We start from the raw sequence: 57671 nt of genomic DNA on the forward strand, positions 1-57671 counted from the left end.
CCACGCCACGCTGGCGCCATCGGGGATTAATTCAGCGGCTTGCGCTAAGGAAATAACCTTGCTCATTTTATACCCTCAGATTGCTTTTATAGTTGTTTGGTTAGCTGGGCTTTGTATTGTTTTAATGACTGTCATTCGTCAGAATTAATTATGTTGTACATCACAACTATTTTTATTACAAACATTTTTAAAGGCGGTTATCTTTTTTTAATACCCCGTGTAAAAAATTTATATTTACTATTGTTGAAAAGCACAACAATTTATGTCACAACTAGATTATTCTTGAGTGAGAATGGCAAAAAAGGTACCGAGTGACAGTGCTCTAAGCGCAATGAAAGGCGGTCGTTGCGGTCATTTAGGAATAAAAACACTGACATAACAAAAAAAACTAAGGTGAATACAATGAAGAAAATCCAACTAAAAGGTTTGGCATTTGCAATAGGCTCTATGTTGTCTGTTAATGCCTTGGCAGCGGATGCGGAATACACTCTTAAGCTGCACCACATGTTGCCACCTATGTCCATGGCGCATACTCAATTCCTAGAACCTTGGGCAAAAAAAGTCGAAGCCGATTCCAACGGACGCATCAAAATTGATGTCTATCCAGCCATGCAGCTGGGCGGAAAACCGCCTCAACTTTTTGACCAAACTCGCAAAGGCATTGTGGATCTTTCTTGGACAGTGGCTGGCTACACGCCAGGGCGTTTTCCTAAAATGACGTCATTTGAATTGCCTTTTGTTCCAGGCTCAGCCAAAGCCACCAGCATGGCATTGCAAGAATACGCCGAAACAGAAATGCAAGATGAGCTAAAAGACATTCACCTTATCGCCGCTCATACCCACGCTCCAGGCTCTTTCCACTCTCGTACTAAAGCGATCAAAAACTTAGAAGACATTCAAGGAATGAAGGTACGCGCGCCAAACAAAGTCATGTCTGAAGCCTTCAATTTAGTTGGTTCCAATACTGTGTTTTTGCCCGTAACTGAAATGCCAAGTGCGCTGTCAAAAGGCGTTATCGATGTAGCGGTATTGCCGTTCGAAGTGGTACTGCCGATGAAAATTCATGAATTGGTTGAACACCACACTCAATTCAAAGGCGCAGGGCTGTACACCAACACGTTCTTGTTCTCTATGAATAAAAAAGTGTATGACAGCATGCCCGCTGATTTGCAAAAAGTAATCGATGACAACTCTGGTGTGTCGCTAGCGGGTCATATTGGCGACCTGTTTGACAATTACGAAGTGTTTGCTCGTAAGCACGCCGTCGACCGTGGCAACAGCTTTGATTACATTGAAGGCGCTGAACATCAGCGTTGGGAAAAAACAATGGCCCCTGTTACCGCAAAATGGATCGAAGACATGAACGATGATGGCTACGATGGACAGCGTCTTCTTGATAAAACCAAAGCGCTCATTAATAAATACGAAAATTTCTAAGCCACTAGCTGGATAAGTTAGCATGATCAAATTTAATGCAGATATACATCGATCTCTTGTGGGTCGCTTATCGTCTCTATTTGCGCTAACGGGTGGCTTTATCATGTTAATGCTGGCGGTGACGACCGTCGCCAGCATTATCGGTAGAACAACCATAGGCCAATCAATAGAAGGCGATTACGAAATCACCGAAATGGGTCTGGCAATGGCCGTATTTCTCTTTCTTCCTGAATGTTATTTACGCAAAGGTCACGTCATTGTCGATCTATTTACCGCACACTGCAAACCCAGCACGTTACGTTTTTTAGACACCTTTAGTGATGTGATTTTCACCCTAGTTGCCTTTACTTTTGCTTATCGCATGAGCCTAAGTGGCTTCGAAGCAAAAGAATATTTAGAACAAAGCATGCTGCTTGAATTGCCCACTTGGTGGACATTCATTGTGGGCGTTGTATCCATGACACTGTGTGGGCTTTGTGGTCTTTATAAACTGTCCACCTCGTTGTGTGGGGGTAATCATGAGTAATATCGAACTGGCCTTTTTAATGATGGCTGCACTGCTGGTTCTGATGAGTATCCGTATCCCAATTGCGTTAACCATGTTGGTGTGTGGTGCCATTGGTTATTCTCTTATTGGTGGCGTTCCTGCTCTATTAGAATATTTAGGCACCGCGCCTATTTCAAAATTTTCGACCTACGACCTTTCCGTCGTGCCTTTATTTTTATTAATGGGAGAACTCGCAACCCGCTCTGGCATCACCGCCGAGCTCTTCCGTACCTGCAATACATGGATTGGCCGTCAACGGGGTGGTATTGCTATGGCTGCCATTGCAGGCTGCGCAGCATTCGGTGCGATTTGTGGCTCTTCTCTCGCCACCGCGTCGACAATGGGCAAGGTCGCACTGCCTGAAATGAAACGCTTAAACTATTCTGGCAGTCTCGCTGCTGGCGCCTTGGCAGCCGGTGGTACGTTGGGTATTTTGATTCCTCCCTCCATGGTGCTGATTATTTTTGCGGTACTTACTGAACAAAATATTTCTAAAATGTTCATCGCCGCTTTTATTCCAGGCTTTTTAGCGGCTGGTGGCTACATTCTTGCCATTGCTATTTATGTGCGAATTTACCCAAACGCGGGCCCTCGTGGTGAAAAAACGACATTTGCCCAGAAGATCAAATCCACAAAAGACGTGTGGCACATTACGACTATTTTCTTGGTGGTATTGGGCGGCATTTATATGGGGATTTTTACGCCTACAGAAGCCGCTTCTGTCGGGGTTATCTTGACTGCGATTCTTGCGATTACTCACGGTAAAATGCGCATGGATGGATTGCTCACGTGTTTGATGCGTACCGCGGTGTCTTCCGCGATGATCTTTTTTATTGTGTTGGGTGCGGATTTATTCAGTGTCTTTATTGCGCTTTCACGGTTACCCGATTTGGGCGTTGAGCTAATACAAAACTCAGGTTTATCGCCTTAGACCATCTTGGTCTGCATGCTACTTACCTATTTGGTAATGGGCTGTTTCCTAGACAGTTTGGCAATGATTTTGCTGACGATTCCGATTTATTTCCCCATGATTATGGCCATGGACTTTGGTATTCCAGCAACCGATTTGGGGATTTGGTTCGGTATTTTGGCTCTGATTGTGGTCGAAGTTGGATTGATCACGCCACCCGTAGGGATGAACGTGTTTATTATCAAATCCTTTGATGACACGCTCAAATTAAAAGAATGCTTTAAAGGCGTTATCCCCTTCTTAATTTCGGACTTTGTCAGAGTTGCATTACTCATACTGTTCCCGAGTATTACGCTAGGACTGGTTCACTTAATTGGCTAAAACACCAACGCAGGCCAAGTGCCTGCGTTTCTTGGTATAACGCTCAACAGTTTAGAATTACACCAAACTGATGTTTTATATTACAATGTCCGATTACTCGAATAAGAAATGAGACTAACATGGCTAACGACACAAAAAAAACAGACCAAACCGTAGACTTTGGCATACTCAATAGCTTGGTTGGTTATCGCTTACGCCGCGCTCAAATGAATTTTTTCACTAAGTTTTCTGAGGTTTGTTCAGACCTTGGCATTAGCCCAGGTTTGTTTGCCATTATTGCTATTGTGGAACGCAACCCAGGTTTGACGCAAACGGCCGTTGCGCAAGCACTTGGTAATGACCGCTCCGCCATGGTGGCCGCCGTCGACAAGTTAGAAAAAATGGACATTATTGAACGCAGACCCGCCATCAATGACCGTCGATCCTATGCTCTTTTTATGACGCAATACGGCGAAACGTTTTTCACCACCATCAGTGAACGCGTCATGGAACACGAGCAAATCATGGCCGCACGTTTAGAAGGCGACAACGAACTAGAGTGGTTATTGAAAACACTGGATACGCTGTCTTATTGATGACCTATTGATGTCCTAATGTTAATAAGCAAAAAGACAATGAGCGATCAATACATTGATCGCTCATTTTTACAAATTGCTTGAGAACTGTCCTACCGCATCGACCACTCGCTGAGCACCGTCCTGGATCTCAACAATCACTTCGCCAGCTTCATTAGAAAGCGTCAATCCTTGCTCTGCTTGTTCTTTGCCTTTATTTACTAACGATACGGCCTTTTCCGCCAAGATTTGGTTTTTTTCCACCACACCTACTATTTCTTCTGTGGCGGTACTGGTTCGTGAAGCGAGCAGCCTCACTTCATCCGCCACCACCGCAAAGCCTCGTCCCTGCTCTCCTGCTCGTGCCGCCTCGATGGCGGCATTTAACGCCAATAAGTTCGTTTGATCGGCAATGCCTCGAATGCTTTGGATAATAGACCCCACTAATTGGGATTGTTTGTCCAACTCAGAAATGCCTTCTGCGGCTTCGGCCATTTGTTCTGCTAATTGGCGCATGACCGCCACCGTGTCACGTACGACTTGGCTGCCTTTTTTTGCACTTGCGTCTGTTTGTTGTGAAATAGTGAAGGCAATATCAGCAGCGTCAGATACCGCCAACTCTCGATTCACCTGATCGGTAATAATGGTGGCAAATTTTACAACCTTGTATAAACGGCCATGTAAATCTGAAATAGGATTATATGTGGCTTCTAACCAAACAATGTTTCCTCGACTATCAATGCGTTTAAAACGATCGGCAACAAATTCCCCTTTATTTAAGCGTGCCCAAAATCCCACATATTCGGAAGATGAAGACTCTTCAGGCGTACAAAATATTTTATGGTGTTTACCTCGGATTTGATCCAGTTTGTAACCCATTCCCTGCAAAAAAAGATGGTTCGCAGTCAATATATGACCGCTCATATCAAACTCAATCACAGCGGTTGAGCGCTGCAACGCCGCAATAATATTTTGATCTTCACGAGAAGAAGTAATGGTGCGAGTTAAGTCATTACAATGAAGAGCAAACTCTTTCAATTTTCCCGTTGTGCCGTCTAAGATAGGCTGAACGATGGCTCTTAACCAAGCCTCAGTGCCATCTTCCTTTTCAATTTCTACTGCGCCAACCCAGTGTTTAACGTTTTTTATAGCCCCTAATAAGGCATTGTAATGTTCGGTTTTACGCGAATACGAAGGGGTTAAATCAGACAACGTCTTGCCCACGATGTACTCTTTCGAGCAACCCAATTCTTTTAAGAATTTATCATTGACTGACTTAATCACACCATCAGGGGTCAGTACCAGCACCAGCATTTCTTGGCTCAAACTGTCTCTGACTTGATTTAAAGAGTAAAGCTCGTCTTTCAGTAACTGCAGTTCATTTTTTAAACCAGTATTGAACATTATGCGCTCCTTGAATATGTCGAATTCCAATAACAATAGCTTGTAAATATTGAGATCGCTAGATTGCTATAAAACTTACTAATAACAAAAAACACAACCGGATTAAGGCAATGAGTTTAGGTCGTTAATAATCACCGTCAATTCAGCGTCTAACATCTCCCGCAGGTTTGACGTTTCTATCGACGAAAGACACGTTTCAACTGCCTCCTCATCGCTGTCAGTGGATTTTAACGTGGCTTCATAACCAGCCAGTTTGCCAGCTAATCTCGGCAGCCCCATCGTAAGTGCCGCTCCCTTCAATGTGTGAAGGCTCTCTATAAGATGAGTCACATCTCGTTGCTCTACGCCTTGAGCGATGTGCGCCAATAAATCATCCGCTTCTACTCTAAAACCTTCGACCACATTTTTGTACAAATCCGCACTACCCGCAAATCGAGACAGGATAGATTGAAGGTCTTCACGCTCCGCCACATCACAGCGGTGATCATCTAACTCCCTTCGAGGGGCATGTTCATCCTTTAACGAAGAAACCGTTTCCTCTGCACGTTTTGCATAACGCAAAATACAGCGAGTCATTTGGTCTATGTCTAACGGTTTTGCAATATGATCAATCATTCCGGCTTGGAAACAGGATTGTTTGTCAGCTTGAGACACATTCGCCGTCATGGCAATAATTGGAAGATCCGCAAAACGAGCTTCTTTACGAATGCGTTTGGTCGCTTCTAAGCCATCTACACCGGGCATTTGCATGTCCATCAATACTACGTCAAATGTCCCCACATCATGAGACAGAACCGCATTGACACCCTCCAAGCCACCATCTGCCACTTCAACCTTCGCACCTTGTGACATCAGTAACTCGGTTGCAACCTGTCGATTAAACGCATTGTCTTCCACCAAAAGCAGCGTAATACCTAACAAACTGTCGGACAAATCGGTTGTGTCTTGCAGACTAAAACGATGGCGTATTTCCCCTGTGAGCGATTCATACACCGTTTCGGATAATTTGCTCAATGTCACAGGCTTGATCAGACGACCAGAAACGCACTCCGTTAACGCGTCTAACTGATCGTCTAAAGCATTCGACATCAACAACACTTTAGGACGCTGCTCAGCCACAACAATCGCAGATTCAAGCTGTTTAATACTTTCCGCTCCCGCAAAGTCGCTTGTTTTACAGTCTAATAAAACCGCATCAAAGGGTTGACCTGCGGCCGACGCATCACTGACCAAGGTGCCAGCAAGACGAACTGAATCAGCGGTTTCAGACGACCAACCTAAGCTCATCGCCATACGCGAAAAAATCATTTTTGAGGTGTCATTAGAATCTATAATCAACAATCGAATCGGTGCACTTATCACATCGGAAGGCTTTTCAACCTCCACATCCGCCACCGGGAAATCTACGGTGAAATAGAAGGTACTGCCTTTCTCTGGCTCACTTTCTACTTGAAGATTACCTCCCATGAGTTCCACAAATCGACGACAAATCACCAACCCCAGACCGGAACCCCCAAAACGTCGTGCCGTTGAAGATTCCGCCTGAGAAAACACATCAAATATAGACTCTAGTTTATCGGCACTAATGCCTATTCCCGTGTCTTTCACACTGATTTTTAATCGCGAAACCGTACTTTCCATAGACAGTTGTTTAATCTCTAAAACAACACAACCTTCTAAAGTGAATTTCATTGCGTTACTGAGCAGATTAATAAGGATTTGCAAAAAGCGCAGTTTATCTCCAACCAAATACGTTGGGATGTCTTTATCAATATCAAAAATTAACTCGACCTTTTTACCCATGGTATTGATAGACAAAACCGTCGCCAATTCGCTCAGCAAAGCCTCTACTTCAAAGGGCTCCTTTTCCAATTCCAGCTTACCAGCGTCCACTTTTGTAAAGTCCAACACATCATTAATCAATCCTAATAGTGTTTTGGCCGAAATCTGGGCTTTGGAAATGTAATCCTCTTGTTGAGACGATAAGGCCGTGCGTTTCACCAAATGCAGCATGCCTAAAATAGCGTTCATTGGCGTGCGTATTTCATGGCTCATGTTCGCCAAAAAGCTCGACTTGGCGACACTGGCTGAAATCGCCTCTTCTTTGGCCTTACGCAACCAACTCTCTAATTCACGCTCTGCCGTCACATCACGGTTAACTCCCATCATAATGGTTTTATTGCCTTCGGGGTTTTCCTGCAAAGACGCGCTGGCCGATATATAGCGAATCTTGTTATTTGGCAATATGATCCGAAACACCATGTCATAATACCCAGTCCCATCAACGGCGTTTTTTAAGGCTTCAGCGGCCATTTCTCTATCATCAGGGTGCAATCGGTTCAACCAGTCTTCGTAAACAATACCGTCCTTTCTTTTTGACAAAGGATATTGGTAAATATCCAACATCAAATCGTTCCATTCTAGTGTGTTACCCTCTATATCCCAGTTCCAAATGCCTAATTGCGCCACCTCTGCAGCCATCAGCAATTGATCGTGAGCGTATATCAAGGCTTGCTGATTGTTTTTTTGCTCAGTGATGTCCATCGCCATGCCCAAATAGCCAATGATCTCATTGCTACTGTCTTTCATGGGTGTAACGACTAACGACACTGGGCGCGTACTGCCATCCTTATGAAGATAAGTCCATTCCTTGCTTTCAAAATCACCTTGCAGCGCCCTATAAACCAACACACCCAAAGACTCCACCACGGTCACTCCTGTGGCATTCAATATTTCCCTTCGGTGTTGCTCTATCTCGGTCACATCATGGAATCCAAGCGGAGTCATTCTGCCAACCACCTCTTCAGCCGAGTAACCCAGCATCCGCTCAGCGCCTTTATTGAACAGTTTAATCACACCATTCAAATCCGTTGCAATAATAGACACTTCAGACGAGGCGCTTAACACGTCATTTAACATTAAATTCAGCTCTCGAATTTCTGCTGTACGCGCCTTTACCTGATTTTCTAAGTTGGTGTTTAGCTCAAAAATTCTGGCTTCTGCCTTCTTGCGTTCGGAAATATCACGCACGGTATTCGACACACCAAAAACGTTATTATTTGCGTCTAATATAGGAGAAAGTGTGAGGGACACCGGAATTTCCGTGCCATATTTTGTTCGTCTACGCGTTTCAATAGAGTGTGAAGACCTGTCTTTTTTCACCTTTGTAATGATGGTCGCTTCTTCATGCTTGAGGTCTTGAGGCACCAATAACTCATTAACATCGTGACCGATGGCTTCTTCTTTTGTAAAACCAAAAATACGCTCCGCACCTTGGTTCCAGCTAACAATAATGCCATCCAAATTTTTACTGATAATACCGTCCGCAGAACTTTCTACCACGGCCGTGATTCTGGCTTGATGCGCCATGACCTCACGACGTCGAACAATATTTAATCGAATAGCCATCACAATAATAGTAAGCAAACCACTGATGAGCAGGCCAACCACCAAAAAGGCAATAGGATCGGGCAAACGCAATGCTTCAATGAACGCAGGAGTAATACTCAGTGAACTTTGCCAATGCCGCCCATACACCAGCGTTGTCTGTTCTTTTTTAAACTGTTTTATTCCTGATGTTCCACTGTCATAAAAAAGCACCGGATTATCCAAATCGGTAATATCCACCAATTCATAATGAATTTGCTCCGGATCTATAGGCAGCCCATTTAACACTTCCTCCATCAGCAAAGGGGCATAACTCCAGCCAAACCCTTTTTGAATCCGCTCGGTTTGAGTCAAAGGCGTGCTGCCGCCACGGTAAATTGGCATAAGGATGAGAAAAGATTGCTGCGGCTTCCCGGAGGCTTGAACCAAGGTAATTGGCCCTGTCAGACGCACTTCACCAGTGTATAAAGAGGAAGCCGCCGCTTCACGACGGTTTTTCTCTGATGCGATATCCAAACCGACTGCCTGACGGTTTCGATCAACCGGTTCAATGTATTGGATGACATAACGTTCATTGAAGTTTGGCGCCAGCGTTTTGATCGAAAAATCTGGCCAGCCATCCTGACGAGCCGACTCGACAAACGCATCCTCCTCAGATTGAGGTACTCGACGAATAAAGCCAAAACCACGCGCACCCGGAAATTCATCGTCCACGTCACGCGTTAAACTGTACAAAGTAAAAATATTCCGAGAAATCTCATTTTCACCTGTCGTCAACACCGCACCGCGCGCCCCGCGTAAACCGTATTGATAAAGCTGAATACGAGTCAGAACCTCTTGTTTCAGAGTGTTAGACGCCTCAAAAGCAGCTTGATTAATTCGGACTTTATTGTCTGTTTGAATTTTATAAGAGAGGCCCAAAACAATAGAAACGGTAATCAATAAAGTGACAATCACCCAGCGGTTATAAATCGATTGAGTTGAAATTTTGTACACTTGAGTCTCCATACATTGCCCCATAACATTTTACTGTGACTATAAGATGGGGAAACTTCAGTCACGCAACAATCTTCATAAGTGTAGATGAATTAACAACTTATATTTAGAGAGTGACGATAAAAAACAAAAAGAAATGATGAAGCAAAACAGAAAACAATGAACGATGCTAAACAGACCATCGAGCCAAGCATCCTAGTCCAAAATGCCTTGCCTCATGTCAGCTTCCTAACGACAAACTCAGCACTGTACTGAGTTTTGGGTTATAAATACGCTATTCCCAATGAACCCAAACGACAGGATCACGTTTTATGAAAGTCGCCGTTTTCTCCTGCAAACCCTACGACAAAAGAACCTTGACGCATTTCGCCGCTACCACAGAATTGAGCATGACCTACTTTGAAAGTCGACTCAGTATGGAAACCATCAGTCTAGTCAAAGGTTTCGATGCCGTGTCCTGCTTTGTAAACGACGACATCAACGCGCAGGTAATTCGCTTATTAAAACAACAAGGTGTCACGACCATCGCCTTGCGCTGCGCAGGGTTTAACAATGTCGACCTTGAGGCAGCGAAGGCCGAAGGCATCAAAGTGTTTCATGTTCCCGATTACAGCCCGACCTCAGTGGCCGAACACGCCGTTGCCCTTATCATGACTCTAAATCGCAAAACACATCGCGCTTACCACCGCGTAAAAGAAGGCAACTTTGCCCTAGAAGGACTCATGGGGTTCAACCTAGAAGGAAAAACCGTCGGCTGCATTGGAACAGGACGAATTGGCGCGGCGTTTTGTCGCATCATGAAAGGCTTCGGCTGCCGCGTATTGTGTTATGACCTGCATCCATCTCAAACGCTTATTGAGCAAGGCTGCCAATACCTCCCCCTCGATGAACTCTATCAGCAAAGCGACATCATCAGCCTACATTGCCCGTTAAACCCAGCAACACATCACCTAATCAACAAAGACAGCCTAGACAAAATGAAAGACGGCGTGATGATCATCAACACCAGCCGCGGCGCGCTCGTGCATGCTCAAGAAGCCATCGACGCCCTGTACAGCGGCAAAATTGGCTATTTAGGCTTAGACGTTTACGAACAAGAAAACAAAATTTTCTTTGAAGACATGTCATCTCACATCATCCAAGACAGCGTTTTCCAGCTTATGCTCACCTTCCCCAACGTCGTCGTTACCGGCCACCAAGGCTACTTTACCGACGAAGCCCTCAACCACATCGCCGAAACAACCATCGACAACTTACTTCATCACCAAAGCGACAGCAGCGGCGCAAGGCAATTGGCATGACCGTTTAAAGTCATCGAATTATCAACAAATTGTCACCTGCATCCCGTATACTTTGCCCGACTTTCGCGAAAAACAGGAGCCGCGCATGAACCTCGACAAACAGATTCAAGACACACTCATTGGCATCGTCCGCAAAGCCGGCCAAGAGATCGTCATGCCCAGTTTTCGACAACTCAGCGCGACCGATGTGGAAACCAAAAGCAGCCTAACCGACCTTGTCACCATTGCCGATAAAGCCAGCGAAGCTTTTATTACTAAAGAAATTCAGAACGCATTTCCCGATTGGGATATAGTGGGCGAAGAAGCCGTCGCCGAAGACCCTACAACGACAGACAAAATAGCCACTGCCGACACCTGCGTCATCATCGACCCGATCGACGGCACATGGAACTACGCTCATGGTTTATCCGAGTTTGGCATCATACTCGCCGTGGTGGTAAAAGGTGTGACACGTTTTGGCTTGCTGTACGACCCAGTCAACGATGATTGGATTTACGCCAACCTAGGCGAAGGCGCTTTTTTCCAGCGCACCGCCATGGATGAAAAAGGCAAACATCAAACGCCTAAACAGGCACCATTAGCACTCGCCTTCACCGCAGAGCCAGACCTAGACAAACTCACCGGCATCATGTCCGTTAACTCCTACACCGGCCAGAAAAAGCAAGATTTCGCCCTCAAAGCCTCACGTTTTGTCCGCATCAATAATCTGCCTTCTTGCCCTGCTTATCGACAAATCGCCCAAGGTCACTTTCACTTCAGCCTAACCTACAAAATGCTGCCATGGGATCACGCCGCAGGCGTACTCGTCCATACCGAAGCTGGCGGCATCTGCCGAACACTCGACGGCCAAGAATACCGCCCAACCATGCTCGATGGCGAAATGCTCGCCGCCCAGTCAGAAGAGCAATGGCAGGCGTTGGCGGAGTGGTTTAGATCAACCTAAGCCATTGCTTTTCAATCTGTTTTTATTTCACCAAGGGTGCTGAGCAAAGTAGCGTTCTAGGTGATCGATCAAAGCGCGTACATTGGGAGAAAGATGTTTCCGCGAGGAATAAAGCGCGTAGATAATCAGGTCTTTGGGTTTCCACTCTGGTAGCACATGACGCAAGCGGCCGTCCTGAAGGGGGCGGTTCGCTAAGTAGGTCGGCAGCATACTGATCCCCGCGCCATTGAGCGTACCGTGAAGTATTGCCGTGGCTTCATTGATGGTTAAGCGGCAATTCACTGAGATTGATTCGAATTGATCACCTTTAGATACATGCCAAATATGTTGTTCAAAGTTTTTGTAGCCTAAGCAATCATGCTGAGACACATCTTGTGGTTGCTGAATGCGTCCTACTGTTTGTTGGGCTTTGTCTAGATATTCGGGGGATGCCACCAGCACGGATTCACACACGGCGATGGGCTTGCCAATTAACGACGGATCCGGATTGGAGGCAATGCGTATGGCAAGGTCGATGCTTTTTTCCGTTAGGTCTGCAGCACTGTCTTCAAGATCCATATCCACTCGTACTTTGGGATACTGCGTCATGAAGTCTTGAATCGCTGGCATAAGTTGGGAAAAACCAAACGACATGCTAGAAGTGATCCGAACCAAACCCGATAATTCATCATTGGTATTCACTAGGGAGATAAAATTATCGGCTTGCTCCAACCAAAGCTCGACGTCTTTTAAACAGGCTTCGCCCGCGCTGGTGAGGGATATTTTTCGTGTCGTGCGGTGCAACAAACGAATCTTCAACCAGTCTTCCATGGCTTCTATATACCGCGTCACCATGGGGCGCGACATATTCAAGCGGTCTGCCGTGCGGGAAAAACTCCGCGATTGAGCGACGTCAATAAACACTTTGGCAGCTACGACACGATCCATTTTCATTCCTTTATAAATTAGAACGATTTAAGAAACAATCATGATCATTTTTGTGTGTTTTTCTGATCATGTCAATTCTCTATGATTGCCACATGAATTAAACAATCACTCTTTGGAGAGAAACATGAAAAAATTGATTACATTGGCGGCTTCTGCACTTATCGCTCATTCTGCCATGGCAGCAGACACAACCCCCCTCACCTTAGAAGTATACAGTGCCAATGCAGGTAGCTTTGGCGTGACTTCTACCTTGGTTTATGGCGAAACAGAAGCCATGGTTGTTGATGCTGGATTCACTAAAGCGGATGCACTTCGTATTGCCGCTAAAGTGTTAGACTCTAATAAAGAGTTAAAAACGATTTTTATTAGTCAAGCAGACCCAGACTACTACTTTGGTGCCGAAACGTTGCACGACATTTTCCCTAAAGCTGAAATCATAACCACACCAGCCGTTCAAAAAGTTCTTGAAAAGAAAATGGCGGGGAAAGTGGTTTTTTGGGGGCCAAAAATGGGTGCAAACGCACCCGTTAACCCTATCGTTCCTGCGATTTACACTCAGTCTACCTTGAAGGTAGATGGTCAAATCATTGAGATCCGTGGCACGGAGGGTATTTTAGCTCATCGCCCTTACCTTTGGGTTCCATCGAACAAAGCGATTTTAGGGAACGTGGCTGTGTTCGGTAACATGCATTTATGGATGGCCGATGCGCAGTCTGATGAGTCTCAAGAAGCTTGGAAAATACAATTGCAAGAAATGCTCGATCTCAAACCAACCACCGTTGTTCCTGGTCATATGGCACAAGGCACAGCATTAACAGCTGATAACATTACGTATTCTCTTGACTACATCAATGCCTTCCAACAAGCAAAAATGGACAGCAAAGACAGCGCAGAATTTATTAAAACAATGACAGCGAAATACCCAGATGCGCAAGGTGCGTTGAACCTAAACATCGCAGCGAAAGTCCATAAAGGTGAAATGACATGGTAAAAGTACATTATTTTTTCGACCCAATGTGTGGTTGGTGTTACGGAGCAACATCGTTAATTGAAATACTAGCAGAGATGACTGAGTTCGAAGTTCATTACCACCCAGGTGGCATGATTCCGAAACGTGCCATTGACCCGTCTTTCAGACAGCATATTTTGCAGGCTGATGGTCAAATTGCCGCTATGACTAAAGCCCACTTTGGTGAGGCTTACAAAGCAAGAGTGGCGGGAGACGGTGATTTCATTGTGGACTCCTACTCAACCACTCGCGCTTTTCTTGTTGGTCAAGAAATGGGGGTCGAAGCACACAAGATGTTAGCCGCGATTCAAAAAGCCCATTACCAAGATGGTAAGCATTTGGATGAGTTGGATATCTTAGCGGATCTAGCGGTTCCGTTAGGGTTAGATAAAACGATTTGGGAGGAAAAAATGGCCCAGTCAGAATCTAATATGTTAAAGCAGGTAAAACAAAGCCATCAATTAATGGCAAAGATGCAAGTCAGTGGCTACCCAACGCTAGTGGTTGAAAAAGACGGCAAGCTACAACGCCTCGCTCACAGCTACTATTACGGCAAAACACTGGAATGGAAAAACTATTTGACTGGCTTTATCTGAGTGTCTGAAACCCAAAACCTTCTTTGCATGAGTAAAGAAGGTTTTTTTATGCTTGATGACAAACCGTTAAATCTGCCAAGCAAACGTTAAAGTTCCATAACGCGTATACTTATCCATTTCTCGATCATAATCGTCGCCACCAATGGTAAACGGCGAGTTGATTGCAAATGACAAGGCACTTTCGCCCCAAGAGTACGTCAGTCCGGAAGACAGCATATTGTTGCGATGATCGTAGTCAATGGAACGACTGTCATGGAACGTATTGCCATCGGTGAAAATCTGGTTAAACGTGTAATTCAACGCCACCCCCATATACACAAACCAACCTTGATTTACGGCAATGGGGTTAGAAGTTCTCGAATCCGCTAACAAAACCGTAGCAAAGGATTCTTCTAGGTTTTTACCGTAGCGCACCATAAAGCCTGTACTAACAGCACTGCGCAATGTTCCTACGCTCATTTCAGCGCCCGACAACACGTCTATAGTATTACTATTGGACACCCAAGACCGCCATGTGCGCCCACGAGACAGTTCAAACACCAGTTCGTTATCCAGCTGAGTGTCCCAACCTCTTGGCGTTCGTGCACTGATGGCTTTGTGCACTGCTTTTTGCGTTTGCTCACCCATGGCCAACGGTCCAACAATCCCCAATGTTGTGCTTACCTTATCAGCGTAACGAGGGCCAACCACGATAAAGGTGTTAGTAAAGCTTAATAATCCAGAGTAAGGAAACGTTCCCTCAGCAGGCACCACTTCTTCAATATCATAGGGGGTATTTAGTGTCTGACCGACACTGTAAATGTTCACAGAGGTTTCAATACTACCGCTTGGCATGCTCCACATCAGTGGCTTCACCCATGCGTCTGGCAGATCAGCGGATGATTTTTTATCATTTACATCATAAAAAGAGACATAGATACCATTCGTATAACCATTGTCTTCATTAACAAAAAAATCGTTGTCCAATGTGGCAGAAAACCAATTCACCTCCGCGAACGCTGGCATACCAAACAATAAAACCAATCCCAAAAGAGACTGCTTCAGTGTGCTTACGCTGTTTTTCTTAATCACATCTCTGTGCTTTGCCACTCCTTTTAAATCAATACGACGGTCTGTCATTGCCTTGAGCATTTTTCACCTATACACGCTTATTTCATATTCATACGATAGAACTGACACCTATTATAAAGTGAACTTATACGAACGAGGACAAATAAGAGTTATAACTTAAAGGAAATAAATGAAAGAAAGACATATAATATTCAAGAATACACCCTATTATGAAATAAATGGGTAAAAATGAAAAAGCCACCGCTTGAAATTGTTCAAACGATGGCTTTACTCTCAATAAGATCCGCTTAGAAAATCAAAAATCCAAGAGAGATAATCACGCCAGATCCGATCAATGCCATCAAGCAATAGCCCATCACGTCTTTTGCACCTAGACCCGCAATCGCCAACGCTGGCAGAGCCCAGAATGGCTGAATCATATTCGTCCACGCATCGCCCCAAGCAATCGCCATGGCCGTTTTCGCAGCGTCCACTCCTAATGCCGCACCAGCAGGCATCATGATTGGTGCTTGTACCGCCCACTGACCGCCGCCAGAAGGCACAAAGAAGTTAACAATGCCTGCACTCAAGAAAGTAAAAAGAGGGAACGTGGTTTCATTAGAAATCGACACAAACGCCTGAGAGATCACACCAGCCAATGATGCACCAGAGTCACCGGTTGCCGTCATCATTCCCATGATCCCAGCGTAGAATGGAAATTGCAGCAAAATGCCAGAACAGTTGCGCGCACCCTGAGAGATCGAATTCAACAAACTCTTCGGAGTGCCATGCAACAAAATAGCGGCAAACAAGAAAGTGAAGTTAACAATATTCAGGTTTAGCGCGAAGCCCTTGGTTATAAAGTAATAAAGGATGTAAGCAAAGCCCATCACCCCCAACAGCAATGACAAAGTGCGGCTGTTTTCCAAACGCTCTGCTGGTGTCATATCCGCTTTATTTGGTATTTCGACCGCCTGCTCTTTCAGCAATTCAGCATCAATGGTCACGGTGTCTTGCGGCGCTGGGTGCATCAAACGGTTTAACAGTGGAATAGTGACAAACATCACCGCCAAGATCGTTAAGTTCATGGTGGAGAAAATCGTCTCGGAGGTAGGAATCGCCGCTGTCACCGCCCCATTCGTGACTTTTTCTATGTTCGCACCACCCGCAATAGACAAGGGAATAGAGCCAGACAAACCACCATGCCAGAACAAAAAGCCGCTGTAAGCCGATGCGATCAATAAACGGTAATCCACGCCTTTTACACGCGCAGCGATTTCACGAGCGAAAATAGCACCCACAACCAAACCAAAACCCCAGTTTACCCAGCAGGCCATCGCACTGATAACCGTAACCAAGATAATCGCTTGACCAGGTGTGTTGGCCACACCCGCTAACATGGCAAGTTTACGTTTGAATGCTGGCGCACTTGCCATAGCATGACCCGTCACAACCACCATGGCCATCTGCATGGAAAAACTTAACAAGTTCCAAAAGCCGCCCGCCCAAGCATTAACGACTTGCATTGGTCCTTGCCCAGTGCTCGGCATCACCAAAAGGAAAACGACGAACGTCAGCACAATGGCAAAAATGAAAGGGTCTGGAAGATAACGCTGTAATAAGGTAACGAAGAATTGGCTTATTTTTTGTAAGCCTGTTTGCTTTTGATCAAAAGTATTCATTAATTCATCCTGTCTTTTTATATTTTTTATAGAACAGATAAAACGCAAAAAAATGGGCTATCGCGAGATACCCATTTCCTGTTGTTTTATTGTGATTACACTAGCGTGACACCAACATCGCAACGCCCATGCCGCCGCCAATACAAAGCGTCGCCAAGCCTTTTTTCAGGTCTTGTCTCTGCATTTCATGAAGCAAGGTCACTAAAATTCGGCAACCTGACGCTCCAATAGGGTGACCCAACGCCACAGCACCGCCGTTGACGTTGACTTTATTTGTGTCCAATCCAAGCTCTTTGTTCACGCACAACGCCTGTACTGCAAAGGCTTCATTGGCTTCAATAAGATCCAAATCGGCGACTTGCCAATTGGCTTTTTTCAGCACTTTTTGCGTCGCCGCAATTGGCCCTGTTCCCATGATGTCAGGGTCAACGCCTGCGCCACTGGCTGCTTCAATCACCGCCAAAATAGGCAGCCCCAGACGCGCGGCTTCCTCGTCGGACGTGACGATAACCATCGCCGCGCCATCGTTCAATGTTGACGCATTGCCCGCTGTCACACTGCCTTCTTTGTTAAAAGCAGGACGCAATTTAGCCAGCGACTCTGCGCTGGTATCCGGGCGAATTTGCTCGTCAGCATCGACAATAATAGGATCGCCTTTGCGCTGCGGGATCGAGATAGGAAGTATCTCTTCAACAAAGCGACCAGCGGTTTGGGCTTGAGTGGCTTTTTGTTGGGAATTTGCGGCAAACACATCTTGCTCGGTACGGCTAATCTCCCAACGGTTGGCGATGTTTTCCGCTGTTTGGCCCATGTGGTAATCATGAAATGCATCCCACAAGCCGTCTGTCACCATGGAATCCAACAATTCCCAGTTGCCCATTTTTTTACCTGAACGGCTGTTTGGTAACACATGCGCCGCTTGGCTCATGCTTTCTTGTCCGCCCGCCACCACCATAGTAGCGTCACCATTTAAAACGGCTTGTGCCGCTAGTTGCACGGCTTTTAAACCAGAGCCACAGACTTTGTTAATCGTCATGGCAGAAACATGGCTGGGCAACCCGGCGTGAACAGCGGTTTGGCGCGCCGGGTTCTGACCACAGCCCGCGGTCAGTACTTGGCCTAAAATCACTTCTTCAATCTGATCTTTCAAAATAGGTTGTTTGGCCAACATGCCAGACAAAAGCTGAGTGCCTATCTGAACGGCACTTAACGAAGATAAAGCGCCATTAAAAGCGCCAATCGGGGTTCTTGCTGCAGCAACGATAACGGCTTTCATAAAAGCTCCTTTAATTATTAGGCGAAGACCATTTCTGGCACATGATCTGGCACGATCAATTTACCTTGCGTCTTTTCAATAATGTCTTCAACAGACACGCCCGGTGCTCTTTCTTTCAACACAAAAGCACCGTCTTCTATTTCAAGCCACGCCAAATCTGTGAGGACTTTTTTGATACAGCCTTTGCCTGTTAATGGCAAAGAACAATTGGACAGCAATTTGGATTCACCATCCTTGGAGGCGTGCGTCATGGTGACAATAATATTCTCGGCACCGGCGACCAAATCCATCGCGCCGCCCATACCCTTGATCAATTTATTAGGAATCATCCACGACGCAATGTTGCCGTTTACATCCACCTCAAAGGCACCCAACACCGTTAAATCCACGTGACCACCACGGATCATGGCAAACGATTCTGCGGAGGAAAAAATCGACGCGCCTTTTACTGTGGTAACCGTTTGTTTGCCAGCGTTGATCATGTCGGCATCAATGGTGTCTTCGGTTGGAAACTCGCCCATACCCAACAAACCATTTTCAGATTGCAGCATCACTTCCATATTGTCAGGAACGTAATTTGCCACCAAGGTAGGAATACCAATCCCAAGGTTAACGTAAAAACCGTCTTGTAATTCTTGGGCAACTCGTTGCGCCATTTGCTCTCTGGTCAGTGACATAGGAAACCTCTTTTTCTTATTCTGTTGTCTTATTCTGTGGGCTTATTCGGCGCTCTTAACGGTTCTTTTTTCGATGCGTTTTTCAAACGTACCAAGCACCACTCGATTCACATAAATACCCGGCGTATGGATGTGAGCGGGATCCAGCTCGCCAACCTCGACGATTTCTTCCACTTCTACTACGGTAATTTTGCCTGCGGTCGCAGCCAGAGGATTGAAGTTTTGTGCGGTATGACGGTAAATTACGTTACCGTAGCGATCGGCTTTCCAGCCTTTAACGATGGCGAAGTCGCCGACAATGGCTTCTTCTAATAGATATTCACGGCCATGAAATTCTTTGGTTTCTTTGCCTTCGGCAACCGGCGTACCCACGCCAGTTGCGGTGTAAAAAGCGGGAATACCCGCGCCGCCTGCGCGCATTTTTTCGGCTAACGTGCCTTGAGGCGTCAATTCGACTTCAAGCTCACCATTTAATAATTGCTTCTCAAACAAAGCATTTTCGCCTACATAAGACGACACCATTTTGCGCACTTGTTTGTCTTCGAGTAGAATCCCCAAGCCAAAGCCATCCACTCCACAGTTATTCGATACAATCGTCAAATCACGGGTGCCCTTGCGTTTGATCTCAGCAATTAAGTTTTCAGGAATACCGCACAAGCCAAAGCCACCGGCCAGTATTGTCATGCCATCTTCTAACCCCGTCATTGCCTCTTCATAAGACGCAACAACTTTGTCGAAACCTGCCATTGTCTTCTCCTACTTTTATTATTTTGATTGCCGATCAGTTTGACTCATACGGATCGATTAATTAAATTTGTTTTTCCTATTTATTAATAAGTTTTACAAATATATTTAAGATCATAAAAATAAGATAAATAGACTCAGTATTAGCAAGCACAGATGTGCGTAAAGGACGTCATGAATATAAAACAAGTTAGAGCGTTTCTTGCCGTTGCCCAGTCAATGAGCTTTGCCAGTGCTGCCACACAGCTGCATTTGTCTCAACCCGCATTGAGCTTATCGATTAAGGGTTTGGAGGATAATTTAGGCGGCAAGCTGTTTACTCGCACCACGCGGCACATTACCCTCACGCCAGAAGGCGAAGCGCTTGTTCCCATTGCAAGGCGACTATTAGCACAATGGGAAAACGCCGAAGACGAAATGAAACAACGCTTTGCCTTACAACTGGGCAAAATCACCATTGCATCCATGCCGTCTTTTGCTGCGTCACTCCTGCCCAAAGCCATTCGCAATTATCACGCATCTTATCCCAGTATTCAGGTCGCCATAGACGATGTGCTCTCCGATACCGTCGTCGAAATGGTGCGCAATAACCAAGTGGAATTGGGCATTACTTTTGAGCCAAATACCTTGCTCGACTTGTCTTTTTATCCGCTGTATGAAGACAGGTTTATCGCTATTTTGCCTAACAATCATCCCTTAGAAGCAAACACAGAGATTCATTGGGAAGCCTTACTAAAATACGATTTTATTACCTTGCAGCGGCCTTCCAGTGTGCGCACCATGATAGAAAGCACCTTGAATAAAGCGGGTATAGAACTCAACGTCGCATTTGATGCTCACCAACTTGCCACCGTCAGCCGTATGGTCAGCGAAGGCATGGGCGTCGCCGTGGTTCCCGCACTGTGCCGACAACAAGCCAGCGAGCAAGGCGCAACCTGCCGCCCTATCATACAACCTGAGATCCGCCGTCGCGTTGGCGTAATCTGCCATCCGAGGTCTCATTTATCCATCGCTGCTGCCGCCATGCTGGATGTGCTGATCAATACCTATGCTTGAACCCGCCCAATAAAAAAACATAAACGAAAAACAGCGAGGCTCCCTCGTGTTGCGTCGTTTTCAGCCCCTGTTTCTGTCGTATAAAGACCCATCCTTTTTGCTACTGGTGACAAAATGACCAGTCACGCACACAACAAAAACAACAGCAAAAAAGGATGTCATTATGAGTAACCACGCAAACAGAGGCGTTATTTACCAAGGTAACGGTACCGTTAAAGTCGACGCTATTCCCTTCCCAGAACTGGCTATTGGCAAACGCCGATGTGACCACGGCGTTATTCTCAAAGTCGTTACCACCAACATTTGTGGTAGCGATCAACACATGGTTCGGGGTAGAACAACCGCGCCAAGTGGCTTAGTACTTGGTCATGAAATCACGGGGCAAATCATCGAGTGCGGCCGCGATGTAGAGTTTCTAAAAGTGGGCGATTTGGTGTCTGTGCCATTCAATATTGCTTGTGGTCGTTGCCGTAACTGTAAAGAAGGCAAAACAGGGATTTGTTTAAACGTTAACCCAGCTCGTCCCGGTGCGGCGTATGGATACGTTGACATGGGCGGCTGGGTTGGTGGGCAAGCCGACTACGTCATGGTGCCTTATGCTGATTTTAATTTGCTGAAATTCCCTGATGCCGATCAAGCGTTGGAGAAAATCCAAGACCTGACATTACTCTCTGATATTCTTCCCACTGGTTTCCATGGCTGCGTTACCGCAGGCGTAGGTCCGGGTTCTACTGTTTATATTGCGGGTGCTGGCCCTGTTGGTTTAGCGGCCGCAGCCTCGGCGCATTTGCTTGGTGCCGCCTGTGTTATCGTTGGTGACATGGTTCAAGATCGATTGGATCAAGCTCGTTCGTTTGGTTGCGAAACCATCGACCTTACTCAAGAAGGGGATATTCAAGACAAAATTGAAGCCATTCTTGGTGATCGTGAAGTGGACGCTTTTGTAGACTGTGTGGGGTTTGAAGCACACGCTTGTGGCTGCAATCACCATCAAGAATCCCCTGCTGTGGTGTTAAACTCTGCGATGCAAATGACCCGCGCGGGTGGACAAATTGGTATTCCAGGTTTGTACGTTACCGAAGACCCAGGTGCCACTGATGACGCGGCGAAACAAGGCAGCCTAAGCATGCGTTTTGGCCTCGGTTGGGCGAAGTCTCATTCGCTTCATACAGGCCAATGCCCAGTTATGAAATACCATCGTCAACTGATGCAAGCCATCTTGTTTGATAAGATCGACATAGCCAAAGCCGTTAACGTACAAGTGATCTCATTAGATCAAGCGCCACAAGGCTATGCCGACTTTGATGGCGGCGCCGCGAAAAAATTCGTTATCGATCCACATAAAATGGTCAGTTAATCCGCCCATTCTTTAGTGAATCTCTGACAAATAATGCAAAAGGCCAACCTATCGTTGGTCTTTTTGTTAGTTTTCCGTTGAACAATAGTGTTGTTTAAAATCACTCAGTACACCGGGTAAGCATTCAGGTAAATCTTCAGCAATAAGACCTATACCAAACACATTAGCCACTTCACCATGTAACCAAACTGCCGCCGCGGCAGCATCAAATGGCGCCATACCTTGAGCAAGCAAGCCGACAATAAAACCCGCTAGCACATCACCAGAACCACCCGTTGCTAAATGCGCCGGCGCGTTCGAATTGATAATTGCCTGACCATCAGGTGAAGCAATCACGGTGTCTGCGCCTTTTAGTAACACGACAGCACCGCTCAGTTTGGCGGCAAGTCGCGCCCGCGTTACTTTGTCAGTAGCGTGAACGTTATTAATCTCAGGGCTGTTATTAATCTCTGGAAACACTCTCACGAACTCCCCCTCGTGGGGCGTCATCACACAAGGGCCATTAATAGCGTCAAAAAGCGTGTGCGGATCGTCTGAAAAAGCACTGAGCGCATCAGCATCCAATACTACAGCGCGTTTGGTTGCCAAAGCAGACAGCACAGCATGACGGGTGCGCACTTTTTCTTCACCTTGCAAACCAGCTCCCGGACCAATACAAATAGCGTTATGACGCGCATCAATCAGCAATTCGGCAAAAGCCTCTTGTTCGCGCCCTTCATCTAGCGATGTCGCCATCACACTGATCAATGAGGCCGCATATATGGGCCAAACTCGACTCGGTGCCGTTACCGTCACCAATCCAGCGCCTATACGCAACGCACTTCGAGCGGTTAAACGACTCGCTCCCGTTGTACTTTCACCGCCGTACACGACCGCATGACCACGATGAAATTTGTGTCCTTCTAACCTAGGCCAAGGGTAATCCTGACACCATAGTTCGGGGCTGTTTTCCCAAGTTTGAACGTTAATATCCACTAACACCTGTTCGGGAATACCAATATCAGCAACGACCAATTCTCCGCATAAGGCACGACCGGGGAACAGCAAATGCCCTGGTTTTTTGCGAAAAAACGTCACGGTTAATGCGGCTGGCGCAACCTCACCAAGCGCTTTGCCAGTAGAACCGTCAACACCGCTTGGCACATCCACGGCACAAATTGGCAGTTTACGCGCTATCATCGCATTCACCATGTCACGATAACGAGCGTCTAATGGTCTTGATAAGCCAGCACCAAACATGGCGTCAACAACTAGCTCAACCCCATCAAAAAGCGCATCAGAGAAGGTTTCGACTCGCCCTTGCCACGCTTTGAAATGATGCATGGCTTCTTTCGAAAGAGACGTTTCATCCCCATGAAAAGCCAAGCACACCGGCCACCCTGCGGTGTGCAAAAGTCGAGCAATCACAAAACCATCGCCGCCATTATTACCCGGCCCACACAACACCAGAACAGTACGTTTTGACCAACGTCGACGAATGGCTTCAACCACAGCAAAACCCGCTGCCGCCATCAAACTCACCGCTGGCACGCCCTTCTTAACGGCAGCCGAATCCGCTAACGCCATTTCGGTTGGCGTTAACAGCATTTGGCTATCTTGTCTCATCCTGTACTCCATTACCTTTCACCTATTGAGCATCGTTTTTTTGTATTCATATTTTTTTTAAAGACATACGATTGCAATCGTACTCTAAATTAGAGCCTATACTAAGCATTGCTATATTGTCGCAGACGACACAGGTATGATGTCGCGAAAGACTTAACCTACTTTAGACTATGACCGGACACTTTTATGAACGACGAGATCAACTACACAAACAATCCTCTACACGGTCTGGGGTTACAAGAGCTACTCACCCAGATAGTTGATCACTATGGTTTTGAGATTCTTTACGCCTATCTAAACATCAACTGTTTCAAAACGAATCCTAGTATTGAATCCAGTGTGAAATTCCTCAAGAAAACCGAGTGGGCGCGGGAAAAAGTGGAAATTTTTTATCTGTATCAATACAAAAACTTACCGCGAGTCTCCTCTGAGCAGTTTGAACTACCTCCGCGAAAGCGCATTATCCCTGAAGGCCAAACACCCCGCGAACCAGCAGAATTGAGTTTCGAAGATGCTGAACGTGTACGCGAGAAACAGGCCAAAAAAGCAGCAGAGCACGGCAAGTCAAAACGCTATAAAGAACGTGAGTTCGAAAATTTGTGGAAGCGATAAGCCAACGTTTTTGCTTCGTATTTTCTACGCCAACGCCTCTCTTTCAGCCAGCGCACCGACCCGCTTTTGGTCTGGTAAATACTTCGCCATTGCTGCCATCAGTTCTCGATGTTGCAGGATGGCAAGACACTCTTTTTCATTTAGATGGTCTAGCAAACTTTGAATATTGTTGCTGTTAAGGATTTGCCATTCAGCGCATATCCAAGCACGGCAAAATTCTTTGTTAGGTTCATCGGTTGGCATTTGTGCTAGGTGCCAATAAAACAGTTCAGGATCAGACGATAAGCGCTTTAAAGAAGATGCCGCGCGATCAAAATCAAGCTCAGTTTGGTCATTATCATAACGACTTTGCATGGCAATAATTGGATGTGGGCGTTTTTCTTCTGGCGCGCGCATCAATCCTAGATAGTGAATAACATTGCCTCGTTTTGCGCCGCCGCTTAGCCAAGATAATGGAATGGACAAGATCAAACCAAAGCTGATCGGTAACGACCAATAGAAAAGCTCTTTACTTAAAAACAGTGCTCCTCCCGCTAAACCCAGCCCTAGTAACGTATGGCTACAATGAGCACGAGCGGCGACTTTCCATGACGTGGCACCGTCGTCACGGGATTGCGGCTTCCAGCCACTGTCTCGACCTTTGAAAACATCGTATACCACCTGAAACTGAGACAGCATCAAAATCGGAGCGTACAAAGCCGACAAAATCGTTTCGGCCAAGGTGCTCAACGTCAGTAAAATCGGCCCACCAAATTGCATACAGCGACGCACGTTCAACACGGCCGACAACCAACCGTAAGCTTTAGGGGCTAACACCAACGCCATAGACAGGATGAACAAAGAGCGCGCTTTCTCGAAATCAAATACCGGCCAAGTAGGAAACAAAGAAGGATTAGCAAAATACTCAGGACGAACAAAATAGGCCTGAACTGCCAACGCAAAACCTACGACAATCAGCATCAGCCAAAACACAGCGCTTAAATAAGACATGATGCCAGACAGCAAATGCAATCGAGTCGCAATATGAAAACCCTTAGCAAACACAAAGGCTTTGTGCTGCAAATTTCCCTGACACCAACGACGATCGCGCACAATCACATCCACCAGCGACGGCGGCGCTTCTTCATAGGACGCGGTGAGGTCGGTATCAAAGCGAACGCCCCAACCTGCACGACGCAAAAGTGCGGCTTCCATAAAATCGTGGCTCATAACATGACCACCGAAAGGCGCTTTACCTTCCAAAATAGGCAAACCACACGCATCAGCAAAAGCTTTCGTGCGAATAATGGCGTTGTGCCCCCAAAAATTAGACGAATAACCATGCCACGCCGCCAGACCCGACGCATAAATTGGCCCAAAACAATGATTAGCAAACTGCTGAATTCGGCTATATAAAGTATTCGCGCGAATGATGGTCGGCAACGTTTGAATCAGACCTAACCCCGGCTCTGCCGCCATGCGACGAGTCAGTGAAATCAAACATTCTGCGCCCATCAAACTGTCGGCATCCAATACGATCATGCATTCATAATCGTCTCCGTACCCCGTCACCCATTCCGCAATGTTACCGGCTTTGCGTTCCGCATTATGGTAGCGACGACGATAATAAATAGGACAGGCCGCCGCATCGTCATTCAGCAGCGGATAAAACGCTTGTTCTTCGGCAACCCACGCATCGGCTCGGTTGGTATCACTCAAAATGAAGAATGCAAATTTACCTGGAGCCTGTTTCATCAGGTCTTCGTGCATGGCCTGAATATTGGATCGAATTCGCAACGGATCTTCATTATAAACCGGCAATAAAATGGCCGTCACACCCTCTACATCTTGTTCATGGCGTCGACGCGAAAACGGCCACAATTGAAAAACCACACCCAATGTCGCTTGTGAAAAAGCAAATGAAATCCACGTAAAGTTAATGCAAAACAACACCAAAAACGCCCACTGTAAACCAGCGATCGCGTTGGTATTCAACACATCGTACATTTCCGTTGCGCCGTACCAAGACAAAGCCAAAGTGCTCGCCAAAACAAACAAACGCGCCAAAAACGTCGTGACATTAAAGTGCTGCACTCTGAGCTTACGCGCCTGAGAAGCCTCATTCACATCGTGTCGAGGCATGTCTAACGGCGCGCGGATAGGTAAAGCGGGTTTCATTGTGTAATCCTTTATTAGCATGACTATTCCTTCATCCAGCGATACAACCAAGTAGGTGCAACCGCCGTATCGCCTTGTTTTAACTGTATTCTCAATTCAGACAAATCGGCGTCTTGAGGATCAAAAGACACGTATACGCGAACGCCATTGTTATGTGGATTTTTTACAATAAGGGCTTCTAAAATACGCCCTTTGCTGATGCTTGCGTCTACGGTCAAGGTATCCACATTAACATCTGGCATCTTATTAAAATCGATCACGACTTCTGGGCTTGTTTTGAACAGTTTCACCCCTTTGGCGCTGCGCACAATTCGAGGGGAATCCAATGACACCGGCGTGTCATTGGACCAAGTCATTAAATATTGATAGGTGTAAGTTTGGTCTTTTTTTAAGCCTTCAGCGGGCTGCCAATAGGCAACAATGTTGTCATTGGTTTCGGCTGTAGAAGGAATTTCCACCAATTCAACATGCCCTGCCCCCCAGTCATTCATCGGTTTAATCCATGCGGAGGGCCGCGTATGGTAATTGGCTTCCAAATCTTGGTAGTCTTCAAATCGACGATGTCGTTGAATCAAACCAAAACCTTTGGGTGAGACATCACTAAAAGCACTGACTTGCAGTGTTTTTGGATTATTTAGCGGACGCCACACCATTTCGTCTCGTCCAGTTAATATCTGTAGTCCATCCGAATCGTGAACCGCAGGGCGATAATCTGGCACCTCAGACACATCCAAAGACGTGTTGTGCATGAACATAGACGTTAATGGCGCAATACCAACATGCTTCAAATCCACTCTAGGAAACAGCGTTGCCTTCACATCCACTCGTGTCGGTTTCCCCGGATAAATGCCAAAACGATAAGCACCAGTAATGCTTTTACTGTCTAATAAGGCATGCACCACAATGGCATCTTGGCTTGACGCTGGTCGTTCAATCCAAAATTGTTTGAACATAGGAAACTCTTCACCCTTTGGCTGTGCCACATCGACGGCGAGGCCGCGAGCCGATAACCCATAAGACTGCCCCTTTGAAACGGCACGAAAGTAACTCGCCCCTTGAAAGACAATAAACTCATCATTTATGTCCGCTTTATTGATCGGATAATGCAGTCGCAATCCAGCGTATTTGCCTACTTTGGCAATCAGTTCACCTATTTCATTATTCGGTGTAGAAAACGAATCGGATGACACACTGAGCGGCACCGCTCGGCCATTTTCAACGACATCAATCGACACCAAATCTTGGTACAAAAAACCTGGCGCAAACAACTGCACAGAAAATTTAGTGGGTGTATTGCCCCAAACCGCTTGGTTTTGTTGAAAATTGATTTGTCGATACATGGAATAATCCATGTTTCTTAATGTTTGCGGGGCTTTTTCAGCGGGCGTCATAGGAGATTTAGCCAACTCTTTTGCCAAATCAATCACTGTTTGGTGAGAAAAAGCATAGCCGTTCGGTATAGCCGCGGAGGTGGCTTCATTCGCGATCTGGAGTTGGGGTTGATCCAGAACGGGCGAAATATCGACTTCCGTTTCCATGTCATTGGCTTGCACGTAGCCGATCGTGCTCAATAACAATGAGGTTAAAAAAGGCAATTTGATAAATCCAAACGCAGTGGAACGACATTGAGGGAAAGAAATCAAACAAAGCTCTCTTGTTTTTTACAATGGGAACAACTAATAAGGAAACAACCACATACAAAAACCAAGGGTGGCCGCTATTTGGTGAGTATCATATCGTCAAAGACACCTTAGATTAAGGCAGTAAAGTTGGAGGAAATCATAAGAATTAAGGAGAAAAAGTGGTAAGCGTTACTCTGTATCGTATCACCAATATCATAAGGGCAGTTCGAACCTGGGTATAGACGCTTCTAAATTTTTCATAAAATCCTGAAGCAAAACTTGCACTTTCATTCCATCAGGACGCTCCAAATTATCGACTCGAGACCAAAGCGCGATGTCTCGCCTTGGCCCTAGCGGCCCTTCTACTTGAATCATCTGATCTGGCTGAATGTCGCCCGTCATCAACGCCAACCGAGCAGGCAATCGAACCAACATATCCGTCGTGTTTAACAAGTGCAAAACCGAACGAATGCTGCCCGTAAATGCCATGCTGGCGGCTTTTAGGCCAATCAGTTCACTTGGTCGATCCAAAAAACCCGCGTTTGCGCCAGCCACCAGCCAATTTTGTTGTTCTAGCACGGCTTGAGAGATCACCTTTTTCGCCCCTCTCAATGGTGATTTTTTGCCCACAAACACCCCAGACCGATCTTTAAAAAGGAGCTGCCTTTCTAGAGCACCTTGTTTCACCGACAAATGTGCAGGCGCTAATAAAAAATCTAATTCACCCTTCTGCAATAACTCAATCTGCGCTGCGGCAGAACCCGTGCGAAAATGAAACACATAGCGCGTCTCTCGCATAAAAAATGCCGTCATTTGCTCAACGGTGGCAAATTCCCACAATGGGTCGATTCCAATCACAAATTCATTCTGATAACCGCTATGGAACTGACGAATGATCTCTTCACCCTGCTCGGTTTCAGCCAAAATTCGCTCGCCAATTTGCGCCAACCTCACCCCAATATCCGTGGGCTGAACGCCATAGCGTGTTCGCACCAACACAGGTGCGCCCACCTTCATTTCTAACTGCTGAATGCTGCGCGTCAGTGTCGGCTGCGTGATATAGAGCTGTTCACAGGCGCGACTCAACGATCCCTGCTTTACCACGATGGCCAATTGCTTTAATAGGTTAGGATTCATCTATGCATTTTCTATTAGTCTTGATCAAAAAATCTATTATTCCTGATATCTAAAAAGCATTAAAGTAGATTTAACACAAGACAGCAAGTCTTTTCCCAATCGAACACACTAACAATAATAAGAGGATTCACCATGCAATTTTACCAAGACGGTTTTCATCCAGGCGACCCTAGAATCAGCCACCCAGCCGATCGCGTTATCGCGCCACCGCTGAAGCAGCCGTTGCCAAAACAGGTTGACGTCATGATCGTTGGTTGCGGTCCAGCAGGGCTAAACCTCGCGGCGCAATTATCAAAATTTGCGTCCATCTCGACCAGCATTGTGGAACAAAAAGACGACCGACTTTTAGTTGGTCAAGCCGATGGTATCGCGTGCCGAACCATGGAAATGTTTGAAGCCTACGATTTCGCCGATCACATTAAACAAGAAGCCTATTGGGTTAACGAAACGGCTTTTTGGAAGCCCGATGCAGAGCAACCAGAACAAATCGCCCGCAGCAGCAAGATACAAGATGTCGAAGATGACTTGTCAGAAATGCCCCACGTTATCATCAACCAAGCGCGCGTTCACGATGCTTTTTTAGAGGTTATGCGTCACGGCAGCCGCAAAATTGAGCCACATTATTCCCGCCAGTTACTCGACCTGACGGTCAATCACGACGACGCCGATTATCCCGTTACCCTGACTTTTGAACGCCTAGATTCACAACACCTTGGCGTTATTGAAACGGTAAAAGCCAAATACGTTGTGGGTTGCGATGGTGCTCGTAGCACAGTTCGTAAGTCGATTGGTCGAGAGCTAGTCGGTGACTCTATTAACCAAGCATGGGGCGTCATGGATGTATTAGCGACAACGGATTTTCCAGACATTCGTCTCAAGTCAGCCATCCATTCCAGTAACGAAGGCAACATGCTCATCATTCCCCGCGAAGGCGGCTACATGGTGCGTTTGTATATTGAATTAGACAAGTTGAAAAACAATGAGCGCCTCAGTAAACAAAACATTACGACGGATTATCTGATTGCCGCGGCTAATCGCATTTTGCATCCCTATACCATCGATGTGAAAGAAATTGCATGGTGGAGTGTGTATGAAATTGGACAGCGGCTTACTACGGCATTTGATGATTCTGACGAGACCCATTTGCCACATGTATTTCTTGCGGGCGATGCTTGCCACACCCACAGCCCAAAAGCCGGACAAGGCCTCAATACATCCGTCAATGACACATGGAATTTGGGCTGGAAACTGGCTCACGTATTGACTGGTAGAGCCAACACAGAGCTGCTTAAATCTTACTCGTTCGAGCGACAAACCGTGGCTCAGCAACTGATTGATTTTGATCGCGAGTTTTCAAAAATGTTCAGCGCCAAACCAAAATCTGCCACGAATCCAGAGGGGGTCGACCCTGCCGAATTTCAGAAATATTTTGTTCAATTCGGCCGCTTTACGGCCGGTACCGCCATCCACTATCCGCCGTCAGATTTAGTATCGACTGGACAGTATCAGGGTTTGGCGACCGGACAAACTATTGGCATGCGTTTTCATTCTGCCAAAGTGACGCGCCTGGCTGACGCCAAGCCAGTTCACTTGGGACACAGCTTGAAAGCCGATGGCCGCTGGCACCTTATCGCCTTTGCAGGACAACAAGACGCGATGGGAGACCAGTGCCGAATAAACGCCTTATGTGATTTTTTGCAGAATGACACAACATCCCCCATAGCGCGTGTGACACCAAAAGAGGCCGACATTGATGCCATCATCAACGTCCAAGCCGTCTTCCCTGCACCTCACCGGGAAATGGACATGGCGAATATCCATCCGCTGTTACAACCAGCAAAAGGCCCATACGGACTAAAGGATTACGAAAAAGTCTACAGCGCTGTCTGTGAAGGAAAATCGTTTTATGACCAACGGGGCATCGATAAAGCAAACGGCTGCATTATCCTCGTCCGACCAGACCAATATGTTGCAGATATTCTGCCGTTGGACGATTACACAGGGATAAAAGACTTCTTTGAAAAAGTCTTAACGACACAAGGCTAAGGCACCAGGCACATTGAGAAAAATAATAACCGAGCGCTACATCACGAATAGCGCTCGTTTTTTTGTGTAGACAGCAAATACCTTATTTATTTAAACATGATTTTTGTCATTTGGATCAAACGCGTTTACCAGACCAACTTTGCTATTTAATTTGTGTAATAAACGAATCAAGGTATCTAGGGAACGTGCGATTAAGTCAGATTATTAGCACTAAGTCGCAGCTGGCCTAATTCGCTCTTTAATTTACTTAAAACCTCGGTTTTTAGTGTGTCTATTCCCTAGTTGGAGGCTTAAAAGCTCCAACTACCATCATCAAGACGGATTAACCCCGTGCAGACCTTATCATCTGATCCACTCGCAGTATGTTTCCCAGTGCAAACAACACCGCGAGCTTATTGTCATTTTTTGATAGACCTTTATAGACCACTTTGCGGAAGCCAAACTGGCACTTCAGTATCCGAAACGGGTGCTCTACTTTTGCTCGGATACTCGCCTTTAAGTATTCCGTTCGGATCAGCTGCTTGTTGAGGCGGGGGTGCTTTTTCCAAGCACGTATCTTGCTGGGCATCTCAGCTACTAACCAATCGACATTCTTATCTTTTGTTTCTGTGCGCTTTTCTACGCCACGGTAGCCAGAGTCCGCCGATACAAATGACTCATTGCCATGAAGAAGTTCCGTCAACTGGTTTAAATCGTGATCATTGGCAGGCGTCGTGGTGAAGCTGTGAACTAACCCACGCTTTGCATCAACACCGATGTGAGCTTTCAGTCGGGTAAGGACAGTGTGTTACCACACCATCCTCCCCTAAGAACCGTACTTGAGAGTCACCCCTCATACGGCTCAAGCCTCTCAACAGCCTTGATATGACCGAGCTTCACGATGGGGAAATCGATCGATGGCGGCGCTCCAAATAAGCGTTCCATGTCGGATTGTAGGGATTCACTGCACTACGTATTTTAATGTGCCTTACGATCAGAACGGTCGATGCTGAAAACAGCCGCAACCGTTGGCTTATGCCATTAATCCGATCATCAGACGCAAACACCCAGTGTCTTGCCCCTTCAACATGGAAGTATTTTTTCTTTACCCATTTCGCACCTTTCATGGCGTGCCTACGCACAGCCCATCGCCACAGAATTCGCCAAATAGGTAGGCTATTTGAATTATCAACGGCTATCTCTATGCCACTTACACGAATCATTAAGCCCGAAGAAAGAAACTCTTAAGTTGCCTTAAATAAAAATAGCAACTAATATGTTTCTATCTATTCAAAAGCAACTTATAAGTTTCCTTATGAAAAACCTACTACAGCAAATCAAACATCGCCGTTTAGCACTGAAACTCAAGCAGAATGACATGCTAATGCGTATTGGTATTTCTAGGCAGCAATACCAACGGCTTGAAGCAAAAGGCAACCCAAGACTCGATACGCTTGAACTGATTGCCAAGGGTCTCAATAGCGACGTCATGCTGATCCCAAAAGAAAAGCTGAATGCTGTTTTAGCGGTTCTTGAAAGCGATGGCGACAACACATCTTTACCGCACAAACAGCCTGATCATTCTGATGAACAAAAAAAACTATCGGATGATCCATGGAAAGGATTACTAGAAGATGGGGACGAAGATGACAACGGAAATTAGTGTTCTTAAGTTGACGTTACATGGCCATCTAGTGGGGTATTTGGCAGGGGCAAAAAATGGACGTAATGTCCACAATTCATAAAATAATTTGCTCGAGACCACCACTCTATTTACGCTCAATTTTTCCTTATAGCGACTTCCATTTACTCACTCTTCACAACGCCTATGATGTGATTACCGACATCATTCAGATTAAATTTTGATTTGATTAACCACACTATTCACATTAAAGTGTGAGTAGATTAATCATGTTATTCAAATTATAGGGTGTGTTATGTGGATATGGCAGCAAGAAAATTGGCCTAACTTTACATGGGATAAAAGCGTTATAGAGCCCATGTTAAGAGAAGCGCGCCTTAACCAAGGGGTTCTATTGGGTAAAATGGCCAGCCAATCCCATGATAAAAAGCAAAGTATGCTGGATACACTTTTGGCCAACATCGTGAACTCAAGCGCCATTGAAGGTGAAAAACTGAATGCCTTTTCAGTACGCTCCTCACTAGCTAACAAACTCGGTTTAACAGAAGAAAACACGTATCCTACTACTGAGCAAACCGATGGGATCGCTGAGATAATGATCGATGCCATTGAGAACCTTGATTCAACATTAAGTCTAAAGAGAATTCTAAATTGGCATGAAAAACTATTTCCTAAAGGCTATGCCATGCTCAGCCCTATCATGGGTGGCCAATTACGAGGAAGTGAACCCATGCAGGTGGTTTCTGGCCGTATTGATCGACCTACCGTTCACTTTGAAGCCCCTCCTCGAGAAGTGCTTGATACAGAATTAGAGCATTTTATCCGATGGTTTAATGACTCAAAAAAAGACGCTTCACTAGATCCATTACTAAGAGCCGCCATCACTCATATTTGGTTTATCACTATACACCCACTAGATGATGGAAACGGTCGTATAACTCGATTGCTTACAGACCTAGCATTAGCTCAAGCTGAGAGCCAATCGGTTCGATTTTACGCAATGTCAGTGAGCATATTGGCAAAGCGTAAAAGCTACTATGAAATACTTGAACAGACGCAAAAAGGAAGCGTAAACATCACAGCATGGTTAGAGTGGTTTCTGAGTACGCTAAACGAAACCTTTAATGACGTGCTAAGAGAAATAGATCAGACCATTTTGAAATCAAACTACTGGCGAAAAATCGACCAAACAAAGCTAACGTCGGAGCACGTCAAAGTCTTGAATCGTATGCTCGATGGAGATTTTGAACAAGGTATTAACACGACTCAATACCATAGAGTGACCAAAGTAAGTAAGCCGACAGCAACGCGCCATTTAGCGACTTTAGTTGAACAAGGTTGTTTGGTTCGATCTGAATCTGGCGGACGCAGTACTCGGTATTTGCTCGCTCAGTAAAAACTGAGTCTATGACTGTCTGTTCTACGACTTCCTAAAATTAGCAAAAAAGAAATATGATTTTGGAGTTCACAATGAAAACGCTAGAATCGCAATCACAACTTGACCTCATCAACAGTCTATTTCCGGGCTTAGACATCATGTCTTCAACAGATTATCTATCTATTGTTCGTTCCGGTGTTAGTGGAGAAAAGTTGCAAGCTATCGTTAAGTTGACAGGTGAAAAAGAGCTGATTGCTCACGCAATCGGAAAAAGCACCTCAAGTATAAGCAGAAGCTATCGTATCAAGTGGCTTTCTCCTGCTGTTACTGACAGCCTAATTGATACATTACTTGTATATATTCAAGTGGTAAATATCTATGGATCAGTAGATTTGGCAAGAGAATGGATTCATTCCCCTATTCCTGCATTAGGTGGAGAAGAACCGGCGGACATGCTTAATACTCACACTGGACGCGAGATGGTACGTCATACCTTACGAAAAATAGATCTAGGGGAGTACGTTTAACTGTAGTGGTTTCCATCAGAAAACATCTTCATCTTTTGCGAAAGTCGTTGGTCTTTTCGAATCTTCTATCGCTTTACGTTTTTGAAGAATATCTGAAAGATACCATTGGCGATTCATATCATGAAAATCACTCATTTGCTTGTTCATCACATACAATATGCCGCCTCGATGTGTTTCAAAAGCCTGAGAACCGTCTTTTAAACGTAACTTTTCAGGAAACATCCGAACAGTATAGGCTACGTTCTGCATGCCAAACTCATTACCAATAACGTTAAAGTCATCACCTGACAACAAATACTGAACTTTATTTTCATAACATAAAGCAACATCATCAAATCGCTGTTCCTTCAATGCCGCTGCGGTTTGCAGAAACACACGAAACACATCCGCTTGGCTCGACAGATCACCTACACCTTCAATACAAAATTGTAGTACATTAGCATCACTTGATAGCTGTACTTCTACCCCTGTATTTCTTTGATCACTGCTAATCACCTTATCAGCAACATCACTTAAATCAGTAGCAAGTATGCCACTGCAATAAAAACCAGATAAAATAAATAAACTTAACATATACCGTTTCATACAACCTCCTTCTTAAAATGCACTGCTATCAGATTTAGCGTCTTGAGCCTCAATCGCTTCTTTTGCATTGTAAAAAGCGGGACTTTCGTAGGTTATTTTGACATTGCCTTGTCCTCGACGACTTCCCTCAATAGAAACTTGAATACTTCCACCACCCACGCTAAAAGATGCCATATAACCGCCACACCCAGAATATTCTAAGCATTGATAAAACTCGTCTGCATCATCGTATAGCTTCATCCCAGTATGCTCGAATTCACTGGATGGATTACCGTATTTTTTAACAAGAATACTTTTTACCGAGGAGTACAGCGCTTTACCTTCACTACCATAAACATCGTCCGTAATAGGCTTTGACTCCACAATCGCTTTCACCAACTTGTCTTTGTATGACAAAGCAAAATACGAATTTCCTTGTGACCAAGGTTTGGGCGTAGAAACCGACGTAGCATACTCAAAATCCTCAAGAGGCTTTGGCGCAGAAAAACCCACAGCTTGCAGCTCAGCATGGCTCATCCCCCACTCCAAACCAAAAGGCGACGGGAACTTCTCAGCGGCAAAAATAGGACAGGAAAAAGACAACACAACAGCAGGCGCCATAAGGCGAAAAGACAATTTTTTCACAACAAGATCCTCAATAGGTTAATAATGTATTAACCTATTGCAGAAGCCATGCCATTATTTTTTAACAACAAAATCAAACACTTAAATAAAATTCAAGATTAATAACCATAATATTTATTACATCAAAATAAAAATTATTATTACCCACCTTGCTATAGGCCATCTTTATGAAGGTGGTGATACAACCCCGCTAGACTTCAGTAAAACATTTATTAAATAAAAAACGCCAAAATTACGCCAAGCAACTCGTTTAAGCTGGCGCAATTCCAGAAATTGCGCCACAATTGCGCCAACCCTAACTTATAATTACGCCAAAACACTATGTCATCTACCAACAAACAAAAAGCTTCTGCGACAAATTTGAAGCATGCTGTATAGATTGTCTAAACTAGATGTGTGAGGGATTGCTCAGAACCGATCTCTACCCACCCACCTTGTTATAGGCGATTTGTATAAAGGCTTTTACTGGCTCAAAGTTCGCTTCTGAGGCAAGAGTAAACTCCACATCGCCCGTACCGTAATGGCCTATTGGGGTTGTATATTAACCGTCCAATATATCTTTGAGCTTTTCTAACGCCTGCTTATGTTTGTCATCTGGCATTTTTGCCAGATTAATCTGTTTCCACTTAATGGCCGGAAGATTATTTACCCCTTTTAGGTTTAGGAACATACGAACAAGTAAGACAATTTTTAGCTGACATTCAGCTTGTGACAGTATTTCCTCAGAAGCGACATTTAATCACCACTTAACCCACTTGTAAGGTACTTCAAGCACCTTACAACCGTTATTTGGACGGATTAACCCCGTGCAGAACGTATCATCTGATCTACTCGTAACAAATTTCCAAGTGCAAACAGCACGGCGAGTTTGTTGTCATTTTTAGACAGGCCTTTGTAGACGACTTTGCGGAACCCAAACTGGCATTTCAGTATTCTAAACGGGTGCTCGACTTTCGCTCGGATACTCGCCTTTAAGTATTCCGTTCGGATCAGCTGCTTGTTGAGGCGGGGGTGCTTTTTCCAAGCACGTATCTTGCTGGGCATCTCAGCTACTAACCAATCGACATTCTTATCTTTTGTTTCTGTGCGCTTTTCTACGCCACGGTAGCCAGAGTCCGCCGATACAAATGACTCATTGCCATGAAGAAGTTCCGTCAACTGGTTTAAATCGTGATCATTGGCAGGCGTCGTGGTGAAGCTGTGAACTAACCCACGCTTTGCATCAACACCGATGTGAGCTTTCATGCCAAAGAACCATTGTTTTCCCTTTTGCGTTTGGTGCATTTCGGGATCGCGTGCATTAGATTTATTTTTGGTGGAACTTGCTGCCTCAATAATCGTCGCATCAACGATTGTCCCTTCTTTAAAGTAGGTGCCAGAATCAGACAGCCATTTGTTTACTTCTTTGAAGAGTTTACGACCCAGCTTATGCTTCTCAAGCAGGTGACGGAAATTCATGATGGTCGTGTGGTCTGGGATCGCACCTTCTAATGATAGGCCAGCAAACAGCCGCATAGAGGTGATCTCGTAAAGGGCATCTTCCATCGCTGGATCACTCATGTTGTACCAGTTCTGCATAAAGTGAATGCGCAGCATGGTAGCGAGAGGGTATGGACGCCGACCATTGCCAGCTTTTGGGTAAAACGGCTCAATCTGAGCTTCGAGCTGTAGCCATGGAATCAGCTCATTCATCCGACCAAGGAAGAGCTCTTTGCGAGTCTTGCGGCGTTTGCTGGTAAATTCGGTATCGGCGAAGGAAAGCTGATTCATGTCATTCGGTCTTGAGGTAATGGTCAGATCGGCATTGTCTCATATTGGGGACTTAATCGCAGTTTCCTTTAATAATGTCCAATCCGGCTCACGGTTTTTCATGGGCAAATAGACCAGATCAATATCAACCGATAAACGCGGAAGTTCCCGAACAAACAAGTTAATAGCTGTTCCACCTTTAAGCGCGAAACATTCCTGCTTAGCAACAAAGGGTAAGACCTGTATCAACAACTGCACTTGCTTGTAATAAACGCTATTTCTATTCATTGCCTCAATTCCTTTGACAAGAGCTTCCTTCAATCAGCACTTCCTTTAACAAGAGCTTATCCTTTGCTTGTTGTTACCATATGCGATGGCACTGTGATTAAAAACTCTGTATCCAATTTGCCGCTTTTAGCCACCACACGTTTACCTGAGCCTAAGTCATAGTCCTTGACGTTCAGCTTGCGAAGCCAAGGATAGGCTTGGCGTGAAGCCAGCCAAAAAAACAATCGTTTGGCTTTGACGCTTTTACAAGCTTTTAAAAGTGTATCAAGCTTTCTGGGGGATAAATTCACCAACCCCTGCATTAATTCGTCAGCATGTTCAAAACTCACGGCATCAGGCAAGTCGACCAATAATTCCAATAATGCTTTTTCGGGGCATGAAAAATACACAGGCGGAAGTTCAACAGCCCATTCATGCAGCTTAATAAACGCTGTGTCTTTTAACAGCCATTCAGGCCATAACGTTTTAGTGCTATGTCCCTCACAGTCAACGGGAAGTGACAAACGCCCTAACCATCTTGGCAATGTATCTTGTGCATACAAATGAATATGCGGTCTATTACCTAAGGACAGATACTGTGACAGTCCCGACAATGACAATGCCGACAATCCACCCACAATGATCGAAGGCAGACTATCCGCTTTGTTCACGTCCATACGCTGCATAGAAGCAACTACCCCTTCCCAGCTCACAGAACGAGAATACTGACTGTACACCCCTTTCGCCAACGGCAACAAAGTGTCTGTTTTAACCGCATTATCGATGGCATGAACGCTCAACCCTTGCTCCGCCAACCACTTTTTGGTGGCTAACATGCCATAAGGCAGAAGCGCTTTAAGCGCCTGCTTATGTGCTTTTTTTACACTATTGTTTTGTATAGCTGTGCTATTCACCAAGCGCACTTACCTTGTCATGTTTTTTGAATTTGAAACCTACTAACCCATCACAATAGTTTAAAATATAGAATATTTACGGCGATATTCGCCGTAATTTTATAAAATAATAAACTACCACAATCAAAATGGTTTACCAATACTATTTTATTCGGCGCTAAACGCCGTAAAAATGACCCGATATAAACCTGCAAGATGCTACAATGCAATGCACACCGTTTAACCACCCACCTTGTTATAGGCCATTTGTATAAAGGCTTTTACTGGCTCAAAGTCCACCTCTGAGGCAAGAGTAAACTCCACATCGCCCGTACCGTAATGGCCTATTGATGTGACATCACGATAATGGCCTGTATCCGCAGGTATATGAGAGGGTTTCAGCTTCAAGAATAGTTTGATGTTACGCCCTTTGACTTCCATGCAGACGATATTTTGCGAGATTTTGTAAGCGACATACTTTTTTCTTTGTTTTAATTCGCACCCAAAGCCCATAAACTTCTCACGTCTTTAAACAAACAACACATGAGAATGAAATGCACATTTGCCCTACTGTTTCAGATAGTGAAGCCTATTTTGAAGCATTCGATGATGAATTTTTTTTAACACTTTCTAAAGTCGCTACTCAGGAAGACTTAGAAAACAACCACTATCTTGAACACGAAGAGCAAATTATTGAACAAGTATCCATCCCTGTAACATTCTGCCCTTATTGTGGCGAGAGGCTTACCAAATTATCAGTGGACATAGCAAAGTATCAGCACCGCAAATTTGCTTGATAGCTTAAACCGATACCCTGGCTAACTTAAAATTAACGCCTCACACTATCCAGCGCGAAGCGTTGCAGACTATTTATGGCTTGTAGTCTGTTTTATGGCATCTTGGACATGGTGGCAATCTATCGCTAGTGTCGTCAAGCCTGACTGTTTCGCCGCAGCTTGTGCAAGTATAAGTACCAGTGCCTGGTTTTTCGCCTGTAGTAGACATAACTCTCTCCTTGCACATCGCCTTTAGCGAACAGCACTCGATGTTGGGGGCATCGAGATATCAAAACCATCAAATTCCGTTACTGACCCCGTAGACAATTCAATATATCAATCTAGCTCTTCGCACTCAGCGATAATTCCTGTCATCATGTTGTAATGACCAACTTGATCAGCTTTTTCAAACACACTGCGAAAGACACGAAGATATGCTTCATTTGTCTGCTCACCATGATTGATATATAGGTCATCATGAATTGAGTGAGAGCCGTCATTGACCCAAGAAAATAGGGACTGACAAATGAGCTTATCCCGACCGTCGAACTTGGCACAAATTTCATCATTATCTATGCCACCCCACATTTTGAAATAATTTTCTAAGATTCGTCTTAAAGCATTTTGCAATCCAACACTTGAAACATTCTTCTCTCGTATGTCTGACCAAAGCAGTTCATAAGCAGAACGTATAGGGTTCTTTTCGCAACGGTGAACACTTGAACTATCGGCAGATTTTTTTACAATCCAAAACGATTCATCTGCCATAGCATCGCCATTATTGCGTTTTTTGTGAAAGCTAATCTCTTTGTGAAAATATACATTATGAGTCAGTATAAACATCTGCTTGATCTGAGAATTCCGGCCTCTAGCCTCTTCCATCACACCTTTAATAAGGCTGCTTACGATATGAAGAATGTCGCTGTCTAGCGATGATATGGGGTCATCAAACACAACGACCCGGTTTGCTGTAATACCTGAAGGTGATTGAGCGCCCTTAATTAGGTAGTAGAAGTACAAAAACGTGATAAAGGTTTTCTCGCCCTCACTCAGTGAACGACTTGCATCGTCACCGTTTGCACGATTGATTCGATAGTGTCGGCCTCCATTCGCCTCGCCAATTGAAAAAGAAGTGAAACCAAACTTCAGTAACAAATCATTGATAGCTGTAATCGTTGGCTGAATGGATGTTGTTTGTTTTTCAAGTTCCTTTACTTGATCCCGCAAACCATTAAGAAGCGCACTCTTCTCTCGCAAACTTTGCGCCATAGCTCCAATCGCTCTATCAAGACGATCCTTGCTCTGTAGATACTGTTGTAAATCATCCGACAGTTCATTCAATACATAGCGCCAGACTTGCCCAATCAGAGAATGCTTTTCAATATCAATATTCGCTACCATCTGGTTATGCTCATTAGTTGCTTCGTTGGCCTCGGCCAACAAGGATTGCAACTGAATAACAAATGGCTCGATCGACTCCAACTCAACTTTCCTGCTAGGCTCATCAATCTTTTTGCTCAATATGGCCTGATTACTCTTCAACCTTTCTGCAAGGCTTTGAGCTTCTGCGTTAAACAGATCTTGCTTCAAAAAAGGGTTACGAGTTTCTACACAGCGCTGAAATGTAGCTAATAACGTTTCGCATGCACTACCGTAGCTTACTTGTAGCTGCCTTAGCGCTTGGATGTCGTTGTCATATGCTTCGCTAAAAAACGCTGTGAGATCATCTGCAAATTGTTTGTCCGTTGACTGTTGGCAGAAAGGGCAGATTTCAGGTTCTTGCTCATGATACTGACGCCCCTGCTTGACCCAGTCGCTATTTCCAAGGCGATTGACCAGTGCCGCAATATCCACATCCGGATTACCGACAATCACTTTTTGCAGTAACGAATTTCCTTCCGCGACTACAAGATCATTGGCGGAAAGCGCCTGAATCGGCTCGACTCGTTCAAGGTCATTTGCGAAAACAGTTTTAGCTTTTTCTTTTAATTCTTCTAGAGACAGAAGCTCCGCCGTATTGGATATCTGTTCTGACAATACCTTATCTTTGAATCGCTCTTTGTTACCACGAACACTCGCTGCGGCGAAGGCTTCTTTGAAATAGGTGTCATGGAGCTCCTTTTGCTTCCAACACTTATCCCTTAATAGAGGCTCTAAACCTGAAAGCTCTTGTCGCTTGCCAGATTGACCATCATCCCCATCTAATTGAACATTAAGGCTTGATATTTGACCATTTACCTAATCTATATCTGGACGTAAACGAGCAATTTCGCGCTCAGCTTCTACCTGATTCTCGCCTAAAGTAAAAACGCCTTGAAGAGGGCCATCCTGATTAAAGTTGCGATCAACAAAATCTCGGTTGTACACCATGCGTTCAAGCGCTCCACCTCCTTGCCACACTAGCTGACAGTGATCGTATCCTTGGTCACCAGCAATCACACGGCTGATCGTCGTTTTGCCTGTCCCATTCGCGCCGAAGATATAATTTATCCGACGCAGATCACTGAGCCTTGTTGGATTCAGATAAGTCGCTACCGGCGGATTGATTTGGATTTCGTTGATCATGCTCTGTCCTTAGAGTTTACCTGTAAAGGCTTTTTGGCTTAAACCATTAAAAATATCGACTGTGTTTTCTTCACTTACTTTCAGCTTAATGCTTGTAACCGCCAGCTTGTTGACAATATCTGTAAATTTCCTTTGTAACTTCATCGGAGGCACAAGAATCCTTACCTGTTCAAGATTCTTCTGACTTATCCCTTTTATTGTTGCTCCAGTAACAAATTTTCGAATAAAGTGATCTTTTACAAGAGAGTCTGACAGATATTGAAAAAGATAACGGATATCAACTTGGCTTTTATCGGGAGTAATACGAATCATCGAAGATTCAAAAATCAACGGTTCATCAGAATTAGGGATCAAGCTAGGTTTCGCTGCACCCTCATAATTTAGAGAGCGTCGCGATATCATTAGATCTTCGTAAGTCAGCCCATATTTAGCAATATCAGTATCGCTAGCCAAAACCCTTTTAAGACTTCCCCTTTGGATTACATCGTAAAAAGCATCTGCCATATGAACCATTTCTACTCCTTCGTCAGAGTATTCCTCTTTGGGAAAGTAAGCACCGTTCTGAAACTTACCAATAACTAACGATAGAAGAGCTTTTTCCTCCCACCCCTTCGGATTAATAACCGGATCACCAAACATATCCAAAAACACAGAACGCAGAAATTCGTCGGCGAGTTTTATGGCTTGTTGGCGTTTGCGGCGGATGGCGTCGGCTTTGTCGAGGATGGCGGCGATGCGTTTTTGTTCTTCTAGTGGGGGAAGTGGGATTTCTAAAGCCTCAAAGTTACTCTTATTGATAATCGCAACTGTTGTAGATGGTGCTAAGGACACCATCAAAGATTTAAGGCGATTTAAAGCGTAATAGCCGTATTTAGGAAATACTTTACCTTCATCAAAAATAACAGAGTTAATCTGCTGGTTAGTGCCGACTTCACATCCTGCTATAGCGGTTTTACCTAACGAACCAATACAACAAACTAGCACTGAATTTTTGGGGACTAACTTAATCGCTTTAGCCCCTTTTTCGGTTATCGTTTGTGAGGATGAGTAGACGTATGGCTCTTTACCAAGCTCTACTGGAGTAACGAATGGGATGTTGCCACCAAAATTATCAGCTTCTTTCTTAGAAGGGGTTTTACCTGTAACAACGGTAGAAACACTCTTTATAGAAACCATCGGCCATTTCTGCCCTTGTTTCTTCAATTCCGCTTGCATCAATTCACTCATTGTTCGCTCTCCCCTTGGTTCAGTTCCCGCGCGAGTTCTCGTTCTATTTGTTCGATGCTGGGGAGTTTGTCTTGCCGAGTCGTTGGGAGGGCTTGTTCTATTACGTATTCAGTAACGGAGCGTATGCGGGCAAATTGTCCAACAGCCTGTTGGACAATCATGCCAGACGATTGAGTAGGATAATGAATTTGAATTGCGCAGCAAGCTGTTGCGCAATGGTTAATTTGACGAATCACAGCATCCCCTCCAGTTCTTTTAGGTCTGCCATGATGTCGTTTTCAAGCGCCATGAGTTTGCCAAGGATGACTTTCGGGTCTTCGTATTCTTCTTCTTCGTAGACCACGTCTTTGTAGCGGTTGATGGAGAGGTCGTATTTGTTGCTGGTGATGTCGGCCGCGTCGACGACGAAGGCTTTTTGAGTCTTGTCCTGAAAATATGCTCCTGCATTTTCTGGATTAGCGCATCCCTGCGCGTCATCACCAAACTGCGAAAAGTCGAAGTTGCTTTCAACCAGCTTACGGTAGGCTTTCCATTTGGCGATGGCGTCTGGCAGGTCGTTGCTGCCTTCGCCTTTTAATGGGGCGCGTTTATCATCTAGGGAATAGCCGTCGGCTTGTAAGTCGTAGAACCAAACCCGCTCGGTGGTGCCGCCTTTGGTAAACAATAGGATCGCGGTGCTGACGCCGGCGTAGGGTTTGAATACGCCGCTGGGTAAGCTGATGATGCCTTCGAGTTGGTTGTTTTCAATCAGTTCTTGGCGTAGCTGTTGGTGCGCTTTGGAGGAGCCAAATAACACGCCATCGGGTACGATCACCGCGGCGCGGCCACCGAGTTTTAGGGAACGCAAGATGTGCGCGACGAACAGCAGCTCGGTCTTTTTGGTTTTGACCATGCTGAGCAGTTCGGGGTTGGTGTTGGTTTCGTCTAGGCTGCCTTTGAACGGCGGGTTGGCAAGAATGACATCAAAGTAGTTTTCTTCCTGTTTGGGAAAGTGTTCCCGTATGGATTTGTTTAGGGTGTCTTGGTAGACGATGTTGGAGCCATTCACACTGTGTAGCATCATGTTCATGCTGGACACGCGCAGCATGGTGGTGTCGAAGTCAAAGCCCCAGAACATGTCGTCACTGATGTGCTCGCGGTAATTTTCCAATAAATCGCCTGGGTAGTGTTGGTTGCCCTCTTCGTCGGTCCAGATATTTTCTGGGCTGGTGTGCTGGCGATTGAGATATTCCATGGTGCGCGCTAAAAATCCGGCGGTGCCACATGACGGATCACAAATGGTATCCCAGGGTTGCGGATCGATGATTTCGATCATAGCGTCGATGATGTGGCGCGGGGTACGAAACTGGCCATTAATGCCCGCTGTGGTGAGCTTGCTCAGTAGGTATTCGTAAATGTCGCCTTTTACGTCGCTTTGGTTAAGCGGTAAGGAATCGACCATTTCCAATGCGGCCACCAGCACGGATTCGTTTTTGATTTCTAGATCGGCGTCTTCCATGTAATCACTGATGTGGCCCATGGCTTTGACTGGGGTGTTCTCTTCGGCTTGGTCTATGTCGGCCACGTCGCCCAGTTTGGAAAAGTACGGGTAGACTTCGTTTTTCAGGTGTTTGTGCAGCTCTTTGCCGGATAAGTTTTTGAAGTTTTTCCAACGCAGTAATTGACCTTCCTTGGTATCCGGAAAAAGACGGACAAAGGCTTTGCCAGTGCGGTTGGCTTTGCGTTCTTCCGCTTCTTCTTGCATATCGAGCATACGGGCAAACATGAGGTAGCTGATCTGTTCGATCACGGTCAAGGGGTTGGTAATGCCCCCTGTCCAGAATTTTTCCCATAGTTTGTCGATGTCGTTACGAATTGGTCCAGTTAACATAAGGTCTCTCTTGTATATCGTGTTTTAAGCGGAAGTCGATTGATACGACGCGCGTTGCTCTTGGATTCGCAATATAAGCTCGCGCTCTCGTTCAAGCTCTTGTTGCAATTCTTCTTCAGTGGGTAAGGCAGTAACGTACTTGGAAGCAAATAGCTGTTTGCTTTCGTTGAGTACCGAATATTTGGCAACCGTGTTGTTACGCTCACTACAGAGGATCAAACCAATCGTCGGGTTGTCATCATGGGCGCGCTTTTGTTCTTCGTACATGCGCACGTACATATCCATTTGCCCCACGTCTTGATGAGTGAGTTTGTTCATTTTTAAGTCGATCAGCAAAAAGCACTTTAGGCGATAGTTATAAAATACGAGGTCAATGTAGTAATCGCCGTCGTCGGTGCGAATACGCTGCTGGCGCTCGACAAACGCAAAGCCTTTGCCCAGTTCCAGCAGAAACTTTTGCAGGTTATGAATAATACCGTCTTCTAGATCACTTTCTTGATAGGTTTTGTCTTGTAGGTTCAAAAAATCGAGAATATAAGGATCGCGCAGGTAATCTTTAGGGCTTTCTATCAGGTCAGATGTTTTGTTTTGTGCTTCTTGTTCAACTGGCTGTTTCTCTTTGCTGGCTAATAAACGCTCGTAATACAGCACGCCAATTTGGCGCTCTAACGCCCGTGAGCTCCAGTTTTGAGTAATGGCTTCCTGTGCATACCAGTCTCTAGCGGCTGGATTTTCAATGCGAACTAAAATGCGATAATGCGTCCAGCTCAATTCGGGACGCACTGCGTTCCAAATTGGGTTTTGCTGATAAAACATACGCATATTTCTTAAATTACGAGCATCAAAACCTTTACCAAACTCGTCTGTCAATCGTTTGGAAAGCTGTTGCAACTGCTGTTTGCCGTATTCTGCTCGCACTTGTCCTTGCTGCTCATGCTCCACTATCAGACGACCAATTTCCCAATAGGTCGACACCATTTGGTGGTTAACGACTTGCTTGACGTGCTGACGCGCCAGCTGAATAACGGTGGTGATAGCTTGGTAAAGATTACCGGGGAGGAGGTCTTTATCGGTCATGTTGAACATCCTGTTTGATAAAGGGTCGTAGTACGGATACGAGGTCGTCTACGTCGGTGTCTTTAAATACGCCATCGACGCCGTTGGGGTTAACGCTGGTAAACGGTGCTTCGTAGAGTTTGGCTATGTCGATGAAGCCGTAGTTGGTGATGTAGGTTTTGAGCAAGTCCATAAACCGCACTTGCTGCGAGGTAAGATTCGGGTGGCGATGCACAAAGTCGGTGAAGTGTTCACTGACTTTTTCTGGTTCAAGCCCCACCAACTCTTGCAAAGTGATGTGCAGTTGATCCGCTGTTCGGCCATAAAACGCGTTCAAGGCATCCAAGCTTACAGTGGGATGCGTGGTCAAAATGGTCGAGGTAAGGTTTTTAAGGTCGTCTTCAGACACCGGCTCATGGGCTTTGATTTTTTGTAAAATCGGATTCGTCGCGACTAAATTGTCTAGCAGCTCTTTGGCTCGGCGACGGTAAACACTGACTTCGTCTTTGTTGTACAGTTTATGCTCGCGCACTTCTGTCACCACTTTGCCATCTTGAGTGCGGGTTTTCAGTGGATCTTTGCCCGCTGTGGATTCGCTTTGGCGGAACTTCATAATACTGCGTAACTGAGTCCGTGCGTTTTCTAGCTTAGCGACACTAGGAGTTTGCCAAAATTCAGCGCGGTTCACTTCGTCGATGATGGCTTGCTTTTGGCGAACCGCTTGGATATTTACCGCTAAGGTAGATATTTGCTCGATTAAGGTATCGCGGCCGTCTTCAAAGCTTGCCGACTGCTCAATAAAGCTGGTTTCCACCGCTGCCATCAAACGATCCAATTGCGTTGCATGCTTATCTTTCAGGGGGCGAACCGCCATCAGTGGTGCTATGGTGTCAGATAACAAATGCTGCGTAGTGGCATTCAGCTTCTGCAAGCTATCGGTTTGCAGAAGCGTATCTACTTGTCGCAACGCTTTACGAACCGCCACACTGTCTCTTGGTAAGTCCGCAATATCCGCTTTAATGAGTTCAATCGCGCTATCAAAGCCTTCTCGGTGGTTATGCTTAAGGGCTTGAATCGCGAGATTGACACGAGCCTCGAAACAGGTTTGCAGTAAGGGCTTGCCACCCACATCTTGAGGTTCTTTGTATTCTTGTTCAAAAAAGTCAAAATTACCGTAGTGATCAAAAATCAAAAATTCCGTTTTGTCTTTGCCTTTACCAAACAAGTTTTTACATAAACGTGTTCCTCGGCCAATCATCTGCCAGAATTTGACTGACGATTTAACGGTTTTCGCAAAAACAAGGTTTACCACTTCGGGGACGTCGATACCTGTGTCCAGCATGTCGACCGAAATGGCGATACGGAAATCGTTGTCGCCTTTTTTAAACTCTTTTATCAAGCTCTCGACGTGGGAAACCTTGTTGTGAATGACTTTGCAGACTTTATTGCCATACTGCGGATAGAGCTTGCAGAATAATTTCTCTAAATGTTCTGCGTGTTTTTGGTTATTCGCAAAGACAATCGTTTTGCCCACTAGGGAGTTAGTTTCATCCTTGATGCCATAATTCATCAAGTTTTCAAGAATCTCTTGGTCGGTTTTTTCACTGAAGATTTTACGACCTATGTCTTTACCTTGGTACGACGCATTTTGCGCTTCGTCAAAACCAAGATCATCTTCTAGCTGGCGCTTTTGAGCATCAGTTAAGTCGTTGTAATGAATGCCATCGCGAAGAAACTCTGTGGTGACGTCTTTGACTTTGAAATCCACTAAATAAGGTGGCTCATGTTCGATGGCTTCTTTTAAACCAAATTGATACGTTGGGTCCGTCGTTTCACAGCCAAACATATCAAAGGTATTACGACTGATAAACTTTACTGGCGTGGCGGTTAAGCCCACCTGTAAGGCATCAAAATAATCAAAAATATCACGATAGCGGTTGTAGATACTGCGGTGACTTTCATCGGCAATGATCAGGTCAAAGAAGCCCACATCGAGCTGAGCAAAGCGATTCATCATGCCTGGGTAAGTGGACACGTAAATACGCGCGTTTTCGTCGATTTTATTGGTTTCACCGATTTCACAGCGTGGCTCGCTGGGCAAATTGGTTTTGAACGCTTCACTGGCTTGGGTACGCAGCTCTTTGCGGTCACATAGAAAGAGTACGCGCTTGGCCCAACCGGCGTTTAACATCAAATCCGCCAATGCGATGGAAACACGGGTTTTGCCTGTGCCTGTCGCTTGGATAATCAAGGCTTTGCGACGCTGTTCTTGAAAAGTATGCGCTACCGATTTAATGGCGTTGATCTGATATAAACGGTCAGCGATCTTTAGGTTTGGGTTATTTTGCTCAAGCTGGTTATCACGGTATTGACGTTGGTAAATAAGATAATCCAGACTGTCTTTACTGTAAAAGCCGTAGACGATTCGCGGTGTATTGTATTGGGCGTCGTCCCAAATAAAGGTCTCGTAGCCATTGGTGTAGAAAATCACTGGGCGCTGACCGAATTGCTGCTCAAGTGAATTGGCATACAAGCGAGCTTGTTCACGTCCTGCTTGGTCTGAGCTACTGCTAGAGCGCTTCGCTTCGACGACTGCGAGAGGCTTGCCATCGCTGCCCCACAACACATAATCGACATAGCCCTTACCGGATGGGTTATTTGGAAAAGCAACTTCCACTTCGATGCCAACTTGGTCTGGATCCGTTACATTCCAACCCGCTTGCACCAGCATGGCGTCAATTAACAGTTTGCGGGTTTTCGCTTCGCTCCATTGCAAACTGTCAGCAACGGCCTGGCTTTCTTGCTTGCGTTTAAGTTGATCTGGATAAGCAGGCGCATCAAGATACTTAAGGTTTTTTGTACGCTCTTTTTCAATCTGTTCAAGCAGCTCGTCATTGAGCTTTTTCTGCTTATCCAGTTCTTCTTTGGCCTTGACTAACGAGCCAGCCACTTTTATGGCCAGAGCATTGGTGTCAGAAATCTCTTTCATGGCAGGGATTTGCGACGCCGTTTTCCCATAATATTTAACAGCAAGATACATGGATAGCTGGTGCGCGATGTCTAAATTAATGAGCGCCGAGCTTTTATCCCCTTCACTACCATGAGCGGTGGCATTGCCTTGCTTACGTAACATATGGATGTAATTCACCAGCGAAGGGTCTGTACAATTTTTAAACACACTGTCGCTGGCCAATTCGTGAAAACTTGCCATGGGCATACGTGGCAAGTTCTCTTCTTTGTATATGGTTTTGGTGAGCTCTTCAGCAAATGCGCGTAAACGAGTCAAAGTACTACCTGGATCAATGTGCAGTACCGCTTCAGCCAAACCCGCAAGGTTTGCTAATGCCTCGTTTTCAGGACGAAGAAACTCAAAGTTTTGTGATTTCATAAATAATATTGTTTTCATACTCGTGCTATAGCGAAAGCTGTGCCAACGTCTATTTCACGTCGTATTTATCCATCCAGTTGGTTAGTGTTTGGTAATTTTTAAGCCCTAATAACTCAGCCGCTTTGGACTTGCTTCCATTGGAATGAGCTAATGCTTTAGGAATGTAATGCCTTACCAAATCAGAAATAATATTTTGAATATCAATACCTTGCGAAATATCCTTATCTAACAAACTGGCATTATTCTGAGGTCTATCAAACAAGGCTAATTTGATGTCATCAGCCGATATTGCGTCTTCGCTACTCCATAGAGAAGCCCGCAATAAAGTCGATCGTAACTCACGTATATTACCTGGCCACAATTGTGAGAGGATAATATTTTTTGCATTTGCAGAAATTTTTTTATTTATCAGAGCAACATCTTGCTTTGCCATATCCATCAATAACGCATCGGCTAATAAAGCAATATCACCCTGTCGTTCTCGAAGTGGTGGCAATGAAAGAACGCCTACGGCTACACGATAAAAAAGGTCTTCTCGAAAATGTCCATCATGGATAGCTTGCATCAAGTTTCTGTGAGTGGCCGTAATAATACGAACATTCACGCTTTCCTCTTTGACTGCCCCTACAGGCGTAATAACTCCTTCTTGTAGAACCCGCAGCAACCTAACCTGCACACTGGGTTCTAGCTCACCAAACTCGTCTAAAAAAAGAGTTCCGCCATTAGCTTGCTGGAAATACCCTTGTCGATCAGCTGATGCGCCCGTAAACGCGCCCTTTTTGTGACCAAACAGCATGGAGTCCACCAGTTCTGAAGGAAACGCGCCACAGTTCACAGCAACAAACGGCTTATCTGCACGTGAGCTGGCATTATGTATGGCTCTTGCAAAAAGCTCTTTACCTGTTCCTGTTTCACCTTGAATCAAAACAGGCACTTCTCGCTTAGCAAGAATTTCAGCCTGATATTTTAAACGCTGCATCACGGGGTTCTGAGTAATGATGTTTTCAAATGCGGCATTGGAACTTACGCCATCATTAGTAAGCTCTGTGAGTTGGGTGGTGGTTAACTTGGTGGCTGGCGGTGTGTATTCAGCAGAAATTTCAAAAGGTATCTTTACCTCTTGCACTCCTTGCTCTTTGCTGGATTGATAAAAGCGAGCAGAGTACTTCGTCTTCCCAAGCAAAATCCAAATGGCTTGCATGGCAGGCGTACCAGGACTCAATAGAATAGAAATATCAGCATTTGCTTTTTTAAAAGCACTAAGGTGTTTATCTGCAGCATGAAATATGGATTCGAAATCCACAGGAGAAACTAATGTTTCTTGATAACTCTCTATTGCATCAGCCGTTTGGCGTCTCAACCAATCAATATAAGGAGCGCTCCTAGCTTTTGGGTATGAGCAAAGAAGAATGACTCGATCAAAGGAAAAATTCGCCAAAGTAGACGATATAGGTGCATCTAATGGCATATCAGAGATAGCAGCCCTTAAATCTGTATCACCAATCCATGAAAAAAGTACTTTTTCCGCCACAAATACATCCCTGTAAAAAAACTGCTTAATGTCTGTAAAGATTACTACAGTTTTTCGCTCAACACATCATTAGAAAAAATAGAGTAAAGGTCACTAATTTCACCAGAGTTAAGTCACATGGGACACAAATGGGCCAAAGGTGGGATAAAAATGGGCCAAAATCAGATACAAAAAAGCCGAACACTGGGTTCGGCTTTCGTAACTTACACTCTCTAATTCAGGAAAGTAGTAAGTATAATTTTACTGTAAAAAATAGTGGTAGGACTAAGCAGATTCGAACTGCTGACCTCTACCATGTCAAGGTTACTCTGAATATTCTCTTACATGGCGTTCAACGACTTTATATAACATATTCAATGCCTTAGTAAACACACATCCTTTGAATCAAAGCAATATAAGGCAATAAAACTCTATATCAGGGGATTTTGGCCCATTTTGATCCCATCTTGGACCATGACCTCTACACTTCGAATCAAAGCATCTCAAATTAGCCTATACCTTAAAAGTAAAAATCCCCATAAATACATGATTTCAATTGCTTTGAATCAAAGCATACTTTTGGACATTTTTGTTGCTTTGATTCGAAGCAAAATAGAGTTTTATACCATTAAAAGCTTATCCCATCATAAGAGGTCTACAAAAAAACACTTTAAACGTAATATTTTGTAGACCAAAGTCACAAAATAATTTGCTGGCAACCGCACCATTCACATCAAATTATGATTAGATTGATCATGTTATTCAACATCATAGGGTGTGTTATGTGGATATGGCAGCAAGAAAATTTGCCTAACTTTATATGAGATAAAAACGTTGTAGTACCAATGTTAAGAGAAGCTCGTCTTAACCAAGGAATACTATTGGGTAAGATGGCCAGTCAATCCCATGATAAAAAGCAAAACATGCTCGATACACTTTTGGCTAACATCGTGAACTCAAGCGCAATTGAAGATGAAACACTGAATGCCTTTTCAGTACGCTCCTCACTAGCCAACAAACTCGGTTTGACAGAAGAAAACTCGTTTCCTACTACTGAGCAAACTGATGGGATCGCTGAGATAATGATCGATGCCATTGAGAACCTTGATTCAACATTGAGTCTAAAAAGAATTCTAAATTGGCATGAAAAACTATTTCCTAAAGGCTATGCAATGCTCAGCCCTATCATGGGAGGCCAGTTACGAGGAAGTGAACCCATGCAGGTGGTTTCTGGCCGTATTGATCGTAAGCGTGCGGCAAACCACACATTTTAATCTTTCCCAAACCCCTTAAAGTCTGTTGTCTTTTAAATAGGAGCAACAGACTCATGTTTACTGCATCTTCCCAACTGAACGTTACACTGTCGTCCCTGAAAAACTCTCAACCTATTGAATCTAATGTGTTTTTATAAGATAGTGAATGCCTAAATCTTGCTATAAATGTAAGCGTGCGGTAAACCACATATAGGCCGCGTTAATTTTTTATTGCCATAAAACTTGTATCTGACACGTGATTGTAATAATTTAAGATTTGACAGAGGGTAAAGGATTTACCTATGCCTCCAGGACGGAGGCTCTGTCTCTTTTCAGGAAGATTCAAGGCTGCATGGATGCAGCGGGAAGATTTTTATCTTTATTCTCAATCTTAAGTCAGCTTGATATTCCACGGCAATAATTCTTCCATGTCATCGTTTTCTTTTCTTCTCGGCAGCTCTTCAAACAATCTTACTAAGTAATCATAAGGGATAAGCCCATTGGCTTTGGCTGTTTCTATTATGCTGTAAAGCGTTGCACTGGATTTTGCACCATTCCCCGTATTGGAGAACAACCAGTTTTTGCGTCCAATCACGAAGGGCTTGATGGCGCGCTCCGCTCGGTTGTTATCGATGTTGATACGATAATCGGTCAAGTAAACGCTCAGTTTGTCCCATTGATTGAGATTGTATTGGATCGCTTTGCTCAATAAGGATTTCGGTGGCACTTGTTGAGCCGATTTTTCAAGCCAGGCTTTGTAGTTCGCTAAGACTTCGGGCGCTTGCTCCTGACGGATTTTAAAGGCGGCTTCTGCATTGTCAGCCTGTTGGGCCAACGTCTCGATAGCGTACAGCTTTTTGATGTGATTGATCGCCATCGTTGCTTTTCCTGACTTGCCTTTCGGCATGCCTTTTTCCGCTTCAATAAACTTACGACGTGCATGTGCCCAGCAACCAGCCAGCTTGGCTTGGGTCGATTCGTACGCTTGGTAGCCATCGACATTAAGATAGCCATCGAAGCCTTGTAAAAAGTCGACGGCGCATTGCCCACTTCGTGTCGGTTGGTAATCGTATAGGACGATATTCGGGATCGGATTGCGTTTGTCTGGGGCATCTTTGCCTGTGCAATACACCCACATGTAACATTTCGAACGAGCTTCTTTGATCACATTGAGGGTGGTTTCATCCGCTTGGATAACGGACTGTTTCAGTAATTCTTGATGCAGCCGTTCATAAAGCTTCTCTAAGGCATCGGCACATTTTTTCATCCAATCTGACATGGTTCGTCGGCTCAACTCGATACCGTATTGCTTAAATAAGGTTTCTTGTCGATAGAGTGGTAAGCTGTATTGGAATTTGCCCGTGATAATCTGACTCAGCAGACTAGGGGTCGCGATGCCTTTGGGGATAATGCTCGGTGGCACAACCGCTTGCTTAATCGCATTCTGGGTGCCTGTTTTCTCACACTCACGGCACGCGTATTTAGGGCGAACCGTTTCGATGACCTTGAGTTGAGCCGGGATAAAATCAAGCTTTTCAGAACGGTCTTCACCTATGCGATGAAGTGCACCTTGGCAACATGAGCAGACTTTGTCTGACTCAGCGATATCCAGTACAACCGTTTCGCGAGGTAAATCCTTTGGCAGGGGCTGACGCTTAGGTTTCGAGCGAGTGTAAGAGACGGTCTGCGTTTCAGTCTCCGTGTCGATGACATCAGATTCGGCCGCCATTTCATCAAACAACTCACCTTGCCCAGGTGAGGTTTCCGAGCTTTTGCCAAACTGCTTTTGCTGCGCCAAACGCCACTGCTCTAAAATGAACGTGTATTTCGATTGCCACTGTGCAAGCTGCGAGTCTTTTTCACCCAACAGCCGAGCTTGCTCAAGCAAGATAGCCTTGAGTGACTCAACGTCATTGGGTAAGTTTTCTGGAAGCATTTTCATGGGTTGGATTATACCAACCTAATGGGTTATTCGTCATGATATCGATAGGTTAAATGCGGATGAGCCTCTTGAGAGTGAAGAGGCAAACCATCCAACAACCAATTAAGTTGTCGATGGGATATGTGCCGCGATAAATGTTCATCCTCAATGCCAGGCCATTGGAAAGAGCCTTTTTCCAATCGTTTGTAATGCAACCAAAAACCATTATTAGACCACTGCAATATTTTGATCTTGTCACGTGCTCGACCACAGAAGACAAAAATGTTCTCACTACAAGGTTCTTTTTCAAGATCGTAGGCGACGATATTGCAAAGCCCATCAATGGCTTTACGCATGTCGGTAGGCCCACAAATCAGTGTAACGTTAAGCTGGGAAGACGCGGTAAACATGAGTCTGTTGCTCTGATTTAAAAGCCTAAATTCAGATAATAAGTGCGACACTGCAAATCAGGTGTAGAAGAAGCCAACTGCTGAAGTTGATACACTTCTTCTTACCACAGATAAAGCAGTACCAACATGAATTATCAGCAGTTGACCGAAGGCAAAAGATACCAGATTTCCGCTCTTTTAGGGCAAGAAATATCAGTGGCAAATATTGCACTCATCCTGAATTGTCATAGAGCTACGATTTACCGTGAGTTAAAGCGGAATAAAAAAGTAACAGAATATTGCCCTGACAAAGCCCAAAGAGCCTGTTTGATAAGGCGGAAGACAGCGGCAAAATATCGCATATCATCAAAGACAATTGATTTTATTCGTATTTTAATTGAAATCGACTGGAGTCCTGAGCAAGTCTCTAACGTACTCAAAAACTGCGGTGTTCCCGTCAGTCATCAATGGATTTACCAATATATCCATGATGACAAAAGAAACAAAGGGACACTTTACCGCCATTTGAGGCAAGGAAGAAAACGCTACCGGAAAGGCCAGAGAACAAAAGCTGAAGTGATCAAGAATAAGGTATCCATTGATGATCGGCCTGTGATTGTTGATACCAAAAAGCGCTTTGGAGACTGGGAGATAGACACTGTTTTAGGTAAGCACGGCTCAGGCTCAATTGTCACCTTGCTAGAAAGAAAGACACGTTTTTACCTTATAAAGAAAGTGGATTCGAAATCAGCCAAAGATGTGACTCAAGCAACCATAGAGCTATTGCTGCCTTTTAAAGATCATGTTCACACGATCACAGCAGATAATGGTCGAGAGTTCGCGTATCACGCTGAGATAGCCGAAGCATTAGAAACGACAGTGTATTTTGCTCATCCATACAGTTCTTGGGAACGTGGAGCAAACGAAAATAGCAACGGACTCCTAAGGCAATATGTGCCCAAAGGTACCGATTTAAGACGTGTTACAGAAGAGAGAATACACTTCGCAATGAGACGAATAAATAATCGTCCAAGGAAGTGTTTAGGGTTCAAGCAACCAGCCGTAGTGTTTAAAGAAATGTGCTTAGTTGCTTGAAGTGAAAGTGTCGCACTTCGGACTTGAATTCAGGAGACAACAGACTTTAAGGTGTTTGAAGATAATTAAAATGTGTGGTTTGCCGGACGCTTACTATTGATCGACCTACCGTTCACTTTGAATCCCTGCCACGAGAAGTGCTTGATACAGAATTAGATCATTTTATCCGATGGTTTAATGACTCAAAAAAAGAAGCTTCACTAGATCCATTATTAAGAGCCGCTATCACTCAAATTTGGTTTGTCACTTTACATACATTAAACGATGGAAACGGTCGTATCACTCGATAACTTACAGACCTAGCATTAGCTCAAGCTGAGAGCCAATCTGTTCGATTTTATGCAATGTCAGTGAGCATATTGGCAAATCGTAAAAGCTACTATGAAATCCTTGAACAAACGCAAAAAGGGAGCGTAAACATCACAACATGGTTAGAGAAAGGGACTTATTCGCATGTTCCATAACAAGTCAAAATACATTGGCAGAAACTACATGAGGATTTTCGAGTTTAATAATGTCTAGTAAAATCGGAGACACTCAGATGAATCCATTCCATTGCTTACCTTGGAACATCAACCCCACTCCACTTCCGTGACAAGCATATAACCTGCGCCATAGACGGTTTTGATTAGAGCATTTTTATCATTTTCTGGTTGGATTTTTTTACGCAAGCGAGAAACGCGTACGTCAATACTGCGATCATAAGGCACTGTATTTTCTCCCAATAATTGGTCACGTGACAATATTTGATAGGGATGTTTAAGTAGAGCCATTAGCATATCTGCTTCTGCACGACTCAAGGTTTCTTGACGTGGTGTATCAGTATTGAGTGTAAGTGATCCAGGATGATAAGTAAGCCCAGAAAATCGAGCGTATTGAGTTTTATTAACAGGCTTTTCTTCGTGTAATTGCATACGCCGTTGCAAGCTTTGCACCCTTGCGACTAACTCACGCGGTTCAAAGGGTTTGGTAATATAATCGTCAGCTCCGAGTTCAAGTCCAAGCACACGATCAGTTAGGGCATCTCTTCCTGACACTATAATAATGCCGATATTTTTGTGCTGTAAGCGTCGAATCAGGTCGATGCCATCCATGTCGGGTAATGTCAGATCAATAATACAAATATCAGGCTGCTTAGCCTCAATATTTTGCTCTGCTTCTAGACCATTACCAAAATATTTTGTGTCAAAATAGAATTGATTCAGTGTATTACAAATCAAGGTTCCCAGATCTTTTTCATCTTCAACAATATAAATCAGACATTTCTTAGTCATTATTGTGTCCTGAATTATTTATAAAGGTTGCCTCTATTGCATTAAATAGTGCATTGCTATCAAAAGGCTTTTGTAAAAAAATACCGTTGTATTCAATGTTCACCAGTTTATCGCTATAACCTGTCATCAGAATAAAAAAGGCTTTGGGGTATTTTTTTTGAATCAACACATTCACATCATAACAAGTTGCTGATCCTGGCATCACTCCGTCTGACACCACGCCTACTAAAGAAGGTAAGCCCATGTTAAGTAGGTTCATGGCTTCATCCGCGGTGGTGGCTTCGATCACA

General features: G+C 44.8%; 48 protein-coding genes and 5 pseudogenes (2 of these 53 only partly in view). 19 read left to right on the top strand and 34 right to left on the bottom strand.

The window, feature by feature from the left end; genetic code table 11:
• On the bottom strand, positions 1-66 hold the 5' end (the start) of the coding sequence (locus AABA11_RS11155; protein WP_338267933.1) for an acyl CoA:acetate/3-ketoacid CoA transferase. The gene continues 1500 nt to the left of window position 1, outside the view; 66 of the gene's 1566 nt are visible here — the first part of the coding sequence; it begins with the start codon at positions 64-66; its stop codon lies off the left edge, out of view.
• A 336-nt stretch (positions 67-402) separates the two neighbouring features.
• Here AABA11_RS11155 and AABA11_RS11160 point away from each other — a divergent pair, with 336 nt between their 5' ends.
• The 4 genes and pseudogenes from AABA11_RS11160 (at position 403) to AABA11_RS11175 (ending at position 3850) form a co-directional block, all read left to right on the top strand.
• Positions 403-1437 carry a TRAP transporter substrate-binding protein gene (locus tag AABA11_RS11160; protein WP_338267936.1) on the top strand — a complete coding sequence of 345 codons (1035 nt, stop codon included), beginning with the start codon at positions 403-405 and terminating at the stop codon, positions 1435-1437.
• 22 nt (positions 1438-1459) lie between these two features.
• Complete coding sequence (locus tag AABA11_RS11165) at positions 1460-1963, top strand: TRAP transporter small permease (RefSeq protein ID WP_265729688.1); 504 nt, start codon at positions 1460-1462, stop codon at positions 1961-1963.
• A 22-nt stretch (positions 1964-1985) separates the two neighbouring features.
• Positions 1986-3275 (top strand): annotated as a pseudogene (locus AABA11_RS11170) (TRAP transporter large permease).
• 119 nt (positions 3276-3394) lie between these two features.
• Positions 3395-3850, top strand: a complete 456-nt coding sequence (locus AABA11_RS11175; protein ID WP_265729686.1) for a MarR family winged helix-turn-helix transcriptional regulator — start codon at positions 3395-3397, stop codon at positions 3848-3850.
• 69 nt (positions 3851-3919) lie between these two features.
• Here AABA11_RS11175 and AABA11_RS16705 read toward each other — a convergent pair whose 3' ends face one another.
• From AABA11_RS16705 to AABA11_RS11185, 3 genes and pseudogenes are all read right to left on the bottom strand, one after another.
• Positions 3920-4459 (bottom strand): methyl-accepting chemotaxis protein, encoded by a 540-nt coding sequence (locus tag AABA11_RS16705; RefSeq protein ID WP_479481450.1) that lies wholly within the window; start codon positions 4457-4459, stop codon positions 3920-3922.
• Positions 4460-5233, bottom strand: a pseudogene (locus tag AABA11_RS16710) (PAS domain-containing protein); the annotation flags it as partial. It lies immediately after the preceding gene.
• Between the two features lie 102 nt (positions 5234-5335).
• Positions 5336-9628 carry a PAS domain-containing hybrid sensor histidine kinase/response regulator gene (locus tag AABA11_RS11185; RefSeq protein WP_338267946.1) on the bottom strand — a complete coding sequence of 1431 codons (4293 nt, stop codon included), beginning with the start codon at positions 9626-9628 and terminating at the stop codon, positions 5336-5338.
• 299 nt (positions 9629-9927) lie between these two features.
• Between AABA11_RS11185 and AABA11_RS11190 the strand changes: the two genes are divergently transcribed.
• Both AABA11_RS11190 and AABA11_RS11195 read left to right on the top strand, forming a co-directional pair.
• Positions 9928-10917 carry a 2-hydroxyacid dehydrogenase gene (locus AABA11_RS11190; protein WP_338267948.1) on the top strand — a complete coding sequence of 330 codons (990 nt, stop codon included), beginning with the start codon at positions 9928-9930 and terminating at the stop codon, positions 10915-10917.
• Positions 10918-11002: 85 nt separating this feature from the next.
• Positions 11003-11860 (top strand): inositol monophosphatase family protein, encoded by an 858-nt coding sequence (locus AABA11_RS11195; RefSeq protein WP_338267950.1) that lies wholly within the window; start codon positions 11003-11005, stop codon positions 11858-11860.
• Between the two features lie 27 nt (positions 11861-11887).
• On the opposite strand, the gene AABA11_RS11200 is transcribed toward AABA11_RS11195, so the two are convergent.
• Positions 11888-12787, bottom strand: a complete 900-nt coding sequence (locus AABA11_RS11200; protein WP_338267953.1) for a LysR family transcriptional regulator — start codon at positions 12785-12787, stop codon at positions 11888-11890.
• 124 nt (positions 12788-12911) lie between these two features.
• Between AABA11_RS11200 and AABA11_RS11205 the strand changes: the two genes are divergently transcribed.
• Together AABA11_RS11205 and AABA11_RS11210 are read left to right on the top strand one after the other, a co-directional pair.
• Positions 12912-13778 carry an MBL fold metallo-hydrolase gene (locus tag AABA11_RS11205; protein WP_338267957.1) on the top strand — a complete coding sequence of 289 codons (867 nt, stop codon included), beginning with the start codon at positions 12912-12914 and terminating at the stop codon, positions 13776-13778.
• Positions 13772-14392, top strand: coding sequence for a DsbA family protein (locus AABA11_RS11210; RefSeq protein ID WP_338267961.1), 621 nt, complete (start codon positions 13772-13774; stop codon positions 14390-14392). Before AABA11_RS11205 ends, AABA11_RS11210 begins: the two co-directional genes overlap by 7 nt.
• Before the next feature lie 66 nt (positions 14393-14458).
• Here AABA11_RS11210 and AABA11_RS11215 read toward each other — a convergent pair whose 3' ends face one another.
• The 5 genes from AABA11_RS11215 to AABA11_RS11235 all read right to left on the bottom strand — a co-directional run bounded on the left by AABA11_RS11215 (position 14459) and on the right by AABA11_RS11235 (position 19824).
• The gene (locus tag AABA11_RS11215; protein WP_338267963.1) at positions 14459-15523 is read right to left on the bottom strand and encodes a lipid A deacylase LpxR family protein; all 1065 of its coding nucleotides are present in this window, start codon (positions 15521-15523) and stop codon (positions 14459-14461) included.
• A gap of 227 nt (positions 15524-15750) precedes the next feature.
• Positions 15751-17124: a TIGR00366 family protein gene (locus AABA11_RS11220; protein WP_338267966.1), complete on the bottom strand. Its 1374-nt coding sequence runs from the start codon at positions 17122-17124 to the stop codon at positions 15751-15753.
• Between the two features lie 100 nt (positions 17125-17224).
• Entirely contained in the window at positions 17225-18400 is a 1176-nt protein-coding gene (locus AABA11_RS11225) for an acetyl-CoA C-acetyltransferase (RefSeq protein WP_338267968.1), read from the bottom strand.
• 17 nt (positions 18401-18417) lie between these two features.
• Complete coding sequence (locus AABA11_RS11230; RefSeq protein WP_338267970.1) at positions 18418-19077, bottom strand: CoA transferase subunit B; 660 nt, start codon at positions 19075-19077, stop codon at positions 18418-18420.
• Positions 19078-19119: 42 nt separating this feature from the next.
• A complete protein-coding gene (locus AABA11_RS11235; RefSeq protein WP_338267973.1) occupies positions 19120-19824 on the bottom strand; it encodes a CoA transferase subunit A in 705 nt (234 codons plus the stop codon).
• 171 nt (positions 19825-19995) lie between these two features.
• Here AABA11_RS11235 and AABA11_RS11240 point away from each other — a divergent pair, with 171 nt between their 5' ends.
• On the top strand, positions 19996-20877 hold the full coding sequence (locus AABA11_RS11240) for a LysR family transcriptional regulator (RefSeq protein ID WP_338267975.1): 882 nt from the start codon (positions 19996-19998) through the stop codon (positions 20875-20877).
• A 163-nt stretch (positions 20878-21040) separates the two neighbouring features.
• Positions 21041-22234 carry a formaldehyde dehydrogenase, glutathione-independent gene (gene fdhA, locus AABA11_RS11245; protein ID WP_338267978.1) on the top strand — a complete coding sequence of 398 codons (1194 nt, stop codon included), beginning with the start codon at positions 21041-21043 and terminating at the stop codon, positions 22232-22234.
• A 66-nt stretch (positions 22235-22300) separates the two neighbouring features.
• Here fdhA and AABA11_RS11250 read toward each other — a convergent pair whose 3' ends face one another.
• The gene (locus tag AABA11_RS11250; protein ID WP_338267982.1) at positions 22301-23839 is read right to left on the bottom strand and encodes an NAD(P)H-hydrate dehydratase; all 1539 of its coding nucleotides are present in this window, start codon (positions 23837-23839) and stop codon (positions 22301-22303) included.
• Between the two features lie 186 nt (positions 23840-24025).
• Between AABA11_RS11250 and AABA11_RS11255 the strand changes: the two genes are divergently transcribed.
• Complete coding sequence (locus AABA11_RS11255; RefSeq protein WP_338267984.1) at positions 24026-24451, top strand: VF530 family protein; 426 nt, start codon at positions 24026-24028, stop codon at positions 24449-24451.
• A gap of 24 nt (positions 24452-24475) precedes the next feature.
• On the opposite strand, the gene mdoH is transcribed toward AABA11_RS11255, so the two are convergent.
• The 3 genes from mdoH to AABA11_RS11270 all read right to left on the bottom strand — a co-directional run bounded on the left by mdoH (position 24476) and on the right by AABA11_RS11270 (position 29367).
• Positions 24476-26608, bottom strand: a complete 2133-nt coding sequence (gene mdoH / locus AABA11_RS11260) for a glucans biosynthesis glucosyltransferase MdoH (RefSeq protein ID WP_338267987.1) — start codon at positions 26606-26608, stop codon at positions 24476-24478.
• A gap of 23 nt (positions 26609-26631) precedes the next feature.
• A complete protein-coding gene (locus tag AABA11_RS11265; RefSeq protein ID WP_338267989.1) occupies positions 26632-28203 on the bottom strand; it encodes a glucan biosynthesis protein G in 1572 nt (523 codons plus the stop codon).
• Positions 28204-28443: 240 nt separating this feature from the next.
• Complete coding sequence (locus AABA11_RS11270) at positions 28444-29367, bottom strand: LysR family transcriptional regulator (protein ID WP_338267991.1); 924 nt, start codon at positions 29365-29367, stop codon at positions 28444-28446.
• Between the two features lie 132 nt (positions 29368-29499).
• Here AABA11_RS11270 and AABA11_RS11275 point away from each other — a divergent pair, with 132 nt between their 5' ends.
• Positions 29500-31413 carry an FAD-binding monooxygenase gene (locus AABA11_RS11275; RefSeq protein ID WP_338267993.1) on the top strand — a complete coding sequence of 638 codons (1914 nt, stop codon included), beginning with the start codon at positions 29500-29502 and terminating at the stop codon, positions 31411-31413.
• Between the two features lie 322 nt (positions 31414-31735).
• Here the strand turns inward: AABA11_RS11275 and AABA11_RS11280 are convergent.
• Both AABA11_RS11280 and AABA11_RS11285 read right to left on the bottom strand, forming a co-directional pair.
• Positions 31736-32182, bottom strand: a pseudogene (locus tag AABA11_RS11280) (transposase); the annotation flags it as partial.
• 106 nt (positions 32183-32288) lie between these two features.
• Positions 32289-32615 (bottom strand): hypothetical protein, encoded by a 327-nt coding sequence (locus AABA11_RS11285; RefSeq protein ID WP_338267996.1) that lies wholly within the window; start codon positions 32613-32615, stop codon positions 32289-32291.
• Between the two features lie 92 nt (positions 32616-32707).
• Between AABA11_RS11285 and AABA11_RS11290 the strand changes: the two genes are divergently transcribed.
• The 3 genes from AABA11_RS11290 to AABA11_RS11300 all read left to right on the top strand — a co-directional run bounded on the left by AABA11_RS11290 (position 32708) and on the right by AABA11_RS11300 (position 34939).
• The gene (locus AABA11_RS11290) at positions 32708-33055 is read left to right on the top strand and encodes a helix-turn-helix transcriptional regulator (protein WP_338267998.1); all 348 of its coding nucleotides are present in this window, start codon (positions 32708-32710) and stop codon (positions 33053-33055) included.
• 274 nt (positions 33056-33329) lie between these two features.
• The gene (locus AABA11_RS11295) at positions 33330-34430 is read left to right on the top strand and encodes a Fic family protein (protein WP_338268000.1); all 1101 of its coding nucleotides are present in this window, start codon (positions 33330-33332) and stop codon (positions 34428-34430) included.
• Between the two features lie 74 nt (positions 34431-34504).
• Positions 34505-34939 carry an antitoxin Xre/MbcA/ParS toxin-binding domain-containing protein gene (locus tag AABA11_RS11300; protein ID WP_338268002.1) on the top strand — a complete coding sequence of 145 codons (435 nt, stop codon included), beginning with the start codon at positions 34505-34507 and terminating at the stop codon, positions 34937-34939.
• Positions 34940-34954: 15 nt separating this feature from the next.
• On the opposite strand, the gene AABA11_RS11305 is transcribed toward AABA11_RS11300, so the two are convergent.
• From AABA11_RS11305 to AABA11_RS11330, 6 genes are all read right to left on the bottom strand, one after another.
• Entirely contained in the window at positions 34955-35524 is a 570-nt protein-coding gene (locus AABA11_RS11305) for a hypothetical protein (protein ID WP_338268004.1), read from the bottom strand.
• Between the two features lie 12 nt (positions 35525-35536).
• Entirely contained in the window at positions 35537-36148 is a 612-nt protein-coding gene (locus AABA11_RS11310) for a hypothetical protein (RefSeq protein ID WP_338268007.1), read from the bottom strand.
• Between the two features lie 798 nt (positions 36149-36946).
• Positions 36947-37918 carry an IS5 family transposase gene (locus AABA11_RS11315; RefSeq protein WP_067038543.1) on the bottom strand — a complete coding sequence of 324 codons (972 nt, stop codon included), beginning with the start codon at positions 37916-37918 and terminating at the stop codon, positions 36947-36949.
• Positions 37919-37957: 39 nt separating this feature from the next.
• Positions 37958-38218, bottom strand: a complete 261-nt coding sequence (locus AABA11_RS11320) for a nucleotidyl transferase AbiEii/AbiGii toxin family protein (protein ID WP_479481449.1) — start codon at positions 38216-38218, stop codon at positions 37958-37960.
• A gap of 23 nt (positions 38219-38241) precedes the next feature.
• Complete coding sequence (locus AABA11_RS11325; RefSeq protein WP_338268010.1) at positions 38242-39078, bottom strand: type IV toxin-antitoxin system AbiEi family antitoxin domain-containing protein; 837 nt, start codon at positions 39076-39078, stop codon at positions 38242-38244.
• A gap of 219 nt (positions 39079-39297) precedes the next feature.
• The gene (locus tag AABA11_RS11330; protein WP_420915696.1) at positions 39298-39498 is read right to left on the bottom strand and encodes a hypothetical protein; all 201 of its coding nucleotides are present in this window, start codon (positions 39496-39498) and stop codon (positions 39298-39300) included.
• A 113-nt stretch (positions 39499-39611) separates the two neighbouring features.
• On the opposite strand from AABA11_RS11330, the gene AABA11_RS11335 reads away from it, so the two are divergent.
• Complete coding sequence (locus AABA11_RS11335) at positions 39612-39854, top strand: hypothetical protein (protein WP_338268015.1); 243 nt, start codon at positions 39612-39614, stop codon at positions 39852-39854.
• A gap of 73 nt (positions 39855-39927) precedes the next feature.
• Here AABA11_RS11335 and AABA11_RS16695 read toward each other — a convergent pair whose 3' ends face one another.
• The 8 genes and pseudogenes from AABA11_RS16695 to AABA11_RS11370 all read right to left on the bottom strand — a co-directional run bounded on the left by AABA11_RS16695 (position 39928) and on the right by AABA11_RS11370 (position 51470).
• On the bottom strand, positions 39928-40104 hold the full coding sequence (locus AABA11_RS16695; protein ID WP_420915715.1) for a zinc ribbon-containing protein: 177 nt from the start codon (positions 40102-40104) through the stop codon (positions 39928-39930).
• Between the two features lie 65 nt (positions 40105-40169).
• Positions 40170-42398 (bottom strand): annotated as a pseudogene (locus AABA11_RS11340) (AAA family ATPase).
• Between the two features lie 9 nt (positions 42399-42407).
• Positions 42408-43625: a restriction endonuclease subunit S gene (locus AABA11_RS11345; protein ID WP_338268017.1), complete on the bottom strand. Its 1218-nt coding sequence runs from the start codon at positions 43623-43625 to the stop codon at positions 42408-42410.
• The gene (locus AABA11_RS11350; RefSeq protein WP_338268019.1) at positions 43622-43861 is read right to left on the bottom strand and encodes a hypothetical protein; all 240 of its coding nucleotides are present in this window, start codon (positions 43859-43861) and stop codon (positions 43622-43624) included. Before AABA11_RS11350 ends, AABA11_RS11345 begins: the two co-directional genes overlap by 4 nt.
• A complete protein-coding gene (locus tag AABA11_RS11355; RefSeq protein ID WP_338268021.1) occupies positions 43858-45495 on the bottom strand; it encodes a type I restriction-modification system subunit M in 1638 nt (545 codons plus the stop codon). Before AABA11_RS11355 ends, AABA11_RS11350 begins: the two co-directional genes overlap by 4 nt.
• 24 nt (positions 45496-45519) lie before the next feature.
• Positions 45520-46572: a PDDEXK nuclease domain-containing protein gene (locus tag AABA11_RS11360; protein WP_338268024.1), complete on the bottom strand. Its 1053-nt coding sequence runs from the start codon at positions 46570-46572 to the stop codon at positions 45520-45522.
• Positions 46562-49957 (bottom strand): DEAD/DEAH box helicase family protein, encoded by a 3396-nt coding sequence (locus AABA11_RS11365; RefSeq protein WP_338268026.1) that lies wholly within the window; start codon positions 49955-49957, stop codon positions 46562-46564. Before AABA11_RS11365 ends, AABA11_RS11360 begins: the two co-directional genes overlap by 11 nt.
• A gap of 31 nt (positions 49958-49988) precedes the next feature.
• Positions 49989-51470 (bottom strand): sigma-54 interaction domain-containing protein, encoded by a 1482-nt coding sequence (locus AABA11_RS11370; RefSeq protein WP_338268028.1) that lies wholly within the window; start codon positions 51468-51470, stop codon positions 49989-49991.
• 818 nt (positions 51471-52288) lie between these two features.
• On the opposite strand from AABA11_RS11370, the pseudogene AABA11_RS11375 reads away from it, so the two are divergent.
• Positions 52289-52723 (top strand): annotated as a pseudogene (locus AABA11_RS11375) (DUF4172 domain-containing protein); the annotation flags it as partial.
• Positions 52724-53093: 370 nt separating this feature from the next.
• Here the strand turns inward: AABA11_RS11375 and tnpC are convergent.
• Complete coding sequence (gene tnpC, locus AABA11_RS11380; RefSeq protein ID WP_338264682.1) at positions 53094-54644, bottom strand: IS66 family transposase; 1551 nt, start codon at positions 54642-54644, stop codon at positions 53094-53096.
• 26 nt (positions 54645-54670) lie between these two features.
• Positions 54671-55033 carry an IS66 family insertion sequence element accessory protein TnpB gene (gene tnpB / locus AABA11_RS11385; RefSeq protein WP_338265879.1) on the bottom strand — a complete coding sequence of 121 codons (363 nt, stop codon included), beginning with the start codon at positions 55031-55033 and terminating at the stop codon, positions 54671-54673.
• A 126-nt stretch (positions 55034-55159) separates the two neighbouring features.
• Here tnpB and AABA11_RS11390 point away from each other — a divergent pair, with 126 nt between their 5' ends.
• The gene (locus AABA11_RS11390; RefSeq protein ID WP_114413812.1) at positions 55160-56107 is read left to right on the top strand and encodes an IS30 family transposase; all 948 of its coding nucleotides are present in this window, start codon (positions 55160-55162) and stop codon (positions 56105-56107) included.
• A gap of 137 nt (positions 56108-56244) precedes the next feature.
• The gene (locus tag AABA11_RS11395; RefSeq protein WP_338269677.1) at positions 56245-56397 is read left to right on the top strand and encodes a Fic family protein; all 153 of its coding nucleotides are present in this window, start codon (positions 56245-56247) and stop codon (positions 56395-56397) included.
• Positions 56398-56679: 282 nt separating this feature from the next.
• On the opposite strand, the gene AABA11_RS11400 is transcribed toward AABA11_RS11395, so the two are convergent.
• Together AABA11_RS11400 and AABA11_RS11405 are read right to left on the bottom strand one after the other, a co-directional pair.
• Entirely contained in the window at positions 56680-57381 is a 702-nt protein-coding gene (locus AABA11_RS11400) for a response regulator transcription factor (protein ID WP_338268031.1), read from the bottom strand.
• On the bottom strand, positions 57374-57671 hold the 3' portion of the coding sequence (locus AABA11_RS11405; RefSeq protein ID WP_338268034.1) for a cache domain-containing protein. The gene runs 2579 nt beyond the window's last position; only the last 298 of its 2877 coding nucleotides appear in the window; the start codon falls outside the window, past its right edge — the gene reads right to left on this strand; the stop codon is at positions 57374-57376. Before AABA11_RS11405 ends, AABA11_RS11400 begins: the two co-directional genes overlap by 8 nt.

Source organism: Marinomonas pontica (assembly GCF_036322735.1).
In the GTDB taxonomy this organism is placed as follows: domain Bacteria; phylum Pseudomonadota; class Gammaproteobacteria; order Pseudomonadales; family Marinomonadaceae; genus Marinomonas; species Marinomonas pontica.

Excerpts from the sequence above, each read along its gene's own strand:
- AABA11_RS11160 (WP_338267936.1), top strand. The coding sequence starts at position 403 with ATGAAGAAAATCCAACTAAAAGGTTTGGCATTTGCAATAGGCTCTATG.
- AABA11_RS11165 (WP_265729688.1), top strand. The coding sequence starts at position 1,460 with ATGATCAAATTTAATGCAGATATACATCGATCTCTTGTGGGTCGCTTA.
- AABA11_RS11175 (WP_265729686.1), top strand. The coding sequence starts at position 3,395 with ATGGCTAACGACACAAAAAAAACAGACCAAACCGTAGACTTTGGCATA.
- AABA11_RS11185 (WP_338267946.1), bottom strand. The coding sequence starts at position 9,628 with ATGGAGACTCAAGTGTACAAAATTTCAACTCAATCGATTTATAACCGC.
- AABA11_RS11190 (WP_338267948.1), top strand. The coding sequence starts at position 9,928 with ATGAAAGTCGCCGTTTTCTCCTGCAAACCCTACGACAAAAGAACCTTG.
- AABA11_RS11195 (WP_338267950.1), top strand. The coding sequence starts at position 11,003 with ATGAACCTCGACAAACAGATTCAAGACACACTCATTGGCATCGTCCGC.
- AABA11_RS11200 (WP_338267953.1), bottom strand. The coding sequence starts at position 12,787 with ATGGATCGTGTCGTAGCTGCCAAAGTGTTTATTGACGTCGCTCAATCG.
- AABA11_RS11205 (WP_338267957.1), top strand. The coding sequence starts at position 12,912 with ATGAAAAAATTGATTACATTGGCGGCTTCTGCACTTATCGCTCATTCT.
- AABA11_RS11210 (WP_338267961.1), top strand. The coding sequence starts at position 13,772 with ATGGTAAAAGTACATTATTTTTTCGACCCAATGTGTGGTTGGTGTTAC.
- AABA11_RS11215 (WP_338267963.1), bottom strand. The coding sequence starts at position 15,523 with ATGCTCAAGGCAATGACAGACCGTCGTATTGATTTAAAAGGAGTGGCA.
- AABA11_RS11220 (WP_338267966.1), bottom strand. The coding sequence starts at position 17,124 with ATGAATACTTTTGATCAAAAGCAAACAGGCTTACAAAAAATAAGCCAA.
- AABA11_RS11225 (WP_338267968.1), bottom strand. The coding sequence starts at position 18,400 with ATGAAAGCCGTTATCGTTGCTGCAGCAAGAACCCCGATTGGCGCTTTT.
- AABA11_RS11230 (WP_338267970.1), bottom strand. The coding sequence starts at position 19,077 with ATGTCACTGACCAGAGAGCAAATGGCGCAACGAGTTGCCCAAGAATTA.
- AABA11_RS11235 (WP_338267973.1), bottom strand. The coding sequence starts at position 19,824 with ATGGCAGGTTTCGACAAAGTTGTTGCGTCTTATGAAGAGGCAATGACG.
- AABA11_RS11240 (WP_338267975.1), top strand. The coding sequence starts at position 19,996 with ATGAATATAAAACAAGTTAGAGCGTTTCTTGCCGTTGCCCAGTCAATG.
- fdhA (WP_338267978.1), top strand. The coding sequence starts at position 21,041 with ATGAGTAACCACGCAAACAGAGGCGTTATTTACCAAGGTAACGGTACC.
- AABA11_RS11250 (WP_338267982.1), bottom strand. The coding sequence starts at position 23,839 with ATGAGACAAGATAGCCAAATGCTGTTAACGCCAACCGAAATGGCGTTA.
- AABA11_RS11255 (WP_338267984.1), top strand. The coding sequence starts at position 24,026 with ATGAACGACGAGATCAACTACACAAACAATCCTCTACACGGTCTGGGG.
- mdoH (WP_338267987.1), bottom strand. The coding sequence starts at position 26,608 with ATGAAACCCGCTTTACCTATCCGCGCGCCGTTAGACATGCCTCGACAC.
- AABA11_RS11270 (WP_338267991.1), bottom strand. The coding sequence starts at position 29,367 with ATGAATCCTAACCTATTAAAGCAATTGGCCATCGTGGTAAAGCAGGGA.
- AABA11_RS11275 (WP_338267993.1), top strand. The coding sequence starts at position 29,500 with ATGCAATTTTACCAAGACGGTTTTCATCCAGGCGACCCTAGAATCAGC.
- AABA11_RS11285 (WP_338267996.1), bottom strand. The coding sequence starts at position 32,615 with ATGATTCGTGTAAGTGGCATAGAGATAGCCGTTGATAATTCAAATAGC.
- AABA11_RS11290 (WP_338267998.1), top strand. The coding sequence starts at position 32,708 with ATGAAAAACCTACTACAGCAAATCAAACATCGCCGTTTAGCACTGAAA.
- AABA11_RS11295 (WP_338268000.1), top strand. The coding sequence starts at position 33,330 with ATGTGGATATGGCAGCAAGAAAATTGGCCTAACTTTACATGGGATAAA.
- AABA11_RS11300 (WP_338268002.1), top strand. The coding sequence starts at position 34,505 with ATGAAAACGCTAGAATCGCAATCACAACTTGACCTCATCAACAGTCTA.
- AABA11_RS11305 (WP_338268004.1), bottom strand. The coding sequence starts at position 35,524 with ATGAAACGGTATATGTTAAGTTTATTTATTTTATCTGGTTTTTATTGC.
- AABA11_RS11315 (WP_067038543.1), bottom strand. The coding sequence starts at position 37,918 with ATGAATCAGCTTTCCTTCGCCGATACCGAATTTACCAGCAAACGCCGC.
- AABA11_RS11330 (WP_420915696.1), bottom strand. The coding sequence starts at position 39,498 with ATGGAAGTCAAAGGGCGTAACATCAAACTATTCTTGAAGCTGAAACCC.
- AABA11_RS11335 (WP_338268015.1), top strand. The coding sequence starts at position 39,612 with ATGCACATTTGCCCTACTGTTTCAGATAGTGAAGCCTATTTTGAAGCA.
- AABA11_RS11345 (WP_338268017.1), bottom strand. The coding sequence starts at position 43,625 with ATGAGTGAATTGATGCAAGCGGAATTGAAGAAACAAGGGCAGAAATGG.
- AABA11_RS11355 (WP_338268021.1), bottom strand. The coding sequence starts at position 45,495 with ATGTTAACTGGACCAATTCGTAACGACATCGACAAACTATGGGAAAAA.
- AABA11_RS11360 (WP_338268024.1), bottom strand. The coding sequence starts at position 46,572 with ATGACCGATAAAGACCTCCTCCCCGGTAATCTTTACCAAGCTATCACC.
- AABA11_RS11365 (WP_338268026.1), bottom strand. The coding sequence starts at position 49,957 with ATGAAAACAATATTATTTATGAAATCACAAAACTTTGAGTTTCTTCGT.
- tnpC (WP_338264682.1), bottom strand. The coding sequence starts at position 54,644 with ATGAAAATGCTTCCAGAAAACTTACCCAATGACGTTGAGTCACTCAAG.
- tnpB (WP_338265879.1), bottom strand. The coding sequence starts at position 55,033 with ATGTTTACCGCGTCTTCCCAGCTTAACGTTACACTGATTTGTGGGCCT.
- AABA11_RS11390 (WP_114413812.1), top strand. The coding sequence starts at position 55,160 with ATGAATTATCAGCAGTTGACCGAAGGCAAAAGATACCAGATTTCCGCT.
- AABA11_RS11400 (WP_338268031.1), bottom strand. The coding sequence starts at position 57,381 with ATGACTAAGAAATGTCTGATTTATATTGTTGAAGATGAAAAAGATCTG.